Origin of the sequence: Neisseria dentiae (assembly GCF_024580525.1) — a bacterium.
Lineage (GTDB): Bacteria > Pseudomonadota > Gammaproteobacteria > Burkholderiales > Neisseriaceae > Neisseria > Neisseria dentiae_A.
The window spans coordinates 1-54672 of sequence record NZ_JANIKQ010000003.1 but is presented as its reverse complement, the minus strand read 5'-3'; the positions used below and the strand labels follow the sequence as shown (position 1 = coordinate 54672).

The 54672-nt window shown below is 55.7% G+C and carries 58 protein-coding genes, 2 tRNA genes and 1 pseudogene (1 of these 61 only partly in view); 25 read left to right on the top strand and 36 right to left on the bottom strand.

What is annotated here, in order from left to right; genetic code table 11:
• The 5 genes in view from NQ012_RS03090 to NQ012_RS03070 are tightly spaced (at most 51 nt apart) and all read right to left on the bottom strand, a layout consistent with a single transcriptional unit that may run on beyond the window.
• On the bottom strand, window positions 1–167 hold the beginning of the coding sequence (locus tag NQ012_RS03090) for a TOBE domain-containing protein (RefSeq protein WP_257066091.1). It extends 262 nt beyond the left edge of the window; the window shows 167 of its 429 coding nt (coding positions 1–167); it begins with the start codon at window positions 165–167; the stop codon falls past the left edge of the window.
• Between the two features lie 51 nt (window positions 168–218).
• Window positions 219–563 (bottom strand): 5-carboxymethyl-2-hydroxymuconate Delta-isomerase, encoded by a 345-nt coding sequence (locus tag NQ012_RS03085; protein WP_257066090.1) that lies wholly within the window; start codon window positions 561–563, stop codon window positions 219–221.
• 38 nt (window positions 564–601) lie between these two features.
• Window positions 602–1795, bottom strand: coding sequence for a chromate efflux transporter (gene chrA / locus NQ012_RS03080; protein WP_257066089.1), 1194 nt, complete (start codon window positions 1793–1795; stop codon window positions 602–604).
• A complete protein-coding gene (locus tag NQ012_RS03075; protein ID WP_257066088.1) occupies window positions 1788–2066 on the bottom strand; it encodes a chorismate mutase in 279 nt (92 codons plus the stop codon). The genes chrA and NQ012_RS03075 overlap by 8 nt, the downstream gene beginning before the upstream one ends.
• Window positions 2067–2085: 19 nt before the next feature.
• Complete coding sequence (locus NQ012_RS03070) at window positions 2086–2955, bottom strand: EamA family transporter (protein WP_257066087.1); 870 nt, start codon at window positions 2953–2955, stop codon at window positions 2086–2088.
• 232 nt (window positions 2956–3187) lie between these two features.
• Here NQ012_RS03070 and NQ012_RS03065 point away from each other — a divergent pair, with 232 nt between their 5' ends.
• Together NQ012_RS03065 and radC are read left to right on the top strand one after the other, a co-directional pair.
• Window positions 3188–5362: a malate synthase G gene (locus NQ012_RS03065; protein WP_257066086.1), complete on the top strand. Its 2175-nt coding sequence runs from the start codon at window positions 3188–3190 to the stop codon at window positions 5360–5362.
• 118 nt (window positions 5363–5480) lie between these two features.
• On the top strand, window positions 5481–6206 hold the full coding sequence (gene radC, locus NQ012_RS03060; RefSeq protein ID WP_257066085.1) for a RadC family protein: 726 nt from the start codon (window positions 5481–5483) through the stop codon (window positions 6204–6206).
• 400 nt (window positions 6207–6606) lie between these two features.
• Here the strand turns inward: radC and NQ012_RS03055 are convergent, their stop codons facing one another.
• Window positions 6607–7470 carry a phosphoribosylaminoimidazolesuccinocarboxamide synthase gene (locus NQ012_RS03055; protein WP_257066083.1) on the bottom strand — a complete coding sequence of 288 codons (864 nt, stop codon included), beginning with the start codon at window positions 7468–7470 and terminating at the stop codon, window positions 6607–6609.
• Between the two features lie 608 nt (window positions 7471–8078).
• Here NQ012_RS03055 and NQ012_RS03050 point away from each other — a divergent pair.
• Entirely contained in the window at window positions 8079–8945 is an 867-nt protein-coding gene (locus NQ012_RS03050) for an ATP-binding protein (protein ID WP_257066082.1), read from the top strand.
• A 247-nt stretch (window positions 8946–9192) separates the two neighbouring features.
• On the top strand, window positions 9193–9732 hold the full coding sequence (locus NQ012_RS03045) for a DUF924 family protein (RefSeq protein WP_257066080.1): 540 nt from the start codon (window positions 9193–9195) through the stop codon (window positions 9730–9732).
• Between the two features lie 180 nt (window positions 9733–9912).
• Here the strand turns inward: NQ012_RS03045 and NQ012_RS03040 are convergent, their stop codons facing one another.
• The 3 genes from NQ012_RS03040 to NQ012_RS03030 form a co-directional block, all read right to left on the bottom strand.
• A complete protein-coding gene (locus tag NQ012_RS03040; protein WP_257066079.1) occupies window positions 9913–10497 on the bottom strand; it encodes a hypothetical protein in 585 nt (194 codons plus the stop codon).
• Window positions 10498–10566: 69 nt separating this feature from the next.
• The gene (locus NQ012_RS03035) at window positions 10567–10986 is read right to left on the bottom strand and encodes a DUF2846 domain-containing protein (RefSeq protein WP_257066077.1); all 420 of its coding nucleotides are present in this window, start codon (window positions 10984–10986) and stop codon (window positions 10567–10569) included.
• 31 nt (window positions 10987–11017) lie between these two features.
• Entirely contained in the window at window positions 11018–11617 is a 600-nt protein-coding gene (locus NQ012_RS03030; protein ID WP_257066076.1) for a Slam-dependent surface lipoprotein, read from the bottom strand.
• 310 nt (window positions 11618–11927) lie between these two features.
• On the opposite strand from NQ012_RS03030, the gene metZ reads away from it, so the two are divergent.
• The 7 genes from metZ to NQ012_RS02995 all read left to right on the top strand — a co-directional run bounded on the left by metZ (window position 11928) and on the right by NQ012_RS02995 (window position 18515).
• Window positions 11928–13097: an O-succinylhomoserine sulfhydrylase gene (gene metZ, locus NQ012_RS03025; protein ID WP_257066075.1), complete on the top strand. Its 1170-nt coding sequence runs from the start codon at window positions 11928–11930 to the stop codon at window positions 13095–13097.
• A 55-nt stretch (window positions 13098–13152) separates the two neighbouring features.
• Window positions 13153–13359 (top strand): DUF2788 domain-containing protein, encoded by a 207-nt coding sequence (locus NQ012_RS03020; protein ID WP_085365801.1) that lies wholly within the window; start codon window positions 13153–13155, stop codon window positions 13357–13359.
• A gap of 256 nt (window positions 13360–13615) precedes the next feature.
• Window positions 13616–14482, top strand: a complete 867-nt coding sequence (gene folP, locus NQ012_RS03015) for a dihydropteroate synthase (protein ID WP_257066074.1) — start codon at window positions 13616–13618, stop codon at window positions 14480–14482.
• Between the two features lie 683 nt (window positions 14483–15165).
• Window positions 15166–15372: a dioxygenase gene (locus NQ012_RS03010; RefSeq protein WP_257066073.1), complete on the top strand. Its 207-nt coding sequence runs from the start codon at window positions 15166–15168 to the stop codon at window positions 15370–15372.
• Window positions 15372–15773 (top strand): VanZ family protein, encoded by a 402-nt coding sequence (locus NQ012_RS03005; RefSeq protein ID WP_257066072.1) that lies wholly within the window; start codon window positions 15372–15374, stop codon window positions 15771–15773. Before NQ012_RS03010 ends, NQ012_RS03005 begins: the two co-directional genes overlap by 1 nt.
• 52 nt (window positions 15774–15825) lie before the next feature.
• Window positions 15826–17079 (top strand): aminopeptidase P N-terminal domain-containing protein, encoded by a 1254-nt coding sequence (locus NQ012_RS03000; protein WP_257066071.1) that lies wholly within the window; start codon window positions 15826–15828, stop codon window positions 17077–17079.
• Window positions 17080–17369: 290 nt separating this feature from the next.
• Window positions 17370–18515 carry an iron-containing alcohol dehydrogenase gene (locus NQ012_RS02995; protein ID WP_257066070.1) on the top strand — a complete coding sequence of 382 codons (1146 nt, stop codon included), beginning with the start codon at window positions 17370–17372 and terminating at the stop codon, window positions 18513–18515.
• Window positions 18516–18805: 290 nt separating this feature from the next.
• On the opposite strand, the gene NQ012_RS02990 is transcribed toward NQ012_RS02995, so the two are convergent.
• Window positions 18806–19591, bottom strand: a complete 786-nt coding sequence (locus NQ012_RS02990; protein WP_257066069.1) for a basic amino acid ABC transporter substrate-binding protein — start codon at window positions 19589–19591, stop codon at window positions 18806–18808.
• 120 nt (window positions 19592–19711) lie between these two features.
• A complete protein-coding gene (locus tag NQ012_RS02985; RefSeq protein ID WP_257066068.1) occupies window positions 19712–19963 on the bottom strand; it encodes an NGO1151 family protein in 252 nt (83 codons plus the stop codon).
• Window positions 19964–20097: 134 nt separating this feature from the next.
• Here NQ012_RS02985 and NQ012_RS02980 point away from each other — a divergent pair, with 134 nt between their 5' ends.
• Both NQ012_RS02980 and NQ012_RS02975 read left to right on the top strand, forming a co-directional pair.
• Window positions 20098–20907, top strand: coding sequence for a hypothetical protein (locus NQ012_RS02980; protein ID WP_257066067.1), 810 nt, complete (start codon window positions 20098–20100; stop codon window positions 20905–20907).
• A 182-nt stretch (window positions 20908–21089) separates the two neighbouring features.
• Window positions 21090–21557: a DUF3465 domain-containing protein gene (locus NQ012_RS02975; protein WP_257066065.1), complete on the top strand. Its 468-nt coding sequence runs from the start codon at window positions 21090–21092 to the stop codon at window positions 21555–21557.
• Window positions 21558–21880: 323 nt separating this feature from the next.
• On the opposite strand, the gene NQ012_RS02970 is transcribed toward NQ012_RS02975, so the two are convergent.
• The 4 genes from NQ012_RS02970 to nadE all read right to left on the bottom strand — a co-directional run bounded on the left by NQ012_RS02970 (window position 21881) and on the right by nadE (window position 24068).
• A tRNA-Ser gene (locus NQ012_RS02970) sits at window positions 21881–21970 on the bottom strand.
• 23 nt (window positions 21971–21993) lie between these two features.
• Window positions 21994–22083 (bottom strand) — tRNA-Ser (locus tag NQ012_RS02965).
• Window positions 22084–22164: 81 nt separating this feature from the next.
• Complete coding sequence (gene yaaA / locus NQ012_RS02960) at window positions 22165–22944, bottom strand: peroxide stress protein YaaA (RefSeq protein WP_257066064.1); 780 nt, start codon at window positions 22942–22944, stop codon at window positions 22165–22167.
• Between the two features lie 326 nt (window positions 22945–23270).
• Complete coding sequence (nadE, locus tag NQ012_RS02950; RefSeq protein WP_257066063.1) at window positions 23271–24068, bottom strand: NAD(+) synthase; 798 nt, start codon at window positions 24066–24068, stop codon at window positions 23271–23273.
• Between the two features lie 332 nt (window positions 24069–24400).
• Here nadE and NQ012_RS02945 point away from each other — a divergent pair, with 332 nt between their 5' ends.
• The 4 genes from NQ012_RS02945 to NQ012_RS02930 all read left to right on the top strand — a co-directional run bounded on the left by NQ012_RS02945 (window position 24401) and on the right by NQ012_RS02930 (window position 27290).
• On the top strand, window positions 24401–24949 hold the full coding sequence (locus NQ012_RS02945) for a YqgE/AlgH family protein (RefSeq protein ID WP_257066061.1): 549 nt from the start codon (window positions 24401–24403) through the stop codon (window positions 24947–24949).
• Window positions 24942–25397, top strand: coding sequence for a Holliday junction resolvase RuvX (ruvX, locus tag NQ012_RS02940; protein WP_257066060.1), 456 nt, complete (start codon window positions 24942–24944; stop codon window positions 25395–25397). Before NQ012_RS02945 ends, ruvX begins: the two co-directional genes overlap by 8 nt.
• Before the next feature lie 197 nt (window positions 25398–25594).
• Window positions 25595–26011, top strand: coding sequence for a YidB family protein (locus tag NQ012_RS02935; RefSeq protein WP_257066059.1), 417 nt, complete (start codon window positions 25595–25597; stop codon window positions 26009–26011).
• 112 nt (window positions 26012–26123) lie between these two features.
• A complete protein-coding gene (locus tag NQ012_RS02930; protein WP_257066058.1) occupies window positions 26124–27290 on the top strand; it encodes a sugar transporter in 1167 nt (388 codons plus the stop codon).
• Between the two features lie 109 nt (window positions 27291–27399).
• On the opposite strand, the gene glyA is transcribed toward NQ012_RS02930, so the two are convergent.
• A complete protein-coding gene (glyA, locus tag NQ012_RS02925; RefSeq protein WP_257066057.1) occupies window positions 27400–28650 on the bottom strand; it encodes a serine hydroxymethyltransferase in 1251 nt (416 codons plus the stop codon).
• A gap of 309 nt (window positions 28651–28959) precedes the next feature.
• Here glyA and NQ012_RS02920 point away from each other — a divergent pair, with 309 nt between their 5' ends.
• Window positions 28960–29160 carry a hypothetical protein gene (locus tag NQ012_RS02920; protein WP_257066056.1) on the top strand — a complete coding sequence of 67 codons (201 nt, stop codon included), beginning with the start codon at window positions 28960–28962 and terminating at the stop codon, window positions 29158–29160.
• A gap of 76 nt (window positions 29161–29236) precedes the next feature.
• Here the strand turns inward: NQ012_RS02920 and NQ012_RS02915 are convergent, their stop codons facing one another.
• Window positions 29237–29698 carry an Lrp/AsnC family transcriptional regulator gene (locus NQ012_RS02915; RefSeq protein ID WP_257066055.1) on the bottom strand — a complete coding sequence of 154 codons (462 nt, stop codon included), beginning with the start codon at window positions 29696–29698 and terminating at the stop codon, window positions 29237–29239.
• Window positions 29699–29847: 149 nt separating this feature from the next.
• Between NQ012_RS02915 and rarD the strand changes: the two genes are divergently transcribed.
• The gene (gene rarD, locus NQ012_RS02910; RefSeq protein ID WP_257066207.1) at window positions 29848–30765 is read left to right on the top strand and encodes an EamA family transporter RarD; all 918 of its coding nucleotides are present in this window, start codon (window positions 29848–29850) and stop codon (window positions 30763–30765) included.
• Window positions 30766–30845: 80 nt separating this feature from the next.
• Here rarD and gloA read toward each other — a convergent pair whose 3' ends face one another.
• Complete coding sequence (gene gloA, locus NQ012_RS02905) at window positions 30846–31256, bottom strand: lactoylglutathione lyase (protein WP_257066054.1); 411 nt, start codon at window positions 31254–31256, stop codon at window positions 30846–30848.
• A gap of 258 nt (window positions 31257–31514) precedes the next feature.
• Between gloA and NQ012_RS02900 the strand changes: the two genes are divergently transcribed.
• The 5 genes from NQ012_RS02900 (at window position 31515) to NQ012_RS02880 (ending at window position 36741) form a co-directional block, all read left to right on the top strand.
• Window positions 31515–33053 (top strand): Re/Si-specific NAD(P)(+) transhydrogenase subunit alpha, encoded by a 1539-nt coding sequence (locus tag NQ012_RS02900; RefSeq protein WP_257066053.1) that lies wholly within the window; start codon window positions 31515–31517, stop codon window positions 33051–33053.
• Between the two features lie 41 nt (window positions 33054–33094).
• The gene (locus tag NQ012_RS02895) at window positions 33095–33427 is read left to right on the top strand and encodes an antibiotic biosynthesis monooxygenase family protein (protein ID WP_257066052.1); all 333 of its coding nucleotides are present in this window, start codon (window positions 33095–33097) and stop codon (window positions 33425–33427) included.
• A 34-nt stretch (window positions 33428–33461) separates the two neighbouring features.
• The gene (pntB, locus tag NQ012_RS02890) at window positions 33462–34847 is read left to right on the top strand and encodes a Re/Si-specific NAD(P)(+) transhydrogenase subunit beta (protein WP_257066050.1); all 1386 of its coding nucleotides are present in this window, start codon (window positions 33462–33464) and stop codon (window positions 34845–34847) included.
• A 337-nt stretch (window positions 34848–35184) separates the two neighbouring features.
• The gene (locus tag NQ012_RS02885) at window positions 35185–35550 is read left to right on the top strand and encodes a hypothetical protein (protein ID WP_257066048.1); all 366 of its coding nucleotides are present in this window, start codon (window positions 35185–35187) and stop codon (window positions 35548–35550) included.
• A 216-nt stretch (window positions 35551–35766) separates the two neighbouring features.
• Window positions 35767–36741: a class 1 fructose-bisphosphatase gene (locus NQ012_RS02880; protein ID WP_257066047.1), complete on the top strand. Its 975-nt coding sequence runs from the start codon at window positions 35767–35769 to the stop codon at window positions 36739–36741.
• 565 nt (window positions 36742–37306) lie between these two features.
• Here the strand turns inward: NQ012_RS02880 and NQ012_RS02875 are convergent.
• The 18 genes from NQ012_RS02875 to NQ012_RS02790 all read right to left on the bottom strand — a co-directional run bounded on the left by NQ012_RS02875 (window position 37307) and on the right by NQ012_RS02790 (window position 54288).
• The gene (locus tag NQ012_RS02875) at window positions 37307–38137 is read right to left on the bottom strand and encodes a symmetrical bis(5'-nucleosyl)-tetraphosphatase (RefSeq protein WP_257066046.1); all 831 of its coding nucleotides are present in this window, start codon (window positions 38135–38137) and stop codon (window positions 37307–37309) included.
• Window positions 38138–38310: 173 nt separating this feature from the next.
• Entirely contained in the window at window positions 38311–38697 is a 387-nt protein-coding gene (locus NQ012_RS02870; RefSeq protein ID WP_085365706.1) for a RidA family protein, read from the bottom strand.
• A gap of 299 nt (window positions 38698–38996) precedes the next feature.
• The gene (locus tag NQ012_RS02865) at window positions 38997–39821 is read right to left on the bottom strand and encodes an urease accessory protein UreD (protein ID WP_257066045.1); all 825 of its coding nucleotides are present in this window, start codon (window positions 39819–39821) and stop codon (window positions 38997–38999) included.
• Window positions 39822–40068: 247 nt separating this feature from the next.
• A complete protein-coding gene (gene ureG, locus NQ012_RS02860) occupies window positions 40069–40704 on the bottom strand; it encodes an urease accessory protein UreG (RefSeq protein WP_257066044.1) in 636 nt (211 codons plus the stop codon).
• 189 nt (window positions 40705–40893) lie between these two features.
• The gene (locus tag NQ012_RS02855) at window positions 40894–41448 is read right to left on the bottom strand and encodes a HupE/UreJ family protein (RefSeq protein ID WP_257066043.1); all 555 of its coding nucleotides are present in this window, start codon (window positions 41446–41448) and stop codon (window positions 40894–40896) included.
• Between the two features lie 180 nt (window positions 41449–41628).
• On the bottom strand, window positions 41629–42315 hold the full coding sequence (locus NQ012_RS02850; protein WP_257066042.1) for an urease accessory protein UreF: 687 nt from the start codon (window positions 42313–42315) through the stop codon (window positions 41629–41631).
• Window positions 42305–42805, bottom strand: coding sequence for an urease accessory protein UreE (ureE, locus tag NQ012_RS02845; RefSeq protein ID WP_257066041.1), 501 nt, complete (start codon window positions 42803–42805; stop codon window positions 42305–42307). Before ureE ends, NQ012_RS02850 begins: the two co-directional genes overlap by 11 nt.
• A gap of 93 nt (window positions 42806–42898) precedes the next feature.
• Window positions 42899–43063: a lipoprotein signal peptidase gene (locus tag NQ012_RS02840; protein ID WP_257066040.1), complete on the bottom strand. Its 165-nt coding sequence runs from the start codon at window positions 43061–43063 to the stop codon at window positions 42899–42901.
• 156 nt (window positions 43064–43219) lie between these two features.
• Window positions 43220–45274, bottom strand: coding sequence for an urease subunit alpha (ureC, locus tag NQ012_RS02835; protein WP_257066039.1), 2055 nt, complete (start codon window positions 45272–45274; stop codon window positions 43220–43222).
• A gap of 21 nt (window positions 45275–45295) precedes the next feature.
• Window positions 45296–45997: a glutamine amidotransferase gene (locus tag NQ012_RS02830; RefSeq protein ID WP_257066038.1), complete on the bottom strand. Its 702-nt coding sequence runs from the start codon at window positions 45995–45997 to the stop codon at window positions 45296–45298.
• Between the two features lie 13 nt (window positions 45998–46010).
• Window positions 46011–46313 carry an urease subunit gamma gene (ureA, locus tag NQ012_RS02825; RefSeq protein WP_257066037.1) on the bottom strand — a complete coding sequence of 101 codons (303 nt, stop codon included), beginning with the start codon at window positions 46311–46313 and terminating at the stop codon, window positions 46011–46013.
• 68 nt (window positions 46314–46381) lie between these two features.
• A complete protein-coding gene (urtE, locus tag NQ012_RS02820; RefSeq protein WP_257066035.1) occupies window positions 46382–47089 on the bottom strand; it encodes an urea ABC transporter ATP-binding subunit UrtE in 708 nt (235 codons plus the stop codon).
• Window positions 47090–47199: 110 nt separating this feature from the next.
• The gene (urtD, locus tag NQ012_RS02815) at window positions 47200–48009 is read right to left on the bottom strand and encodes an urea ABC transporter ATP-binding protein UrtD (RefSeq protein WP_257066034.1); all 810 of its coding nucleotides are present in this window, start codon (window positions 48007–48009) and stop codon (window positions 47200–47202) included.
• The gene (gene urtC, locus NQ012_RS02810; RefSeq protein WP_257066033.1) at window positions 48006–49133 is read right to left on the bottom strand and encodes an urea ABC transporter permease subunit UrtC; all 1128 of its coding nucleotides are present in this window, start codon (window positions 49131–49133) and stop codon (window positions 48006–48008) included. The genes urtD and urtC overlap by 4 nt, the downstream gene beginning before the upstream one ends.
• A complete protein-coding gene (urtB, locus tag NQ012_RS02805) occupies window positions 49130–50767 on the bottom strand; it encodes an urea ABC transporter permease subunit UrtB (protein WP_257066032.1) in 1638 nt (545 codons plus the stop codon). Before urtB ends, urtC begins: the two co-directional genes overlap by 4 nt.
• 114 nt (window positions 50768–50881) lie before the next feature.
• Window positions 50882–52210 (bottom strand): urea ABC transporter substrate-binding protein, encoded by a 1329-nt coding sequence (gene urtA / locus NQ012_RS02800; protein ID WP_257066031.1) that lies wholly within the window; start codon window positions 52208–52210, stop codon window positions 50882–50884.
• 392 nt (window positions 52211–52602) lie between these two features.
• Window positions 52603–53199: a hypothetical protein gene (locus tag NQ012_RS02795; RefSeq protein WP_257066029.1), complete on the bottom strand. Its 597-nt coding sequence runs from the start codon at window positions 53197–53199 to the stop codon at window positions 52603–52605.
• Between the two features lie 108 nt (window positions 53200–53307).
• Window positions 53308–54288, bottom strand: a complete 981-nt coding sequence (locus NQ012_RS02790; protein WP_257066028.1) for a PhoH family protein — start codon at window positions 54286–54288, stop codon at window positions 53308–53310.
• A 96-nt stretch (window positions 54289–54384) separates the two neighbouring features.
• On the opposite strand from NQ012_RS02790, the pseudogene NQ012_RS02785 reads away from it, so the two are divergent.
• A pseudogene (locus NQ012_RS02785) lies at window positions 54385–54672 on the top strand (leucine zipper domain-containing protein); the annotation flags it as partial.

Sequence of the window (54672 nt, the reverse complement as noted above, 5' to 3'; positions counted from 1 at the left end):
ATTACGGGGCTGCCTGCCGCCAGATTCAGGTTGTCGCAGCTGTCGCGGGTGATGGCGGCCACCAGTTCCTGCCCGCCGGGCAGGGCGATGGTTACTTCGCTGTTCACCGTGTCTTGTTTGATGGCTTTAACGGTGCCGGTAAATTGGTTTCTTGCGCTGGTTTTCATCGATGGATTCCTTTTTTCAGACGGCCTTTGCCGTTTGAAACGCATTTTAGGTTAGATTTTGATTTTTGCATAAGTGACGCGGATCATATCGCGCGTATCAACGGTGATCTGTATGCCCGTTTTACCGCCCAAAGCCTGCCGCACGGCATCACCCAAGGCTTGGCCGAGCGCGTGCTTCACCGCTTCGCTGCGGCCGTCGAGCAGAAACAGGGTAAGGTGGACGAAGCCTTCGGCCGCCGATCCGCCGGTGAGATAATCATCATATCGGCGGGCGCGCACTTTGATGTGGTCTTCTTCAAATTGGCCGCTGGCCAACAGCACGCCGTGGAGGGTGTGCAAAAGGGGCTGCGCGGTCAAGTTGAGGTTGTTGCTGTATTCTACAATCAGGTGCGGCATGGTGGTTCCTTTCTCGAGGCCGTCTGAAAAACATGATTTTAAAGCAAAGCAAAAGCCGCGCCGAGTGCCGCAGCCGCAAATGCCAGCAGCCAAGCAGGCACTTTGCCGGACATCAGTATAGCAAATACTGTGATTGCAAATACAGCGTCAGACCACTGGTGCACGGCATCGGTAAACACGGGGCGGTATAAAGCCGCCAGCAGAATGCCGACCACTGCGGCATTGATGCCGGCCAACATGGCACGGGCGTGCGGGCGGCGGGCGATATCCGACCAAAACGGCAGCAGGCCGAACACCATTAAAAACGAAGGCAGAAACACGGCGGCGGTGGCAACCGCGCCCCATAACCAGGCCTGTTGTGGGTTTGCCGCCGCGCCGAGAAACGCCGCCAGCGTAAACAGCGGGCCGGGCACGGCCTGCGCCGCACCGTATCCGGCCAGAAAAGTGTGGTTGTCGAGCCAGAGCGGAACGGTTTGCGCCTGCAACACGGGCAGCACCACATGGCCGCCGCCGAATACCAGTGCGCCGGTGCGGTAGAGCGCGTCGGCCAGCGCTGCCAAACCTGCGGGGCTGCCTGCCGCCAGCCACGGCAGCACCGCAAACAGGGCGGCAAACAGCGCGAGCCAAGCCAGGCCGGCCTTACGCCCCGGCACGTTGGGCAACGCATCACGGTTTGCGGCAGCCGCATCTTTATCCATCCACACCGCACCTGCCGCCGCGGCCGCCAGCATCACCATAATTTGCGGGGCGATGCCGTGAAACAACAGCGTAACCGCGCAAGCGGCAAACATCAGTATCCAGCCTGCCGCATGACGGCAAAACTGCCTGCCCATCTGCCACACTGCCTGCGCCACCACCGCCACCGCCGCAATTTTGAGGCCGTACACCGCCCCGTTTAATACGTTGCCCTTCCATTGCGCCAAACCGAGTGCGAATAAAACCATCAGGCAGGCGGAAGGCAGGGTAAACCCCAACCATGCCGCCAGTGCACCGGCGTAACCGCCGCGCAGCAGGCCGACCGACAAACCGACCTGGCTGCTGGCCGGGCCGGGCATAAATTGGCATAAGGCGATTAAATCGGCGTATTGCTGCTCGGTGAACCACTTGCGTTCGCTCACGAAGGCCCGGCGGAAATAGCCCAAATGTGCCGCCGGCCCGCCGAACGAAGTGCAGCCGAGATAAAGAAAAATCAAAAACAGGCGCAGGTTGGTGCGCAGAGAGGTTTCAGGCATCGCGGTTGATTTCGGTTTCCAAGCGGATAAAAGCCTCGATCATGGCGCGCCAAACGGCTTCGGCGACATCGGGCGACAAACCTGCCGCAACGGCCTGTTCGCGACGGGTGCGGATCACCTGCGCCACCCGTTCGGGCGCAGCCACGGCGCGGGCGTCGTTTTTCGGTTTCAGACGGCCTGCCTGCTCCACCAAAACCTGTCTGCGGGCAAGCAGGCCGATTAGTTGCCGGTCGATGCCGTCGATGGCCAGGCGTACTTCGGTTAAATCCATATTTGCTTTCCTGTGTCGGTTATCCGGGTATCAGCCGCCTGCCGAAGATATGCAGCAGCAGGCCGCAGACAACCGTTATGATACCCAACCAGTGCCAAATGTCCAAACGTTCGTCGAGCACCACATAGCCGACCAGCAGGGCAACCACGGGAACCAGCAGCGCAAACGGGGTGATTTTGCCCGCCGGATGCCGCGAGAGCAGCGCGCCCCAGCCGCTGTAGCCGATCAGGCTGGCTGCGTAGGCCAGAAACAAAATGCCGGTGATGCCTTTCCAGCTCAGGTTGGCAAGGTGTTGTTGCACTCCGCCGAAACCGTATAGTGCGAACGAAACCGCCGTAAAAGCGAGCAGCGCCGAAAAACTGCCCCAAATCACGAGCGACAAGGCGTTCACTTTTCCGATGCGTTTTACCACGATGTTGCCGCAGGCCCACGAGGCCGCCGCACCGAACACCGGCAATAAAGCGCTAAACGGCAGTGCGCCTTGGTAATGGCCGATGCCGATCAACACCAAACCCGCCGCCGCCGTAAACATCCCCCACAGGTGGTTGGCCAACACAGGTTCGCGCAACAGCACGCCCGCAATCAGCACGGTGAAAAACACTTGGGTTTGCAGCATCAGTGCGGCCAGACCGGTGGGCAGGCCCAAATCCAGCGCGGTAAACATCAGCCCGAACTGGCCGAAACTGATGGTTAGGCCGTATAAAGCGAGCAGATGCCACGGTACGGCAGGCCGTTTGAAAAACAACACCGCAGGAAAAATCACGCATAAAAAGCGCAGCATGCCCAAAACCATGGGCGGCACTTCGTTAAGGGCGATTCTCATAAACAGAAAGTTTACGCCCCAGATGGCGATAACCAGAAAAATCAGGCAGAAGTCTTTAGCGTTCATAAGCGTTGTACGGCAAACGGGCGGTTTTCCGTTTCAGACGGCCGGTGTAGGATATTGCGTATTGTAGTTTGATGAAACCGATTGTGTATAAAAAACTTTTTTCAGACGGCCTGTTGCAGATTAGCGGTTTCAAACTATGGATTATTCCCGCGATTAATGGTATTTTCGCCTTAACTTTGCCGCAGCAGCCGCAGCAGAGCACAATGAGAAAAATATTTTAGGAGAATCCAATATGGCATACAACTATACCCGCGCCGCCGGTTTGCAGGTGGATAATCATCTTTATCAGTTTGTCGAAGAGGTGCTGGCCAAGCATCCGAATGTGGAATCAGCCGCATTCTGGCAGGGCCTTACCGATTTGGTGCGGCAATTCGCCCCGCGCAACCGCACCCTTTTGGAAAAGCGCGACCGCATTCAGGCCGAAATCGACGCCTGGCACAAACAAAACCCCGGTGCCGTGAAAGACGAAGCGTCCTATCAGGCATTTTTGAAAGGCTTGGGTTATTTGGTTGATGCGCCCGCAGAATTCAAAATCGCCACCACCAATGTCGACCGCGAGCTTGCCGAGCAGGCAGGGCCGCAGCTGGTGGTGCCGATTAACAACGCCCGCTACGCACTCAACGCCGCCAACGCCCGCTGGGGCAGCCTTTACGACGCGCTTTACGGCACCGACGCCATCGAACAGAGTGGCGATTTGGCGCCCGGCAAAGGCTACAACCCCAAACGCGGCGACGCCGTGATTGCGTTTGCCCGCGAATTTCTCGACAGCAGCATTCCGTTGGCGCAAGGCAGCCATAAAGACGTTGCGGCCTACACCGTTTCGGAAGGCCGTCTGAAAGCCAAACTGAACGACGGCAGCGAAAGCGGCCTGGCCTCGCCCGAACTCTTCGCAGGCTACAACGGCAGCGCCGACGCGCCTTCCTCGCTGCTGTTTCTGCACAACGGCCTGCACATCGACATTCTCATCGACAAAAACAGCCCCATCGGCAGCCAAGACCCAGCCGGTGTGAAAGACATCGTGCTCGAAGCGGCCTTGAGCACCATCATGGACTGCGAAGACTCGGTGGCCGCGGTTGACGGCGAAGACAAAGCGCTGGTGTACGCCAACTGGCTCGGCCTGATGACCGGCACGCTCACCGAAGAAGTGGAAAAAGGCGGCAAAACCTTCACACGCAGCCTCAATGCCGACCGTGCCTACACCAAGCCCGACGGCAGCGGCAGCTTCAAACTGCCCGGCCGCTCGCTTTTGTTTATCCGCAACGTCGGCCATCTGATGACCACCCCCGCCGTGCTCGATGAAGCGGGCAACGAAATCCCCGAAGGCATACTCGACGGCGTGATGACCGCCCTGATCGCCCCCTTCGACCTGAACCGCAGCGAAAACAAAAACAGCCGCTCCGGCTCGGTGTATATCGTGAAGCCGAAAATGCACGGCCCCGAAGAAGTGGCGTTTGCCAACGAATTGTTCGCTGCCTTTGAAGATTTGACCAAACTGCCGCGCAACACCCTGAAAATGGGCATTATGGACGAAGAGCGCCGCACCTCCGCCAACCTTGCCGCCTGCATCCAGGCCGCCAAAGAGCGCGTGGTGTTCATCAACACAGGTTTCCTCGACCGCACCGGCGACGAAATGCACACCTCCATGCAGGGCGGCGCATTTATCCGCAAAGGCGATATGAAGTCGAGCAAATGGATTAACGCCTACGAGTTAAACAACGTCCAAACCGGCCTGCAATGCGGCCTGCCGGGCAAAGCGCAAATCGGCAAAGGCATGTGGGCGATGCCCGATTTGATGGCCGAAATGCTCAAACAGAAAATCGGCCACCCCAAATCCGGCGCCACCACCGCCTGGGTGCCGTCGCCCACCGCCGCCACCCTGCATGCCCTGCATTACCATCAGGTGAACGTGTTCGACGTGCAGAAAACGCTGCTCGCACAACCGCCGCAAAACCATACCGACGATTTGCTCACCATTCCGTTTGCCGCAGAACGCAACTGGTCTGCCGCCGACATCCAGCAGGAACTCGACAACAACTGCCAGGGCATACTCGGTTACGTGGTGCGCTGGGTGGAGCAGGGCGTGGGCTGCTCGAAAGTGCCCGACATCCACAACGTCGGCCTGATGGAAGACCGCGCCACCCTGCGCATTTCCAGCCAGCACATCGCCAATTGGCTGCTGCACGGCGTGGTGAGCGAAGCGCAGGTGCGTGAAACGCTGGAACGCATGGCCGGCGTGGTGGACAAGCAAAACGAAGGCGACGCAGCCTACACGCCGATGGTCGGCCGTTTCGCCACCTCGCCAGCTTTCCTCGCCGCTTGCGATTTGGTGTTTAAAGGCACCGAACAGCCCAACGGCTACACTGAGCCGCTGCTGCACCACTGGCGCCGCGTAGCCAAAGCAGGCTGAGCCGTTTAACGGTTTTGATACAGCCCGACAGGCCGTCTGAATATTTTTTCAGACGGCCTGTTCCGTTCTGAAAACCTTGATGCTATGATGTGCAAATAATAACTTAAAGAATAATCATATGAGTATCAAACAATGGCCCGAAGGGGAAAGGCCGCGCGAAAAACTGTTGGCGCGCGGCGCGGGGGCGTTAAGCGATGCCGAGCTGCTCGCCGTTTTATTGCGGGTGGGCACGCGGGGCATGAGCGCGGTGGATCTGGCACGCCATCTGCTCAACGAATTCGGCAGTTTGGGGAAGTTGCTGAGTGCCGATGCCAAAACCCTGTCGGCACACAAAGGCATGGGTTTGGCGGGCTACACGCAGTTTGTGGTGGTGCGCGAAATCGGCCGGCGCGTGTTGGGCGAAGAGCTGCAGGAAAACACCGTTTTCAACCGCCCGCAAGACGTAGCCGACCTGCTGCGCCTGCATTTGGGGCACGAACGGGTGGAAGTGAGTGTGGCGCTGCTGCTTAACCGCCGCAACCAACTGATTGCCCTGCACGAGCTGTCACGCGGCACGGTGGCGGAAAACACGGTGTATGTGCGTGAAATCGTGAAGCTCTCGCTCGAGCATTACGCCGCCGCCGTGATTATCGCCCACAACCACCCCGGCGGTTCGCCCGAGCCTTCGAATACCGACATCGCCTTTACCCGCCGCCTGGCGCAGGCATTGGATTTGGTGGACGTGGTTTTGCTCGACCATTTCATTGTTACGGCACGGCAGGCGGTGTCGCTGCATGAGCGCGGTTTGATGGGCAGGGAAACGGTGGAAAAGGAACAGGCTGAGACCTTTGCAAAAATACCTTAAGGCCGTCTGAAATGCTTAAATCCCGTCATTCCCGCGTAGGCGGGAATCCAGATGGAAATATTGAAGCATTGATTAAACAAATACTTGGATGCCAAGCGTCTGGATTCCCGCCTACGCGGGAATGACAGAGTTCAGATTTTTTAGATAGCAATTTGAATTTTGCAAAGGTCTCAGGCTGCGGTTTTATAAAAGTTATGAGGCCGTCTGAAATGTTTCAGACGGCCTCATAATTTTCCAAGCCATATCTGCATACTCGGGCTTGACCCGAGTATCTGTGATTTCTTTTGCAGCCGTTTCAGATACCGGTTAAGCCCGGATATAACTTCGGTTTTAAAGAAGCTCTCGGCAGTATTTTGCAAAAAGCCCTTGCTTTCACGACGGCTGGTGCAGCAACGGCAGCTTAGCCTTGCGTGAGCAGGTTCAGCGCTTCGCGGTATTTTTCCACCGTTTTACCGATGATGTCATCGGGCACTTTCGGTGCGGGCGCCTGTTTGTTCCAGCCGCTTTGTTCCAGCCAGTCGCGCACGAACTGTTTGTCGAACGAGGGCGGGTTGGTGCCGACGCGGTATTGGTCGGCCGGCCAGAAGCGGCTCGAGTCGGGCGTGAGCACTTCGTCCATCAGCGTCAGCGTGCCGTTTTCGTCGAGGCCGAACTCGAATTTGGTGTCGCAGATGATGATGCCGCGGGTTTCGGCGTATGCGGCGGCTTCGGTGTAGAGCTGAATAGCTTTGCGGCGCACTTCGGCGGCCAGCTCTTTGCCGATGATGGCTTCGCATTCTTCAAAGCTGATGTTTTCGTCGTGATCGCCCACGGCGGCTTTGGTGGAGGGGGTGAAAATCACTTCGGGCAGCCGCTGCGCCTCCTGAAGGCCTTCGGGCAGTTTGATGCCACACACGGTGCCGGTTTGCCGGTAGTCTTTCCAGCCGCTGCCGGCCAGATAGCCGCGCACGATGGCTTCCACTTTAACCGGCGTGAGCTTTTTGGCAACCACGGCGCGTTTTTCCAACGCACGCGCTTCGTCTTCCGGCAGCACGTCGTAAACGGTGTCGCCGGTAAAGTGGTTGGGCATGATGTGGGCGAGTTTGCTGAACCAGAAATTGGAAATCTGGGTGAGGATTTCGCCTTTGCCGGGAATCGGGTCGTCGAGAATCACATCGAAGGCGGAAAGGCGGTCGGAAGCGACCATAAGCATACGTTTTTCGTCGATTTCGTATAAGTCGCGGACTTTGCCGGAATAGATTTTTTTCAGGCTGATGGCAGACATGGCTTTTTCCAAGAATGAATGGCTTGCGGGGCAGCTATTTTAGCTTAAATCGGCAGGGCGGGGCGGATTGTTTGCAGGGTAAAACGCCGGGGTGCCGGCATTCGACACGGCGGCGGTGTTTCGGGTTGGAAAGCTGTGTTTGGCAGCGAAGCGGGCTGACGAAGCTAAAAATCCCCGCAAGATGCCTGACTTTTCCGCGTTTTCCTTACATATGCAGGCCGCTTCAAAAAACCGTTTTGCGGTTGAAGGAGCAGATAACCCGGCTGATTAGTTGTAGAAAACCTTAGTGTTGTTTACACTTTCTCCTTCTGATTCTTGAGGGTTGTCAAAAATGCAGGAAGGCGCGGCGAAGCTGCATAGTTCTTGAGGATGCACGAAGACCATGAAACAATCATTTCAACAAAAAGCAAAAGCTGTTTGGTATAAAAAAGTGTGAATAGCCCAACTTTTTCCAACAGCCGGTTAGTTCGAGCAACCCTTTAATTTAAATCGGCCGGCGGCTTTGGCAAAACCGGCCAGAATTGCCTGAAATATAATATAACCATTTGATTAGTTTTGAAAATTCTATAACATTGTTTTAAACAATCAGGCCGTCTGAAAGCATATTTATGAAACCCGCAAAATTCTTCAAACTCGCCGCTTCGGTGTTGCGCCGCCTCGATACCCTGCTGCCGCCCGAAGCCGCCGAACCTGATTGGCGCGCGCTGGCTTACCGCTGGCAAAGCATAGGCAGGAGGGGCGTGCTCGAAAGCCTGCCCGAACCGCACACTTTCCCGCTCGGCCGTTTGGCGGCGGTGGACGCACAGATGCGGCGGCTGGTGCGTAACACCGAGCAGTTTCTGGCAGGCCGCCCCGCCAACAATGTGCTGATGACGGGCGCGCGCGGCACGGGCAAATCTTCACTGGTTAAGGCGCTGCTGCACGAATACGCTTCAGACGGCCTGCGCCTGATCGAAGTGGACAAAACCGATTTGGTTACGTTGCCCGCGCTGTTGGGTGTGTTGGAAAAGCGCCCCGAAAAATTCATCGTGTTCTGCGACGATTTATCGTTTGAAAGCGGCGACGAAACCTATAAAGCCCTCAAAACCGCGCTCGACGGCGGCCTGTCGCAACGCTGCGCCAACGTGTTGGTGTATGCCACCTCCAACCGCCGCCACCTGATGCCCGAATATATGGACGAAAACCTCGCCACCACGGGCAGCCGCGGCGAAGTGCACCCGAAAGAGGCGGTGGAAGAAAAAGTGTCGCTTTCAGACCGCTTCGGTCTGTGGCTGAGCTTTTACCCGTTCGACCAAAACGACTACCTGCAAGCCTCGGAAAACTGGTTGGCCGATTTCGGCCTGCCGTTTGACGAAACCGCCCGCAAAGCCGCACTCAACTGGTCGCTCACGCGCGGCAGCCGCTCCGGCCGCACCGCGTGGCAGTTTGCCGTCGATTGGGCGGGCAGGCTGCCCGAAGAGCGGACGGCAGATTGAGACCTTTGCAAAATTCATTCAGGCCGTCTGAAACATCCGATTATCGTCATTCCCGCCTACACGGGAATGACGGAATTTAAGTATTTCATACGGTCTTAAGGATATTTTTGCAAAGGTTTCAGATTGAGAAACAGCCCGTTATTAATAAAGGCCGTCTGAAAACAAATACCGCACCGCTTTCAGACGGCCTCAAATCGTTTCAAGCCCTATATTTAATAAACCGCCCCGCCGACACAAGGAACCCCGAATGAATCCCCAAACCGTTTTAGATTTCTGGTTCGACGAAACCAACCAACCCTTTTGGTTTGCCAAAAACAACAGCTTCGACGAAACCGTACACACACGGTTTTACAGCCTTTGGCAGCAGGCGGCGCAATCCGAGCTATACGGCTGGCGCGAAACCCTGCAAGGGCGGCTGGCCGAAATCATCGTGCTCGACCAATTTTCGCGCAACCTGTTCCGCAACAGCCCGCAGGCTTTCGCGCAAGACAATATGGCCGTTGCGCTGGCGCAGGAGGCCGTTTGCCAAAACGGTTTTGCCGATATGCGGCCTGCCGAACGCCATTTTATGCTGATGCCGCTGATGCACAGCGAAAGCCGTGTTATCCACCGGCAGGCAGAAGCCCTGTTTGCCCGCCATACCCCGCCCGAAGCGCTGGATTTTGAGTTGAAACATAAAGCAATTATCGACCGCTTCGGCCGCTACCCGCACCGCAACCGCGTATTGGGGCGCAAGAGTACGGCAGAGGAAGAAGCGTTTTTACTGGAACCGGGTTCGTCGTTTTAAGGGTGTTGGAAACGGTTTTGCATCATGCCCGGGCAAAACCCGGGCTTTTTATGTTATCCGGCATTTCAAACACACGCGATAAACGTTTCAGGCCGAGGCCTTTGCAAAATTCATTCAGGCCGTCTGAAAACACAGAGAGCGTTTTCAGACGGCCTGCCTGTAAGCTTGGTTTCAACCAGATTATTTTTGGATCAAATAACCGTTTTTTTGAATATCGCCCAAACAGTTGGTAACAATGTCGGACACAACGGTGTTGAAAGCGACAGGAATGGGGCCGCGATAGGTTAAACCCGGGGGCGGAGCTTTATTGCCGATATTGGAAACAATGGCATGGGGGTAAGTTTCAGAAAGCAATACTTGGTTTTTATTCAGATAGCTGCAGGTAAATTGATAGTTGTCCTGTACGGTGCTGCCTGATAAGCCTAATGTTAATCCGGTTTTAACCCCTTGTCCGGCTGCTTGGCTGATATCTGCAATATTATTGCCGGATATTTTCAGCGTATTTTCTGCCCGGGGTTGAACCACGGCGATTTTAGTATTCTGCAAAGCAGCTTTCGCAGCTTGTGATAATTCAGCAGAGGCTGCCGGAATAGGTTTGCCGTTGCGGAAAAATTCGGTTTCAAGCCGAATCGGATAAGGAGAGTCGGGTACTTTCAAATCACTATTATGATATTTTTGGTGTTCGGATGAGGTATAAGTTTGAACACTGATACAGGCGCTGGTTAACAAAACAAAAGGCAGAATAAAGAGTGAAGTTATTTTCATGGTATTCCTTTTTTATTGAAGGCCGTCTGAAAAACTATTTTTCAGACGGCCTTTTTCAAAAATCAAAAATTAAAAGCTGCGTACCGTTCCTGCGATTTCGGCTTTACATTGTTCTAAGGGAACATGTTGGAACTTCGGTCTGCCGACAAATGCGCCGAAACCAACGGAGGCTTTAACGCATTGGATTTCATTGGCTTGCAGCGGAACGGTAACACCGCGGCGCACTTCGGTTTTTGCCCACACTTCATAGTTTCCGGGCGGCAACTCCGTGCTGATATAGCCGCCGTTGCGCAAATGGCCGATACGGGTATCGTTGGCGTTTACGTCAAAATGCACGCCGCCGCCTTTGAGTGCTTTTGTGCGGTAAACATATAGTTTGCTTTGGCCTTCTGCGGGCGCTTCCAGGCCTGAAAAGGCCGTACCGGTTGCGCCGCAGGCAGCCAACACTAAAGATGCTGCACCAACGGCGAAGATTTGTTTGAGTTTCATTTATAAATTCCCTTTGGGTTGGTTTTATTTATCAATAACGTTTTCCGCCGAATGCGGTATCTAAACTTGAGTTGTCGAATTTAACTACCCCTGCCGTTTCGGCAGCATTGGCTCCAAACAAACCACCTTCGTAACGTCCGCTGCTATTGCCTAAAACGCTTGCGTTTCCTGAATATTGGGCACCGCTTAAGCGGCCTTCATGAAGGGTGATGTCGCGGCGCAGGCCCGGCATGGTAATTTCACCGCTTACGGTTTTATTGCCAAAATCAACCGTAACACGGCTGGTGCCGTCGGTGATGATATTTCCGGTAAGGCTGTCGTTGCGCACGGCATTGCCGTAGTAGGTGGCTTTTCCTGAGTTGGGAATGTCTTTTTCCGGGGTTAAAGTACCTTGATAACGCAACTCTTGAACTTGGTTGCTGTTGTTAATCCATGCGCCGTAAAAAGATGAATCTTGATTCCAGCCCACTAATTTGCCATCTTCGGTTTGCCCGCCCACCAAGCCGTTATCACTCAGATTTAAATTGATACGGGTGCCGTCAGGTGTTTCGGCAACGCCGGAACCGCCGCCGCCGCTTCCGCAGGCTGCAAGTAAGAGAGAAGAAATACCGATAATAAAAAGTTTTTTCATATTCAACGTCCTTTGTTGGTGAAATATTCATATGCTGTTGCTGTGTAAAAATTATTTCATTTTTTTTTTTTTTTTTTTTCAACGTGTTATATTTTTATTTTTATATTTGTAAAATATATGTATGATTTTGTTATGAAAAATAATCAAATGGGTTGTTGCAAATTTTGCTTTTTTCCACCGGAAATTTATATTCTTTCAGACGGCCTTAAGGTTGAAACCCGCGCCGAATAGGCGCAAAATGTTTGCCGTTTCCCGCCCGGCGGTGCGCACGTTCCGGGGCGGTTTTATTTCAAGCAGAGAAAGCATACCGATGAGCGATAAATTACACCCCGAAACGCTGGCGATACGCGGCGCGAAAAGCCAAACCGAATATAACGAACACAACCAGGCCCTGTTTTTAACCAGCAGCTTCAAGTTCGACAGCGCGGCGCATGGTGCGGCGCTGTTTGCCAAAGAAGTGGAAGGCTACACTTATTCGCGCACCGCCAACCCCACCGTGTCGGCGTTCCAGCAGCGCGTGGCCGTTTTGGAGGCGGGCGAAAGCGGCATCGCCACCGCCACGGGCATGGCGGCGATTCAGGCGGCGTTTTTTACCTTTATGAAAGCGGGCGACCATCTGATTGCCAGCCGCAGCCTGTTCGGCACCACGGCGGGCTTTATCGGCGGCATCGTGTCGAAATTCGGCATCGAAGTAACGCTGGTGTCGCAAACCGATATAAACGAATGGCGCGCGGCGGTGAAACCGAACACCAAAATGCTGTTTCTCGAAACGCCGTCCAACCCCCTAAACGAAGTGGCCGATCTCGAGGCCTTGGCCGCCATTGCCCATGAAGCGGGCGCGCTTTTGGTGGTGGACAACAGTTTCTGCACGCCCGCCATCCAACAGCCTTTGCGCTTCGGCGCCGATTTGTCGGTGCAGTCGGCCACCAAAGGCATAGACGGCCAGGGCAGGGTGCTCGGCGGCATCATTGCGGGGCGGAACGAGCTGATTAAAGAAATCGCCCTGTATGTGAATTCGGCGGGCGTATCGCTGTCGCCGTTTAACGCATGGGTGTTGCTCAGCGGTGTGGAAACCCTGTTTGTGCGCATGGAAAAACAGGCGGCCAACGCGGCGCAGGTGGCGGCGTGGCTGCGCACCCAGCCGCAGGTGAAGGCGGTGCATTATGCAGGTTTCGACGATCACCCGCAGGCGCAATTGGCGCGCAAACAGCAAAGCAGCGGCGGCATCGTGGTGGCCTTTGAAGTGGAAGGCGGTCAGGAAGCGGCTTGGAAGGTAATCGATTCGGCCAAAGTGTTCTCGAAAACCGCCAACTTGGGCGACGTGCGTTCCACCATCACCCATCCGTGGACTACCACACACGGCAGAATGGCACCCGAAACGAAACTCGAATCCGGCATACAGCCCGGCCTGCTGCGTTTGTCGGTGGGTTTGGAAAACATGCAGGATTTGATTGCCGATTTGAAACAGGCGCTGGCATAAGTTTTCAGACGGCCTGTTTGTAAGAGCCGTCTGAAAAAAACAAAAAGGTAAAAATATGGATGAAGCAGTATTTGCCGATTGGGCGCTGAAAATCTGCCTGACCGGCTTGGTGGTGTTTCTCGGTTTCATCGTTTGGAACTTGGGCAAGGAATCGAAAGCCGGCAAATTCGGTATGTTTATTCTGTTTTTGGTTTTGGGGCTGGGCGTGTTCGGCTTTATTTTCAAAAACGTATTGATCGAATTTTTCGTATTGTCGAAATAAAACAGACGGGTTAGGGAGTGTAGTCGACCGCGTTGCGGCGGTATTTTTGGTTAAAATCCGCACCTGCGGCGTTAGGTAGCGTAGCGGACTTGCGAAGCTAAAATGCTCGCAAGATGTCCAATCTTGCTGTGCTTTTTGCCTTGCATCTGCGGATTTTTCCTCAAAAAACCGCTTCACAAGCCTTCTGACTACACTCCCTAGGCCGTCTGAAAATATTTTGTGCGGCAAGCCGCCGCTTTCACCGAGACAACAACCGATGAACACACACTGGCAGAGCGGCCGCTTCAACATTGATTTGTCGCAGCCGAAAATCATGGGCATCGTCAACCTGACGCCCGATTCGTTTTCCGACGGCGGCGCCTATTCGCAAAACGTCCGCACCGCTTTAAACCACGCGGAGCGGCTGTTGCGGGAAGGTGCCGACATTCTCGACATCGGCGGCGAATCCACCCGCCCCGGGGCGGATTATGTACCTCCCGAAACTGAATGGGCGCGGGTGGCACCGGTGCTCAAAGAGCTGGCCTCGTGGAACGTGCCCGTGAGTTTGGATACCCGCCGCACGGCGGTGATGCGGCGGGCGCTGGAGCAGGGCGGGGTGGACATTATCAACGATGTATCCGCCCTGAGCGACGACGGCGCAGTAGAATTGCTGGCGCAGCAGCCCGCCACGGGCATCTGCCTGATGCATATGCAGGGACTGCCCGCTACTATGCAAAACAACCCGCAATATCAAGATGTTGTGGTTGAAGTGGCACGCTATCTCAACGGGCGCACGGCAGTTTGCACCGCAGCAGGCATCGCCCGAGAACGCATCATTCTCGACCCGGGTTTCTGTTTCGGCAAAAACCTGCAACACAACACCGCGCTGATGCGGCATTTGCGCAGCCTGATGCAGCAAACCGGCCTGCCACTGCTGATCGGCGTGTCGCGCAAGAGCATGATAGGCGAGCTGACGGGCGAAGCCGACGCTGCGGCACGCATACACGGCAGCGTGGCGGCGGCGTTGGCGGCTGCGGCGCGCGGCGCGCAGATTCTGCGCGTGCACGATGTAAAAGCCACCGCCGATGCGGTAAAAGTCTGGCAGGCATTGGGCGTGTTTGAAGACGGCGAACAGGCCGTCTGAAAGCCCAGGTTGCATCTAACCGAACACAAACCGAACATCGCAAGCGGAAAATTCATGCTTTGTGTTGCCTTTGCAACATCAAACGAACAGAATCCGAAAAAATATTTGACTGCCTTACTGCAAATCAGCATAATACGCACATCAGGTTGCAATGTGCAGCTTGATGTTTTCTCCTCTATTTCTCCTTTGTAGACTTGGCGCATACCTTAACCGGATATGCGCATTTTTTTGTCTGTAAGATTCGCTTGCGAAACCAAATGCCGGAAGCGGTTTCGGAAGAGTTCGTATCGGGCGGCAAAACGGGCAAGGTTTTCCAAATGCGCCGGCAGTGTGTGCATGCGGATACATAGCAAAAATAAAATGCCCGGATTGCAAAATAAAATAAGCGGAATAATTGACTCGGTTGCGGCGTTTCGGCATAATTCTCCCCGTTGACTGATTTCAGTAGTCAGTTGATAGTTTCTCCTCTATTTCTCCTTTGTAGACTTGGCACACATTCTTGCGAATGTGTGCATTTTTTTTGCCTGTTGATTGTGACGGTTCGGTTTTGTTCGTTTATGTTGTATTGCGAACAAACAGTAGACGCTGTCGCAGAGGCCGTCTGAAAGTCTTTATATATCTAGCGGATACGGGCTTATACGCTATAATTCTACAATTATTCTAAATTGGTTAAGTGGGTGCTTATGCAGGCAGTTTTAGATTTAATCCGCACCGAATCCGCCGCCGTGGTGACAGAAACACTGGATTTTCTGCTTTACGAATGCAGTTTGGACGAAGCGCCTTCGCGCGATGATGTGGCGCTATGGTGCGATATTCTGCAAGCGCGCGGCGGCAAATTCGAGCGGTTGGCGCAAACCTGCCGAATCTGGTTGGAAGAGGAGGCGCTTTGATGCGGATGCCCAATAACCGTTTCGTGCTGTTTGCCGTATTATGGTTTATCGCAGCGGTGTATTCGCTGCTGTTCAGAGAGTCCGACGGCGGCGCACCGCCGTTTGCCCATTTCGACAAAGTGGCGCATTTCGCGTTGTTTTTCGCCCAGTTTTGGCTGTTGGCCAAAGCCTTTATGCAAGACCGCCTCGCCGTGCCTTACCGGTTGCTGTTTGTGTTGGCCGTGTTGGCCGCTGCGGGCAGCGAAACCGCACAGGCTTTATTTACCCGCACGCGCGAAGGCAGCATTGCCGACGGTTTGGCCGATGTGCTCGGCGCGTGCGCGGCGCTGTGGCTGGCTGACAGGGTTTCTTCAGCCAAACGTGTGGTTAAAAAACCGCTTAACGCCGATAAGGCCGTCTGAAAAAATCAGGCCGTGAAATTAACCGATGTTTTATTTCGACAGAAAGCCAAACATGACTCCGTTTGCCGAACGCCGCCGCCGTTTGCTTGGGCAAATCGGCAGCGGCAGCGTGGCGGTGTTGTTTGCCGCACCCGAGCAGCGCCGCAGCAATGATACGTTTTTTCCCTACCGCCAAAACAGTTATTTCCATTACTTGACGGGCTTTCCCGAGCCGGAATCGGTGCTGGTGCTCGACGGATCGGCGCAAACCGCCGTGTTATTCTGCCGCGATAAAGACGATTTGAGCGAAATATGGGAAGGCTTCCGTTACGGGGCGGATGTCGCGTGCGAAGCATTCGGCATGGATGCGGCGTACAGCATAGCAACCTGGCGGGAACAGATGCCGAAAATCCTGCAAAATGCGCAACGCCTGTTTGTGCTGCCGGAAGAGGGCGGCGCAGCGGAGCAGGCATTGGTTAGGCATTGGCAGAAAATAAAAAACAGTGCGGCGGTTGAAAATCTGGCGGTGTGTTTGGACGAAATGCGCCTGATTAAAGACCGGCATGAAACCGACCTGCTGAAAACGGCGGGCAAAATCAGTGCGGCCGCACATATCCGCGCGATGCAGAAAACCCGGCCCGGCATCAGCGAGCTGCATATCGAGGCCGAACTGCTGCACGAATTCATGCGCCGCGGTGCGCGTTTTCCCGCTTATGCCAGCATCGTGGCAGGCGGTAAAAATGCCTGCTGCCTGCACTACACCGCCAACAAAGACATACTGCAAAACGGTGATTTGCTGCTGGTTGACGCCGGTGCGGAATACGAGGGCTATGCCGGCGATATTACCCGCACTTTTCCTGTAAACGGCAGGTTTGGCGGTGCGCAGAAAGACCTTTACGAAGTGGTGCTGGCGGCCAACGAAGCCGCCATCGCTGCGGTGAAACCCGGAGCCGTCTGGGCCGACATCCAACAAACCGCCCTCAATATTCTCGTGCGCGGCATGGTCGACTTCAAGCTGCTGGCGGGCACGGTGGAGGGCAATATCGAATCGGGCGCATTCAAACGCTACTATATGCATGGTTTAGGGCATTGGGTGGGCTTGGACGTGCACGATGCCGGCGGCCGGCCGGTGCTGCTGCGAGAAGGCATGTGCACCACCGTAGAGCCGGGCATTTATATCGCCGCCGCCGCCGATATCCCCGCCTGTTTTCACAATATCGGTATCCGCATCGAAGATAACGTGCTGGTTACGGAAAGCGGCTGCGAAAACTACACCGCCGCCGCGCCGAAAAGTGTGGCGGCCATCGAAGAAACCATGCGCGGATAAGGCACGGTTTCAGTTTGCTTGAGGCCGTCTGAAAAGATTCAGCAGCGTGTTCATGATGCGGTTGAAATCTTTTCAGACGGCCTTTTTGACAGACAAAGCAATTAAAGTGAAGATATGTTTTTAATATTTAATATATGCAAAATAACGATAAAAAAACAAGCGCGGGTGGTTTTGCAGCTTGCAGCCGCCGGCGCCTTGTGGCACTTTTGGCAACGTCGGTGTACAGGCAGTTTAAGAAAAATACAACATCGGCGGATTCATTATCTGCAAACTACATAAGGAGCACTACCATGGCAACACAATTCTTCATGCCCGTTCAAAACATTATCGGCGCCGGTGCGCTGGCTCAGGCGATGGACGCGATTGCCGCGCTCGGCCTGAAAAAAGCCTTAATCGTAACCGACGGCGGTTTGAGCAAAATGGGCGTGGCCGACCAAATCGGCGGCTTGTTGAAAGAAAAAGGCATCGATTATGCCGTATTCGACCAAGTACAGCCCAACCCCACCGTAAGCAATGTGAATGCCGGTTTGGCCAAACTGAAAGAAAGCAGCGCCGACTGCGTGATTTCTTTGGGCGGCGGCTCTTCCCACGATGCGGCCAAAGCCATCGCCATCGTGGCGGCCAACGGCGGCAAAATCGAAGACTACGAAGGTTTGGATAAATCCAAAAAACCGCAAATCCCGCTGGTGGCCATCAACACCACCGCCGGCACGGCTTCGGAAATGACCCGTTTCACCATCATCACCGACGAAACCCGCCATGTGAAAATGGCCATCGTCGATAAACACGTTACCCCGCTGTTGTCGGTGAACGAACCCGCCCTGATGGAAGGTATGCCTGCCCCCCTCACCGCTGCCACCGGTATGGACGCGCTTACCCACGCCGTAGAAGCCTATGTTTCCACCGCCGCTTCGCCGATTACCGATGCCGTGGCCGTGAAAGCCATCGAGCTGATCGCCCGCTACCTGCCCACAGCCGTGAGCGACCCGAAAAACAAAGAGGCGCGCGAACAAATGGCCTATGCGCAGTTTATGGCGGGCATGGCGTTCAACAACGCTTCGCTCGGTTATGTGCACGCCATGGCGCACCAATTGGGCGGTTTCTACGACCTGCCGCACGGCGTCTGCAACGCTTTGCTGCTGCCCCACGTAGAACGCTTCAACCAACAGGCCGCCAAAGCGCGTTTGGATGAAATCGGCACGATTTTGGGCAAAAACAACCCCGATTTGGCCGGACTGGATGTTATCGACGCCATTACCAAACTGGCGCGTATCGTCGGCATTCCGAAATCGCTGAAAGAATTGGGCGTGAAAGAAGAAGACTTCGACGTATTGGCCGAAAACTCGCTGAAAGACGTTTGCGGTTTCACCAACCCGATTCAAGCCAACAAAGAGCAGATTATCGGCATCTTCCGTGCCGCTTTCGACCCGGCTTGATTAACCGGACCGATTGTTTAAGCTTCTAAATAATACAGGCCGTCTGAAACGTTTCAGACGGCCTTCGGATATATAGTTAAACCATTATAGTTAAACCATTTGCTTAGTAACCGTTTCGCCATACTCGGGTCAAGTCCGAATATGGCGTATGTGCTTTTCTCAGGTTGATTAACTATATTTGCAAAAGCCCCGGCATAAGTGAATTCTGCCAAGCTTCCGGTTTGCTTGTTCAGGCCAAAACAAAAGCCCCTGACAACAAGGGGCTTTTGTTTTGTTCGAAGCGAACTGCCTTATTTGGCGAAATATTTGCTTTGGATTTTTTCATATTCGCCGTTTTCGCGAACTTTGGCCAGAGCGTCATTCAGCATGTTCAGCGTAGCCGTGTCGCCTTTGCGCACCGCCATGCCGTAGTTTTCCACTTCGAAATCGGGCACGGCAACCATGCTGAAGCCTTTGTCGCCGTTGTTTTTCACATAATTACCCACAACGGCGCTGTCGGAAATCACCGCGTCGAGGCCACCGTTTTCCAGCTCTTTAATCACCAGCGGCAGGCTTTCGAAACGGGCGATTTTGGGGCTGTTGCTGCCCAAGATTTTAGAAGCGGCAAAATCACCGGTTTGGCCGGTTACCACACCCACTTTCTGTGCTTTTTTCAGGTCTTCGACCGAATTGATGTTTTTACCCTTCTGCACCAGAATCACTTGCGTGATTTCAAAGTAGGGGTTGGTGAAGTCCATGGTTTGTTTGCGCTCGTCGGTGATGGTGATGGCCGAGAGCAGGATATCGACGTCGCCGTTGGTTAACGCGGGGAAAATGCTGTCCCACGGCTGGTGTTTGTATTCCACCTTGAAGTTGCCGGCTTTAGACATGGCATTGAGCAGGTCGATATCGAAGCCTTCGATTTGATTGCTGGCGTTCATCGATTCAAACGGAGCAAATTCGGCATTGGTGGCAACGCGGTACACTTTGTCGGTACCGGCACCTGTTGAGGCGGAACCGCCGCTTTGGCCGCCGCAGGCGCCTAAGGCCAGTGCGGAGCAGGCGATGGCGGCGGCAATCCATTTTTTCATGTTCATTTTGAGTGTTCCTGGCAAATTAAAGCGGTTATTTTAGCATAAGCTAACAAAAATACACATCTTTAACACGGCTTGGGCTGGGCTGTTATTTATGTGTGAAAATCATAAAGTTGCAGATTATTAGCGCTCTTTTTCGCGGAAAAAGGCATAAGTAACGTCGTGAAACAAATCCGTGTGCGGGCTGTCTTCATAATTAAGTTCGGCCAAGGCATCTTCAAAGGCAAGCTGCACCGACTCGATCACGTCTTGCGCGATATCGGCGGGCAGGGCGCGCACCATGCCTTTAAAAGCGGTGGCCAGCACATGATTTTGCATGCGCAAAACGTCGCAGGCTTCTTCGAGGTATTCCAAGCGCTGTTCTATGCTGTTCATGATTTTTCTTTCGGGAATCTGTTAGAATGCAGCATTATAGCGCAAACTCAGATTTAAACTTTGGCGGCACGGAAACTGAACCGGTTCACGATATAAAGCGGCGGCAACAGGCCGCAGACAATAAGGATAAACACATGACTAACCGCAACATGCCGGGAGCTTCCGGCAACGATAACGGACAAGAAGAATTCGACTGGGAAAAAGGTTTGGAAAAATTGCGCGAGCAGCGCCATTCGGGGCGCAGCAAAGCGGTAAGGCCACAAGCGCAACGTCCGGCCCCCGTTCCCCAAGCAGCGCCGCAGCGTGCCAAACCCACGCCGGAAGAGGCACAGCTGAATGCCAAGGCTGCCGAACGGATGCTGCGCGAATATTTGCAGCAGTGGCAGCAGGAACACAACGATCCGTTGGCCGACACCATTACCGCCGAAACCGACACCACCGTGTTGTTGCAGGAAGACTGGCTGGCCGCGCAAACGGCTTTGCAGTCGGCACGGATGGACGACAGCAAATTGGAAAGCACGCGCACGGTATGGCTGAACCCTAAGCGGCAAAGCGTTTCGTTTACCGACCCTTCCGCACAGCGGCAGGAGCGCGAAGCGGCGCAGGAAGCAGACGGCAACGTGTTTGAAGAAGCCGTGCAGGCCGAAGAATGGCTGCCGGTTACGGTGAAGGTAATCAACCCGCAGGTTGATCCGCGCAGACCGGTGATGTGTTTGTCGGAACAAGAGCTGCTGGAACGCCTGACCCACCGGCTGCGCCCGCACCTTACCGATGCGGTGGCCGGCATGGTGCGCGTGGCGGTGCAGAAACAAACTGCCGCGCTCACCTACCAGCTCCAACAGATTCTGAACGAGCAAACGCCCGCCGTGGTGGAGGAAATACTCGACTACAATCTGAAAGCCGCCATGTCGGAAATCAAATACAGTCTGAAATACAAACGCTGATATGCCGTATCGGCCGGGCCGTCTGAAAACTACCGGGCTTAGGTGAAGCCGCCGCAGGAAAATATATTTTGCGCAGGCGGTTTTGCAAAGGCTCCGGGCTTTCAGACGGCCTTTGCCGATTTGTTATTGAGGCCGTCTGAAAAACAAACCGAACAAATGTTGAATCAATAGAAAAATTTAAGATGAAAAAAAACCTGATTTGGGCGGCGGTGGCCGCCGCCTTATGGTTCGGCTACCAATATTGGCAAAAGCAGCCGCAGGAACCGATGCAGCAGCCGATACCGCAGGCGGTGCAGACGGAGGTGCAGCGGCAGTCGGCCGTGCAAATCCTTCAGACGGCCTATGAGCAGAAGCAGAGCAATATCCAAGTGGAAGGCAGCGGCGTGGTGGTGAAAACCCTGCCGGACGATAACAAAGGCTCGCGGCACCAGCGCTTTATTCTCAAACTGGCCGGCGGGCAAACCCTGTTGGTGGCGCATAATATTGACTTGGCCCAGAAAATCAAAGGGTTGAAAAAAGGCGATACGGTGGAGTTTTACGGTGAATACGAATGGTCGCAGCAGGGCGGTGTGATTCATTGGACGCACCACGACCCGCAAGGCCGCCATGCCGACGGCTGGCTGAAGCATAACGGCGTAACGTATCAATAAGTCTGAAAGTTTGAAAACCTTTATAGTTAAATTGCTTACTTGTTGGTAACCGTTTCGTCATACTCGGGCTTGACCCGAGTATCTTTGTTGGTTTTCAGATTGGTTTTTAGAAATTTTTTAAGAAAGTGAGATATACGGGGCAAGTCCATGTATAACATGTGTATAGCGAATCCACTTGCTCCATTACGGCGTTGCTACGCCTTGTCGTACTATTTGTACTGCCTTCGGCTTGCTGCCTTGTACTGAAAATTAATTGAATTCACTATAGTTTGCTTGAAAAATAAAAACAACCCGCCGGGTTTCGGCGGGTTATTTTTTTAATTTGGCGGAGGCGGTGAGATTCGAACTCACGGAGGGCGCAAACCCTCGACGGTTTTCAAGACCGTTGCATTAAACCGCTCTGCCACACCTCCGGTTTTCTAGTGGATTTCAAGATTGGCGGAAGCGGTGAGATTCGAACTCACGGAGGGCGCAAACCCTCGACGGTTTTCAAGACCGTTGCATTAAACCGCTCTGCCACGCTTCCGTTTCTTGAAAGCGGAAATATTAGCGCAAAATAATGTGCCTGCCAAGCATTTTGCGGTGGTAGGGGATTAGTTTTTTGTTTTTATTTGGATTGTTCCTTTCTTAAAAACACCCATTCGTTTTCGCCGGATGAGGCGGCGTTGAATGCGTAGCCTTCGTAGTCGAAATTTTTCAAGGCTTCCGGCTCGGTGATGCCGTGTTCGGCGGCGTAGCGCACCATCAGGCCGCGGGCGCGTTTGGCGTAGAAGCTGATGATTTTATATTGGCCGTTTTTTTCGTCTTTAAACACGGGCGTAATCAGGCGGGCATTGAGTTTGGCGGTATCGACGGCTTTGAAGTATTCCTGCGAGGCCAGGTTGACCAGCGTGTTGTTGCCGCTTTCCGCCAGCGTTTGATTGAGCAGGTCGGTGATGCGGCCGCCCCAGAATTCATAGAGGTTTTTGCCGCGTGCGTTGGCAAACGGCGTGCCCATTTCCAAACGGTAGGGCTGCATCAGGTCGAGCGGGCGCAGCAGGCCGTAGAGGCCGGAAAGCAGGCGCACATGGTTTTGCAGGTAGGTTACGGATTGGCTGCCGAGCGAGGGTGCGTCTAAGCCTTCATACACGTCGCCGTTGAACATATACACGGCTTGTTTGGCGTTTTGGGGAGTGAAAGGCGTGTGCCAGGCGGCGTTGCGTTCGGCGTTGAGCAGGGCGATTTTGTCGGAAACGTGCATCAGTTCGGCGATTTGCTGCGGTGCGAGCAGGCGTACTTCGGCCATCAGTTTTTCGGCTTCGGCGAGCAGCGCGGGCTGGGTGTGTTCGGCAACCGGCGCGGGGTCTTTTTCGTTGAGGTTTTTGGCGGGTGAGAGAACGAATAGCATATCGGTGGGCTTCGGTGGTTTTCAGACGGCCTTAACTTTAGTGGCGGCGTTGCGGTTTGGCAAGTTCGGCGGTGTTGCGATATTTTATGGCTGCGATTGTTTGAATGGGAACAGGCCGTCTGAAAGTGTTTCAGACGGCTCGAGACCTTTGCAAAACCTCCATCTGCGGCGTATTTCTGCGTTGCGCGTTTATGCCCTTTAGGGTACTGCTCGCTCGCTTGCCTATCTGTTTGATATGTCTGCACTCGCTGCGCTGCTACGCCTTGAACTGCATCCACATCTGGGGGTTTTGCAAAGGTCTCGGCCTGTTAATATATTTCCGCCGTTTACGGTGCCAACAGCGGGGCAGGAATTTCGCATACGGGAATCGGGTTGATTTTATGCTGCATGGCCTGATGCAGGCGGGTGTAGATTTCGAGCACTTCGCGTTGGCGGCCGGTGAAATCTTCGGGGGTGTTCCAGCCGTACACTTCCATTGCCCATTCCAGCTCGGGATAGGTGGCGCCCATCTGCTGTTCGTCGGTGCGGTCGGTGTCCCACAGGCCGTCGGTGGGCGGGGCGACTTGGATGGACTCCAGCACGTTGAGCGCGGCGGCCAGTTGGTAAACCTGGGTTTTCAGCAAACCGGCTATCGGGCTGATGTCCACGCCGCCGTCGCCATATTTGGTGAAAAAGCCTACGCCGAAATCTTCTACTTTGTTGCCGGTACCGGTAACGAGCAGGCCGTTGATTTGGCCGTAGTAGTAGAGCGTTACCATGCGCAGGCGCGAGCGGGCGTTGGCCAGGGCGAGCTGTTTGGCGGGGTAGTCGGTTTCGTTAACATCAACCGTGGCGGCGAAGGTGTCGAAAGTGGGGGTGAGGTCGATGCTCATGCCCTGCACGTTGTCGGGAAAGCGTTTTTTCAAATCTTCGATATGCGCCTGCGCACGACCGGCTTGGTCGGCCTTTTGGCGGATGGGCATTTCGAGCAGCAGGGTGGGCAGGCCGGTGCGGGCGGCCAAAACGGATACCACGGCGGAATCCACACCGCCCGACACGCCGACAACGAAGCCTTTGGCGCGGGCGGTGGCGGCGTAATCTTTGAGCCAGCCGACAATATGGTCGATTACGGCTTGGGTTTGCATAGGGTATCCTTTCGGGCAGAAGCAGGTTAAAAAACGATAAATGTAATATATCGTTATTTTAATCTTTGTTAAAGTAAAGATTGTAATAAATGCATGGTATGCGGCCGGTATGGAAATAAAGCCACAGTTTGCCAGTATATTGAGACAGGTGGATATTGTATAAGTTTCAGACGGCATGGTTAATGTTTATTTTTGTTAATGTAAAATGAAAATCAAGGCCGTCTGAAAAAAGTGCGGCGCGGTTTGGTTTTTTACGGCGCCGCCTTGTAAAAAACCATGCCTATCCCCATGTTCGGCTGCATTCGAACCATTACTCAAACGAGCTTGCAATCATGAATTTAGCAGACCATTTCTTGGTGGCCATGCCTTCGATGGACGATCCGTTTTTCGAGGGCAGTGTGGTTTATTTGTGCCAGCACGGCGAAGAGGGCGCGATGGGCATTGTGATCAACAAGCCTTCGCCCGTTACCATGGATTTGATCTTTGCCGCCGCCGACAGCGCCATCCCCGAGCGTTTTCAAAACGAATGGGTGATGATGGGCGGCCCCGTTCAGATAGACCGCGGTTATGTGGTGCACACGCCGGTGGGCAACTGGCAGAACAGTTTGACTGTGAACGACCAGGTGGCGCTGACCACTTCGCGCGACATCATCGAAAACCTCGCCCAGCCGGGCGCGGTTGAAAAAGCCGTGGTCAGCATCGGTTATTCGAGCTGGGAAGCCGGCCAGCTCGAGCGCGAGCTTTCGGAAAACGCATGGCTGACCGTGCCTGCCGACACGCATATTCTGTTTGATTTGCCGTATGGCGACCGTTATGAAGCGGCGTTTGCCAAAATCGGCGTCAGCCCCGGCATGATGATGAGCGGAGCCGGCCATGCTTGACGCACCGCGCGGCACCACGCTGGCATTTGATTTCGGCGAGGCGCGTATCGGCGTGGCCGAAGGCGATGCCGAAGTGGGCACGGCGCATCCGATTGCCACGGTAACGGGTGAGGGTAATGATGCCAAGTTTGACGCCATCGCCAAACTGGTACGCGAATGGCAGCCCCGGCAGTTTGTGGTCGGGCTGCCCGTTCATGCCGACGGCAGCGAGCACGAGCTGACCCGCCTGAGCCGCAAGTTCGGCCGCCGCCTGCACGGGCGTTTCAACCTGCCTGTGTATTGGGTGGACGAGCGGATGTCGTCGCTGTATGCCGAAAGCCTGCTGGCCGAAGCGCAGGTGTTCGGCAGAAAACAGAAAGCCGTGCTCGACCAAGTGGCCGCGCAGGCGATTTTGCAGGGTTTTTTCGAGGGCGGTGCGGCGGAGTTTTTCAACGGTAGGGAAGATTAACCGCATCAAAACCGGATAAGGCCGTCTGAAAACCGTTTCAGACGGCCTTAGTTGTTTTGCCGCCTGCAACAGCAGGAAGCGGCTGCAGCGATGCAGACTACCGACACCTACACATGCCTGCGGCAAAAAACATCTGCCCGTGTGTTGAAATTTGCTAGAATACGCCACCTGATTCTGTATAACGAAAGAACACACTCATGGCTTTAATGGATTCTTTACTCAATGCGGCCGCATCGGCCATCGGCGGCGCCGGTAACGGCCAACAAAACACCGCCGTTCAAATGGTGCTGGACTTGGTGCAGCAAAGCGGCGGCGTGGGCAACCTGATCAACCAACTGCAACAGGGCGGTTTGGGCGGCGCGTTGGAAAGCTGGATTTCCACCGGCGGCAACCAAAGCGTGTCGGGCAGCGATTTGCAGTCTGCACTGGGCAGCGGCATGATCGAGCAGGTGGCAGCCAAGTTCGGCATGGACGGCCAACAGGCCGGCGATTTGCTGGCGCAATATCTGCCCAATCTGGTGGACAGCGCCACGCCCAACGGCTCTGCTCAAGATGCCGATGGTTTCGGTTTGGACGATATCGCCTCGCTGGTGCTGAAAAACCTGGTGAAATAAACAGCCGTTCATATGAATAGCATAGGCCGTCTGTTTTCAGACGGCCTGATTGTTTTTGCCGTTTCTTACCGATAAAAAATATAAAAATACCTATCAGAAAGCAATACGTTTCATGCCTCAAAACGATACTTCGCGCTGGCTCAGCGTGTTTGCGCTGGCGTTCGGCGCGTTTATTTTCAATACCACCGAGTTTATTCCGATTGCCTTGCTCAGCGATATCGGCGGCAGCTTCGCCATCTCGCCCACCGAAGCGGGCATCATGATTACGGTGTATGCGTGGGTGGTGGCTTTGTTGTCGCTGCCGCTGATGCTGCTCACCCGCAATATGGAACGGCGCACGCTGCTGCTGGCGCTGTTCGGGCTGTTTGCCGCCGGCCATGTGTTGTCGTATTTCGCTTGGAATTTTCCGGTGTTGCTGGCCAGCCGCATCGGCATTGCGCTCACCCATGCGGTTTTTTGGTCGATAACGGCGGCTTTGGCGGTACGGATTGCGCCGCAAGGCAAAGGCAATCAGGCTTTGAGTTTTCTCAGCATGGGCACGGTGTTGGCGATGGTGCTGGGGATTCCGCTCGGGCGCGTTATCGGCAACGCCTACGGCTGGCGGTTGAGCTTTTTGCTGATCGGTGCGGTGGCGGTGCTGACCGCTGCCGTGCTGGCGAAAAACCTGCCCAAACTGCCGAGCGTGAACAGCGGCTCGCTCGCCAGTTTGCCGCTGCTGGTCAGGCGCGGCGGTTTGTTGCAGCTTTATGCGTTTACCGTGCTGATGATTACCGCGCATTTCACCGCATACAGTTATATCGAGCCGTTTGTGTTGCAGGTGGGCGGATTTGCGCCCGAGCAGGTAACGGTGTTGCTGGTGTTATACGGCGTGGCGGGTTTTATCGGCTCATTCTTGTTCGGCAAATGGTTTGCCAAACACAGTAAGGTGTTTTTCTTAAGCTGCTGCGCGGTGATGGTGGCGGCGATGTTGCTGCTGTATCCGCTTTCCGGTTCGCCGGTTGTGGTGTATGCGCTGTGTTTTTTATGGGGAACGGGTATTTCCGCACTCGGTTTGGCGATGGTGTCGCGGGTTTTGCATTTCGCTTCCGATGCCACCGATGTGGCCACTTCGATTTATTCGGCGCTGTTTAATGTGGGCATCGGCGGCGGCGCGCTGTTCGGCCACTATGCGGAAGGTTGGTTCGGTATGAAATATATCGGCTTCACCGGCGCGGCGCTGGCGGTGGCGGCTTTGCTGCTGGCGTATTTTCTGGCGAACCGCCGTGATTTTGCGGGCTGAATAAATCTCAACGCATTCCGGTTTGCGTGAAAAGATAAAACGCTCAAACAAACAGGCCGTCTGAAAATATTTTCAGACGGCCTGTTAATGTTGCCAGACGTATCGGCTGTTAAGCGCCGTAAACCGGGTTTTTATCGCACAAGGCTTTGGCGGCGGCGGCCACACGGGTGAGGGTGGCTTCGTCTTCCGGGTTTTCCAGCACATCGGCCACCAGATTGGCCAGTTCGCGCGAATCGGCTTCGCTGAAACCGCGGGTGGTGATAGCGGAAGCGCCGACGCGGATGCCTGAAGTCACAAACGGTTTTTCAGGGTCGTTGGGAATCGCGTTTTTGTTGATGGTGATGTGCGCTTTGCCCAAAGCTTCTTCGGCGGCTTTGCCGGTGATGTTTTTCGCGCGCAGGTCAACCAGGAAAACGTGGCTTTCGGTTCGGCCGGAAATAATGCGCAGGCCGCGTTTCACCAGCTCTTCGGCCATGGCGGCGGCATTGATTTTCACCTGTTTGGCGTATTCTTTGAATTCAGGCTCGAGCGCTTCTTTGAATGCCACGGCTTTGGCAGCAATCACATGCATCAGCGGGCCGCCTTGCAGGCTGGGGAAAATCGCAGAGTTGAGGGCTTTTTCGTGGGTGTTGTCGCGGCACAGAATCACGCCGCCGCGCGGGCCGCGCAGGGTTTTGTGGGTGGTGGTGGTTACGAAGTCGGCAAACGGCACGGGGTTGGGGTATTCGCCGCCGGCCACCAAACCGGCGTAGTGCGCCATATCGACAAAAAGATACGCGCCCACTTTGTCGGCAATTTCGCGGAACTTCGCCCAATCGATTTCCAGCGCGTAGGCTGAAGCACCGGCCACGATCATTTTGGGCTTGTGTTCCAGCGCCAGGCGTTCCACTTCGGCGTAGTCCAGCACTTCGTTTTCGTCGAGGCCGTAAGTAACCGCGTTATAGAGTTTGCCGGAAATGTTCACGCTCGCGCCGTGGGTGAGGTGGCCGCCGTGTGCGAGGCTCATGCCCAAGATGGTGTCGCCGGGTTTCAAAACCGAAGCGTAAACGGCTTGGTTGGCCTGCGAACCTGAGTGGGGCTGCACGTTGGCGTATTCGGCGCCGAACAGTTTTTTCACGCGGTCAATGGCCAACTGCTCGACGATATCGACGTATTCGCAGCCGCCGTAGTAGCGTTTGGCGGGGTAGCCTTCGGCGTATTTGTTGGTTAACTGGCTGCCTTGGGCTTCCATAACGGCGCAGCTTACATAGTTTTCAGAGGCAATCAGTTCGATGTGGTCTTGCTGGCGCTCAACTTCTTTGGCGATGGCCGCGGCCAGTTCGGGATCGTATTTTTCAACGGTTACGCTTTTGGAAAACATTATTCGGAATCCTCGGGATAGGGTTGCGGGAAGGGGGAAATAAAATTGCGGCTATTGTAACTGAATTTGCTTTTGCGCCGTATGAAAAATCCGATTTTGTAAACAAACGCTGCTCATGGCTTTTTGAAAATATGTGTATATTTTTTAATTTTGGTAAATAATTTCTTTTGAATTAGTTTCTTAGGTTATTTAATAAGCAGTTTGACAACCTTTTAGCTTTAAATTCTACCGCCGGACAAATATTTGATATGCGTATGACGTTTTGGCTTATGCTGCTTTCACCAAAAGAAGCATGAAAGGAGACGGCTTATGAATATCAAAGTTTTTGTATTGGCTGCGGCTTTGGTCGGCGGCTTATACTATATCCAGGAAAATCCCGAAATCACCAAGCAGGTTAAGCAGACGTTCAGCCGCGAAAACCTGTTTGAAGTTAAATTCAAAGATGCTGAAAAGCAGAAACAATACGAAGAAAACAAAACTTCGCTGTTTTATCCCGGTTCGCAGTCTTGATTCGATTGGGTTTGAATGTGCAAAGGCCGTCTGAAACATTTCAGACGGCCTTTTTTTGCAAACCTGCCGCCTGCATTCACAGCGTGATTTTATTTTCCACTTTGGTAAAGTTCATCACAAACTGGCTGTTGAAATTGCGCACATGATTGCCGCCCGTGAGCACGCGGCGGGTGAAGGCGTGGTAGGCGGCCATATCGGTGCAGTGCACCAGAATCAGAAAATCGTAATCCCCCGAAATCTCATAACAGCCCGACACATCCGGCTCTTTCAAAATGGCGCGCTCAAACGCTTCTTGAATATTATGGTGCTGCCTTTCCAGCTCAACCTGCACGAACACGCTGATGCCGCGCCCCACGGCCTGCGGCGATACCAGCGCGGCCTGCCTGCGGATAATGCCGTTTTCCAGCATTTTGGCGATGCGCCGCTGGCAGGTGGTGGGTGAGGAGTGCACGGCCGCCGCCAGCTCTTTCAGAGGGGTGGCGGCGTTGTCTTGCAGGATATTCAGAATGTTTTTATCGAGTTTGTCGAGTTCGTGCATGGTTCGGCCGTTTATTTGAGAAATAATCGTTATTATGCTTGAAAAAATGATTTTTAAAACCGATTTCTTATAAATTATGAAAAAATTTTTCAGACGGCCTGCATTATAATCCTGCAACCGTTTAACATAATTGAAGGCCGTCTGAAATGATGCCGCACAACCTGAAAGGCGTGGCTGCCGCCGTTTGTTCCAATTTGCTGTTTGTTCTGCTGTTTCTGCACAGCGGCTGGATGAAGCCGATGAGCGGCACCGATGTGTTTGCCTGGCGCATGGTGGCGATGCTGGCAGGGTTGCTGGTGCTGGTTACGGTAACGCGCAGTTGGGGAGATGCGGCCGACTTCGTGCGCGGGGTGGGGTGCGATTGGAAGCATTGGTTTTTGATTCTGCTGCCCACGCCGATTGTCGCCAGCCAGCTTTGGCTGTTTATGTGGGCGCCGGTAAACGGCGAAGGCGTCGGCGTGGCGATGGGCTACTTTTTGTTTCCGCTGATGATGGTGTTGGCGGGCGGCGTGTTGTTCGGCGAAAAACTCACGCCTTTGCAAAAAGCCGCCGTGGGGGCGGCCTGCGCGGGCGTGGCGGCCGAGCTGTGGCATACGGGCGCGTTTTCGTGGGCAACGGTGTGGGTGTTCGGCACTTATCCTGCTTATTACCTGCTGCGACGGCGTTTGAAAGTGCCCGCGCTCACCGGCCTGCTGATTGATTTGCTGCTGATTACGCCGTTTGCGCTGCTGTATATTTTCACTGCTTCCGACAGCTTGGCAATGATTGCCGCGCAGCCGTCGCTGGTGGGGTTTATTGTGTTGCTGGGCGCGGGCAGCGCACTGGCGATGCAGTTTAATCTGTATGCGGGCGGTGCGCTGCCGGTGGTGTTGTTCGGTATGTTGAGTTATTTGGAGCCTGCTTTGCTGTTCGTGGTTTCGGTGCTGGTGTTGGGCGAGCAGGTTTCAATGGTTTCGCTGGCCTGCTATTCGCTGATTTGGCTGGGTTTGGGGTTGATGCTGCTCGACGGCCTGCGTGCAATCGGTGTGCAGCGGTTGGCGCGGAGCAGGGCTTTGCAGCAGTGGTAGGACTTGGAAAAGTCTCAGGCCGTCTGAAAATATTTTCAGACGGCCTGTTTGTTTTTGACTCACTATAAAACCGGCAATGTTCAGCCGTATTTCACCGAATCGTTGCCGCTGCCTTTTTGGATAAACTCGATTTTATAGCCGTCGGGGTCTTCCACAAACGCAATCACCGTGGTGCCGTGCTTCATCGGGCCGGCTTCGCGGGTAACCTTGCCGCCTTTGGCGCGCACGGCATCGCAGGCGGCGTAGGCGTCGTCCACTTCGATGGCGATATGGCCGTAGCCCGTGCCCAAATCATATTTTTCGGTGTCCCAGTTGTGGGTGAGTTCCAAAACGGTGTGGTCCGCTTCGCTGCCGTAGCCTACGAATGCCAGCGTGAAGCGGCCTTCGGGATAGTCGTGTTTGCGCAGCAGCTTCATGCCCAGAACATCTTGATAAAATGCTAATGATTTGTCGAGATTGCCGACGCGCAGCATGGTGTGGAGCATTCTCATGGTTGATCCTTTCTGAAACGGTTTGCCGCTTCGGGGTGCGGTTTAGGCTTATTTTAACACGCTATGCCGCGTGCGGTTCTGTTGCGCCGCGCAGTTTCAGACGGCCTTTCGCGGCCCGGTGTTCGGGTAACGTTAAATCGGGCGGCAATTGATGTTTTGTTGACATTTTAATGTTGTTTTTCACGCTGAAATTCGTTATAAAGCAAGCGTTAAGTTATGTTTTTCCGATTAACCGAGTTTGAATGAAGGAACGAAGAGATGAGAATTGGTATCCCAAAAGAATCTCTGGCAGGAGAAACCCGTGTGGCGTGCACGCCTGCCACCGTTACCCAGTTGCAGAAACTGGGCTTCGAGGTGGTGGTGGAAAGCGGTGCGGGCACGGCTGCCGGGTTGGTGGACGCCGCATACGAAGCGGCGGGCGCATCGCTGGCGAACGCCGAAAACGTGTGGGCCAGCCCGCTGATTTATAAAGTGAACGCGCCTAACGATGTGGAAATAGGCCGTCTGAACGCGGGCCAAACGCTGGTGAGCTTTTTGTGGCCGGCGCAAAACCCCGAGCTGGTGCAGAAACTTGCCGATAAAAAAGTGAACGTGCTGGCGATGGATATGGTGCCGCGTATTTCGCGCGCGCAGGCGTTGGACGCGCTCTCTTCTATGGCCAACATCAGCGGCTACCGTGCCGTGATTGAGGCTGCCAACGCGTTCGGCCGTTTCTTCACCGGCCAGATTACCGCCGCCGGCAAAGTGCCGCCGGCACAAGTGCTGATTATCGGCGCGGGCGTGGCCGGTTTGGCGGCCATCGGCACGGCAAACTCTTTGGGCGCCGTTGTAAAAGCGTTTGATACGCGCTTGGAAGTGGCCGAGCAGATCGAATCGATGGGCGGCCAGTTCTTAAAACTCGATTTCCCGCAGGAAGCGGGCGGCAGCGGTGACGGCTACGCCAAAGTGATGAGCGAAGAATTTATCGCCGCCGAAATGAAGCTGTTTGCCGAACAGGCTAAAGAGGTGGACATCATCATCACCACTGCGGCCATTCCCGGCAAGCCCGCGCCCAAGCTGATTACCAAAGAAATGGTGGAAAGCATGAAGGCTGGCAGCGTGATTGTGGATTTGGCCGCGGCCACAGGCGGCAACTGCGAGCTGACCCGCCCGGGCGAATTGTTCGTTACCGACAACGGCGTGAAAATCATCGGCTACACCGATATGGCCAACCGCCTGGCAGGGCAGTCTTCCCAACTCTACGCCACCAACCTGGTTAATTTAACCAAGCTGTTAAGTCCCAATAAAGACGGCGAAATCGCGCTGGATTTTGAAGACGTGATTATCCGCAACATGACCGTTACCCGCGAGGGCGAAATCACCTTCCCGCCGCCCGCCATTCAGGTTTCCGCCGCGCCGCAACAGCAGGCCGCCCAAGCCGCGCCTGCTGCCAAACCCGAGCTGAAGCCCGTGCCCGCTTGGAAAAAACTTGCGCCTGCCGTGATCGGCGCGGTGTTGGTTTTATGGGTAGGTGCGGTGGCGCCTGCCGCTTTTCTGAACCACTTTATCGTGTTCGTGCTCTCTTGCGTGATCGGTTATTACGTGGTGTGGAACGTGAGCCATTCGCTGCACACGCCGCTGATGTCGGTAACCAATGCGATTTCGGGCATCATCGTGGTCGGCGCGCTCCTGCAAATCGGCCAGGGCAACGGTTTTGTGTCGCTTCTCGCCTTTATCGCAGTGCTGATTGCCAGCGTGAATATCTTCGGCGGTTTTTACGTTACCCGCCGCATGTTGAATATGTTCCGTAAAGGATAGGCTTGAAGGCCGTCTGAAGAAACCACTGAAGGAATGCGGAAATGACTTTTGCCCAAACACCCGAACCGCCTTACTACGCCGTGATTTTCACATCGCAGCGCACCGACGGCGACAAAGGCTACACCGAAACTGCCGGGCGCATGGTTGAGTTGGCGCAACAGCAGCCGGGCTTTCTCGGCGCAGAAAGCGTGCGGGCAGACGGCTTCGGCATCACGGTTTCATACTGGGCAAGCGAAGCGGACATCACGGCATGGAAACGCCATGCCGAGCACCGCATCGCCCAAGAAACAGGCAAATCCATCTGGTATGCCGACTTCGCCGTCCGCGTGTGCAAAGTGGAGCGCGCCTACGGTACGGTTTTTCAGACGGCCTGAGCGATCTAAAATACAAAAATTCGGAGAACAAATCATGTCTTCAGGACTCGTAACCGCGGCATACATTGTTGCCGCCATTCTGTTTATTTTCTCGCTGGCGGGGCTTTCCAAGCAGGAAACCGCCAAAAACGGCTGCTATTACGGCATCGCCGGTATGGCGATTGCGCTGTTCGCCACGATTTTCAGCGAAAACACCGCCGGCTTGGGCTGGATTATCATTGCCATGGTTATCGGTGCGGCGGCGGGTATTTATAAAGCGCAAAAAGTCGAAATGACCGAGATGCCGGAGCTGATTGCGTTGCTGCACAGTTTTGTCGGCTTGGCCGCCGTGTTGGTGGGCTTCAACAGCTTTATCGAAGCGGGTAACGTTGATCCGGAAATGCACACCATCCACTTGATCGAAGTGTTTTTAGGCGTGTTTATCGGCGCGGTAACGTTTACCGGCTCGATTGTGGCCTTCGGCAAACTCAACGGCAAAATCAGCAGCGCACCGCTGCAACTGCCGCACAAACACAAGCTGAATCTGGCTTCGATCGTGGTGTCGTTTCTGTTGCTGCTGCTGTTTGTCGGCGCCGACGGCAGCTGGTTCGCCCTGATTCTGATGACCTTGATCGCGCTGGCGTTCGGCTGGCATTTGGTGGCCTCTATCGGCGGCGCCGATATGCCGGTGGTGGTGTCCATGCTCAACTCTTATTCGGGTTGGGCGGCCGCCGCAGCGGGCTTTATGCTCGGCAACGATTTGCTGATTGTTACCGGCGCGCTGGTTGGCTCGAGCGGTGCGATTCTGTCGTATATCATGTGTAAGGCCATGAACCGCTCGTTTATTTCGGTGATTGCCGGCGGCTTCGGCACCGACGGCACCTCTGCCGCCGCAGGCAGCGAAGAAGTGGGCGAATACCGCGAAGCCAAGCCCGCCGAAGTGGCCGAAATGCTGAAAAACGCCGCGAGCGTCATCATCACCCCGGGTTACGGCATGGCGGTGGCGCAGGCGCAATATCCGGTGGCCGAAATCACCGAGCTTTTGCGTAAAAACGGCACCGAGGTGCGCTTCGGCATCCACCCCGTCGCCGGCCGCCTGCCCGGCCATATGAACGTGTTGCTGGCCGAGGCCAAAGTGCCTTACGACATCGTGTTGGAAATGGACGAAATCAACGACGATTTCCCCGAAACCGACGTGGTGCTGGTAATCGGCGCCAACGATACGGTCAACCCCGCCGCTCAAACCGACCCCAACTCGCCGATTGCCGGCATGCCGGTGTTGGAGGTGTGGAAGGCCAAAGAAGTGGTGGTGTTCAAACGCTCGATGAACACCGGCTACGCAGGCGTGCAAAACCCGCTCTTTTTCAACGAAAACAGCGTGATGTGCTTCGGCGATGCCAAAGCCACGGTAGATGAGATTCTGGCCGAGTTGAAGAAATAAAGGCCGTTTGAAAAACAGCAATGCCTGTCTGAAAATGGTTCGGACAGGCATTTTTTGTGAGGGCTGTTTTCAGATGTTCTTAAGGTATTTTTGCGAAGGTATCAGGCCGTCTGAAAACTTAATGCGAATACACGGTTTCAGGTAATACCCATTCGCTTTTCGCCTGAATGGCAAATGCCGGATTATCGGGTCAAGCCCGATAATGACGGAATCAAACATTTCAGACGGCCTTAAGGTAGTTTTGCAAAGGCTTCGGCCTGATGCTTTTATAGAAAGCGGGGGCGAATTGAATTACAATCGTCGGTGTTTTTATTTCAAACCCGAATAGGTTTTTGTTATGAACATTGCCGCCCGTTGTGCCGCCGTATTGCTGTGTGCCGGTTTGTTTGCCGCTTGCAGCGAACAGCAGCAGGAAGCCGTTAAACAAACGGCAGCCGATTCTTTCCGTAACGAATTTACCGCCGCGTTTACCCAAGCCTGTTTGGAGCGTATCCCCAAAGAGGCGGGCCTTTCCGCCGAGCTGGCGCAGAAAGTCTGCTCTTGCAGTGCGGAGAAAGCGGTGGAAACGGTTTCGGTTGCCGATATGCCCAAGCTGATTCAGGGCGATGCCGAATTAACCCGCAAGGCGATGGAGGCTGCCAAAGTGTGCAAAGACGAAGTGTTCGGCACCAAGGCCGCTTCTGCGGCTTCGGGCGCGAATTAAGATGTGCGGGCGGTTTAGGGAGTGTAGTCGGAAGGCTTGCGAAGCGGTTTTTTGAGGAAAAATCCGCAGATGCAAGGCAAAAAGCGCAGCAAGATTGGGTATCTTGCGAGCATTTTTAACGCAGCCGCTGCGGATTTTGACCAAAAATACCGCCGCAACGCTTTCTGACTACACTCCCTATGCAGCCTGACAACACCAACCGAAGTGAGAAAAACGATGACTACCTTATCCCAATTTATTCCGCAGCATCTTGAAAACCACAACCTGCCCGAAGGTTTGGGCAGCGTGCTCGAAGCGATAGTGGCCGCCTGCGTACAGATTAACGGCCAAGTGCGGCAGGGTGCGCTGGCGGGTATTCTCGGCGAAGCCGGCACGGGCAACGTGCAGGGCGAAGACCAGAAAAAGCTTGATGTGATTGCCAACCAACTGTTGATCGATACGCTCAAAACCAACCCGAATGTGGCGGGTTTGGCCAGCGAAGAAGAAGACACTTTCGTGGCCTGCAACGAAAACGGCGGTTATTTGGTGCTGTTCGACCCGCTCGACGGTTCGTCTAACATTGACGTGAACATTTCGGTGGGCACGATTTTTTCGATTCTGGCCAAGCCCGAAGGCGGTTTGACAACCGAGTCGTTCCTGCAAAAAGGCCGCGATCAGGCCTGCAGCGGCTATGTGCTCTACGGCCCGCAAACCCAACTAGTGTTTACCCTGAAGCACGGGGTGTTTGTGTTTACGCTCGATGAAGCAGGCAATTTCGTTCAAACCCTGGCCAACCCGCAGGTGCCCGCGCAAACCAAAGAGTTTGCGATTAATATGTCGAACCAGCGCCATTGGTCTGCACCCATGCAGCAATATATCGCCGAACTGTTGGCGGGCGACACCGGCGTGCGCGGCAAAAACTACAATATGCGCTGGGTGGCTTCGATGGTGGCCGAAATCCACCGTATTCTGATGCGCGGCGGCGTGTTTATGTATCCGCAAGACGCGCGCGACCCGTCCAAGCCCGGCAAGCTGCGCCTGATGTATGAAGCCAACCCCTTGAGCCTGGTGTTGGAGCAGGCGGGCGGTGCGTCCGGCAATACCGTGCAGGCCATGCTCGATATTCAGCCGGAAGGTTTGCACCAGCGTGTTGCGGTGGTGATGGGCAGCCGCGAAGAAGTGGAATATGTGGGCAGGCTGCATCGGTCTTAAGCCTGCGTGAATCGTAATGCCGTGAATGGGTGTTAAAACAACAGGCCGTCTGAAATATTCAACCATCATCATTCCCGTGTGGGCGGGAATCCAGTCGTTTTTCGTAAACCATTGAAATAAAATACTTAATGGTTTAAAGGCTGGATTCCCGCCTACGCGGGAATGACGAGGCACAAACCTTTTCAGGGTTGAATTGGTTTTTTGCAAAGGTCTCGGCCTGTTTCGTTGTTTGACAGATTCTTTGAGCGGTGAAGAAGAGCAAAATGTCGGATTCGAGAGTCTGGCCTACTGCTCTGAAAACGTTAGTATCCCGCCGTTCCCGTCTGCATGGACAGCGCAGCGGGCTTGCGAATCAATGACGATATATATAATGGTAAATCCACTTAAGAAAAAGTACACAAGTCATACCCGGGCTTGACCCGAGTATCTCCTTTCCTAAAAATTTCTGAAACCCAAAAAGATACTCGGGTCAAGCCCGAGTATGACGAAACTGTTACTAAACAAGTGGTTTGACTGTAATCGGATGTTTCAGACGGCCTGAACGGGCTTTACAAAATTTTCGGGCTTATAAAGCCGTTTCCCAATGCAGCCCGCTTTTTGAGAAAACTTGGGCGATTTCGTTGGTGGCGAGGTTGACCGAGGTGAGCTGGCCGCCCCACAGGGCGCCGGTGTCGAGTGCGATTACACGGTGGTCGTTAACGTAGCCGAGTGCCGACCAATGGCCGAACACGGTGATGTGGCTCAGGTGGCGGCGGTCGGCAGCCTCAAACCAGGGAATCAGGTTTTCGGGCATTTCGTCGGGGCGGCCTTTGAATTCGTAGTCGAGTTTGTTTTTTTTGCGGGTAACGGCGCGCATTCTGGTGAACACGTTGGTGATCATGCGCAGGCGGTCGTAGCCTTCGAGTTTGTTTTTCCAGCGGCGCGGCCGGTCGCCGTACATATTGGCGAAATAGCCGCGCGCATCGCCGCTTTGCAGTTCGGTTTCCACTTCGCGGGCGAGTTCGGCGGCTTTTTCGACGCTCCATTCGGGCAGAAGGCCGGCATGCACCAAAACATGGGTGTCGTTTTGCACCAGCAGGGGTTGGGCTTGCAGCCAGCCGAGCATTTTTTTGCTGTCGGGATGTTCGAGCACGGGGGCGATGGTGTCGCCGCGTTTGATTCTACCGAAACCGTAGGATACGGCCAGCAGGTGCAGATCGTGGTTGCCGAGCACGGTTTGGATGCTGCTTTCGTGCTTCATGGCAAATTGCAGGGCTTCGAGCGATTTGGGGCCGCGGTTGACGATGTCGCCGGTGAGCCAGAGGGTGTCGGTGCCGTGGTTGAAGCCGATGGTGGCGAGCAGGGCGGTGAATTCGTCGTAACAGCCTTGGATGTCGCCGATTGCGTAGTGTGCCATTGTGTGTGAATCCGTTTTGTTTTTATGGCGCGTGAGGCCGTCTGAAACATTCAGACGGCCTTTATGCTGCGTGATAATTTTTTATTCGTTAATCAGGAGGGCGTGCCGTTAGAAAGCGTTACGGCGGTATTTTTGGTTAAAGCCCGCTTAACAAGCTTTCCGACCACATGCCCCTAGTCGTTCAATACCAGCACGGCTTCGGCCTCAACCTGTACGCCTTTGGGCAGGGCGGCAACGCCGACGGCGGCGCGGGCGGGGTAGGGCTGGCTGAAGTATTCCGCCATCACTTCGTTGAAAACGGCAAAATTGTTTAAGTCGGTGAGGTAGGCGTTGACTTTGACGATGTCGTCGAGCGTGCCGCCTGCGGCCTGCGCCACGGCTTGCAGGTTTTTGAACACTTGGTGTGCTTCGGCGCGGAAGTCGCCGTTGCCGGCCACGGTCATGGTGGCGGGGTCGAGCGGAATCTGGCCGCTCATGTAAACGGTGTCGCCCGCGCGCACGGCCTGGCTGTATGCGCCGATGGCGGCGGGGGCGTTGTCGGTGTGGATAATGGCTTTCATGCGGGTGCCTTTGCGGTGTAAAGAAAACACGGATTATCTGATAAATCGGCCTGTTTTTCCAGCCGCCTTTTCAGACGGCCCAAGACCTTATGCAAAAAAAGCACGGCCGGTTTTAGGACGTGTAGTCGACCGCGTTGCGGCGGTATTTTTGGTAAAAATCCGCATCTGCGGCGTTAGGTAGCGTAGCGGACTTGCGAAGCTAAAATGCTCGCAAGATGTCCAATCTTGCTGTGCTTTTTGCCTGGCATCTGCGGATTTTTCCTCAAAAAACCGCTTCACAAGCCTGTCGACGACACGCCCTAGCGGAAAAACACGGAAGACGGCGGGGCTTGCCGGGGTGAAAGCAGGGTAACGGCGAGGTGCAGCAGGTTTTGCAGGGTTTGGGCGTCGGCGGCCAGTGCGCGCAGGCATAGGGCGCGGGGGGCGCTGCGGCTGACACCCCACAGTAAATCGGGGCTGTGTTCTGCATGGTTTTCAGACAGGCATTGGTGCAGGTTTTCCAGTGGTGCCGATAAATCGGCATCGCCGGTGTGCACATAAAACAGGTTGAGCTGGTGGGTGTAGTGTTCCATTTGCCCGATACGCGCGGGCGGGTAGAGGCCGGGCTGCCATTGGATGTTGTCGGTGAGCAGCAGGCAGTTTTGGTGGCGGATGTTGAGGCGGGACGACAACCGCTCGAACGCGAACGCTTCGCCGTTGCGCACGCGGCCGGCGGCAAGGATTTCGCCGTAGAGCAGTTCGGTGTTGTTGTCTAATGTGATTTCGGTGGTTTGGTGCAGGGTGCTGCCGGTGTGCAGCACTAAGGGGTGCGGCAGAAAGGTGAGGCTGCTGCCTTCGGCCAAGCGGATGCGGGTATGCTGCCGCGCCGCGCCGCCTGCGTTCATCGACAGCACGCGGGTGAAGGCTTGGGTGTAGAGTGCGAGCGAGGTGTGCGCGGCCAGCGTGATGCTGGTGTCGATAACGTCGCCTGCCAGCAGGCCGGGCGAAGACGACATTTGCACGGCATGCAGCGTGTGCTTGTGCGGCGGCAGCGCGATCAGCTTCAGCGGCGGGGTGGCGTAGCATTCTTTCAGCACGGTCCGGCCGTTGCGCGATTGAGTGGATAGGGACAGTGTGGCGTGCATAATTACCTTGTAAAAGAAAGGGTTTTTCAGGCCGTCTGAAAGGTTTCAGACGGCCTGAGCCGCTTATAGCCTCTCCCGCGGGGGAGGGCGTGCGGTTGCCGTTGGGTTTCAAATGACAGGTAACACCGTGCGATTGGGTTTGTTGGCGTTGCCCATATCAGGCCTGAGATTTTTGCAAGTCGTTTAGGCCGTCTGAAAAGTGATTTCATCCGCCGCTTATTCTTTCTCACCTGAGGGCGGTTTGCCGTTAACGGACCAGCTGCGCCGGTTCGGCGGTATTTTCCAACAGCGCATATTTCCGAATCCAGCCGATTACGGCATCGAGATTTTCGTCTTTCATCAGGTTGGTGAACACGAAAGGCTGGCTGCCGCGCATTTTGCGGGCGTCGCGCTCCATCACTTCGAGGCTGGCGCCGACATGGGGGGCGAGGTCGGTTTTGTTGATGACGAGCAGGTCGGAGCGGGTGATGCCGGGGCCGCCTTTGCGCGGGATTTTTTCGCCCTGCGCCACGTCGATCACGAAAAGGGTAACGTCGGCCAAATCGGGGCTGAAAGTGGCGGAAAGGTTGTCGCCGCCCGATTCGATAAAGATGATTTCCACATCGGGGAAACGCGCCGCCATTTCGTCGACTGCTTCCAGATTCATCGAAGCGTCTTCGCGGATGGCGGTGTGCGGGCAGCCGCCGGTTTCCACGCCCATGATGCGTTCGGGCGGCAGCAGGCTGTTTTTGGTGAGGAATTCGGCGTCTTCGCGGGTGTAGATGTCGTTGGTGATTACGGCGATGCTGTAATCGGCGGCCATTTTGCGGGTGAGCCGCTCGATTAAGGCGGTTTTGCCCGCGCCCACCGGGCCGGCCACGCCGATTTTGATGTAGTTGCGCATGGGGTTTCCTTTTTTATAGTGGCTTAAATTCAGCATAATACAGCGTTGCCTCGCCTTAGCTCAAAGAGAACGATTTTGTAAGCCGCTGAAGCGGCAACAGAATCGGTTCCGTACTACCTGTACTGTCTGCGGCTTCGTCGCCTTGTCTTATGCTGAATTTAAGCCACTATATTTTTCACGATAACGAAATCAAGCCAGCAGCAGGCTCAAACCGACTGCGCCGATGGCGGTGCCGACCGCGCGGTTGATCCACAGGTTTTTCTGCAAGGCCGTACCGATAAAGAAACCGGCGGCGTGCAGGGCGGCGGTGCTCAAGACAAAGCCGAGCGCAAACCAAGCGGCGTGGCCGTGCATCTCCGCGCCGTGCGCCACGCCGTGAAACAGGGCGAACGTGCCGGCTACTGCGGCGGCTGCGGCGGCGGGAATGCGCTGCGCCCAAGCGGCGGCCAGGCCGATCACCAACACCGAAGCGGCGATGCCTTGTTCCAGCAGCGGCATCTCACCGCCGTTTGCGCCGAAGGCGAAGCCGGCGGCCATCATGGCGACAAAGGCGGCGGGAATCGCCCAGCGCGCTTTACCGCCGAACGAAGCCGCCCACAGGCCGACGGCGAGCATGGCGAGAATGTGGTCGGGGCCGGTTATCGGGTGCAGCATGCCGTTGAGCAGGCCGCTGTCGCCGTGGCCGGGGTGGGCAAAGGCGGGTGTAGCGGCGGTGAGGGCAAGCAGAAGAAGCAGTTTTTTCATGGCGGTTTCCTTGAAAGTGGGTGTCAAATCAATAGGGTAAAACGGTTTCAGGCTGCTTTTCAGACGGCCTGAACGCATATACAGCGGTAGGTCGGATACTTGTATCCGACATTTTTTTGATTCAATGGTTTGTCGGATTCAAGAATCCGACCTACGCCTCTGTGGCGCGGTTTGCCGGCATTAACTCATATACAGCCGCGTGTACAGCCGTTCATGCTGCATGGCGCGGATGTCGGCGGCGGCGCAGGCGGCGCCCAGCCATTCGGGGTCGGGATTCAGGCTGGCGGCGACGGCGCGCGCGATGGCTTCGTGCAGGTCGAAGAGAATATCCTGCCCGTCCATCTGGCTTAACGGAATCAGTTTCACGCCGTTGGTAACTGCGCCGGCGGCGGCGTTGTAGTAGAACGCGGCGAGCGCGTCGGCTTTGTTTTGCTGCAATACGGCGGCAATCAGGCCGAAGGCGACGGGATAGCAGCCGTGCGCTTCCTGTTGCGCCATGCCTGTCTGAAAACGCTGCACGATGGCGGCGGTTTCGCGGCGGGCGAAGATTTTCAGCAGCCGCACGCCGAGTTTGAGCGAGGCTTCGCGGATTTCGCGCGGGGCTTTGGCGGCGACGGCGTGGCGGTCGATTTCGGCCAGCCGTTCAAAGTCGCCGGCCTGTGCGGCGTCGTATGCCAGCGAAACGTAAGCGCCGTCGTTATAGGCCCAGTTTTGTTCGAGCTGCACGGCCACATATTCTTTCAGACGGCCTGCATTGTCGACCACGCCTTGCTGCACGAAGGTTTCGAGGCCGCCCGAATGGTTGAAGCCGCCGATGGGCAGGGCGGGGTCGGCCAGTTGCAACAGCGCGGTCAGTTTAGTGTTCATGATGGTGGCCGTGCGGGTGGTCGTGATGATGATGGTGGTGGCCGTGGCCTTGCGCGGAATTGGCGCGCAATTGTTCGTTTAAGCGGCGCGTGTCGCGCTTGGGCGCAAAACCGGCGGCGGCGAGCCATTCGAACAGCGGCTTGTCGAAAGGCAGCAACAGTTCGTTGCCGTCGAGAAACAGCGGTGTGTGTTTGTTGCCGATTTCGTAGCAGGCGCGCGCCATTTCGGGCAGGGTTTGCGGCGAGAGCACCATCACTTCGGAGGGTTCGATTTCGATGGTAACCGCCAGTTTGTCGTTGAGAAACACCAAGTCGCCGTGGTGCAGGCGCTGGCCTTCTTTGAGCAGGCGGAAAGCGATGTCGCGCCCGCCGTTGCTGGTTTTGCGCAGAATGCGGCGGTCGGCTTCGTACCATTGCAGGGAAACGCGGTCGCGTTCGATGCCCTCGGGCAGGGTTTGCGGCGGCAGGATGTTTTGGATTAACAGGTTCATGGCGTGCTTTCTTTCAGACGGCCTGTTCGGTAGGGCAGGCCGTTTGAATAAGGTGGGTTGGGGTGCAACTTGTTGCGCCGTTATCGTTAAATCTTAAAGAGACCTTTGCAAAACCCCCGGATGTGGATGCAGTTCAAGGCGTAGCAGCGCAGCGAGCGCAGACATATCAGATAGATAGGCAAGCGAGCGAGCAGCGCACAACGCAGAAATGCGCCGCAGATGGGGGTTTTGCAAAGGTCTCTTAAGTAACAGCTTCATCGTACTCGGGCTTGACCCGAGTATCTCAAAACCTGCTGAAACTCGAGATACTCGGGTCAAGCCCGAGTATGACGCTTGTAGTTTTTCTTAAGTTTTCTATGGTTTGCTGTTTTCAGACAGGCATTTGCAGCGGCAATGTCTGTCTGAAAACGTTTTTTAAAACAGAAAATAACGCTGTCCCAAGGGCACGCTTTGCGCCGGTTCGCAGGTGATGTGTTCGCCGTTAACGCGCACTTCGTAGCGTTCGGGGTCAACCGTGATGTTTGGCGTGCCGTTGTTGTGGATCAAGTCTTTTTTGCCGATGTTGCGGCAGTTTTCCACCGCCAGAGTGGCTTTGTTTAAACCGTATTGCGTGCGGATGTCGGCCTCGGCGGCGGCTTGCGACACGAACAGCACGGCGGTTTCGGCGGCGGCTTTGCCGTGCGCGCCGAACATCGGGCGGTACACCACGGGCTGCGGGGTGGGGATGCTGGCGTTAGGGTCGCCCATGCGCGCGTAGCTGATGAAGCCGTTTTTGATGATGATTTCGGGTTTCACGCCGAAGAAGGCGGGTTTCCACAACACGATGTCGGCCAGTTTGCCCGCTTCGATCGAGCCGACGTGGCGGCTGATGCCGTGGGCGATGGCGGGGTTGACGGTATATTTGGCGATGTAGCGCTTGATGCGGAAATTGTCGTTGTCGCCGCGCTCTTCGGGCAGTTGGCCGCGCTGCTGTTTCATTTTGTCGGCGGTCTGCCAGGTGCGGATGACCACTTCGGCCACGCGCCCCATCGCCTGCGAGTCGGAACTCATAATGGAAAACACGCCCATGTCGTGCAGAATGTCTTCGGCGGCGATGGTTTCGGGGCGGATGCGCGAATCGGCGAAGGCCACGTCTTCGGCCACGCGTTTGTCGAGGTGGTGGCACACCATCAGCATATCGAGGTGTTCGGCGATGGTGTTGACGGTAAACGGACGGGTGGGGTTGGTGGAGGCGGGCAGCACGTTGGGATACATGGCGGCCTTGATGATGTCGGGTGCGTGGCCGCCGCCCGCGCCTTCGGTGTGGAAGGTGTGGATCACGCGGCCGTTAATCGCCTGCATGGTGTCTTCGAGAAAACCGCTTTCGTTTAAGGTGTCGGTGTGGATGGCGACTTGCACGTCCATTTCGTCGGCTACTTTCAGGGCGGCATCGATCACGGCGGGGGTGGCGCCCCAGTCTTCGTGGATTTTCAAACCCAAGGCACCGGCGCGGATTTGTTCGCGCAAGGGTTCGGTGTCGGCGCAGTTGCCCTTGCCGAAAAAGCCGAGGTTCACCGGAAAGGCTTCGGCGGCCTGCAACATGCGGCGCATATTCCACGCGCCGGGGGTAACGGTGGTGGCGTTGGTGCCGTCGGCCGGGCCGGTGCCGCCGCCTATCATGGTGGTGACGCCGCTCTCAATCGCATGGGCAATCTGCTGCGGGCAGATATAGTGGATATGGGTGTCGATGCCGCCGGCGGTGGCGATCAGGTGCGCGCCATTGTGCACTTCGGTGGCCGCGCCGATGATCATATTGGGGGTAACGCCGTCCATGGTGTCAGGGTTGCCCGCCTGGCCGATGCCGACGATGCGGCCGTCGCGGATGCCGATGTCGGCTTTCACAATGCCCCAATGGTCGATGATGACCACATTGGTAATCACGAAATCGAGCACGTTTTCATCGCTGCGGCAGGCATCGGCCGACTGCGCCATGCCGTCGCGCACCGATTTGCCGCCGCCGAATTTGCATTCGTCGCCATAGGTGAGCAGGTCGCGCTCGATTTCGGCGAAGAGCTGCGTATCGCCCAAACGGATTTTGTCGCCCACGGTCGGGCCGTAGGTGGCCAGATATTGCGCGCGGGGAATAGTGAGCACGGCATCTTTGAGGCCGTCTGAAAGCGGCGGCAGGCTTGCGCCCCGGGTTTCGTTGCGGAAGCCTTTTAATATGCGGCCGCCGCCGAAAGACACCAATTCCACCGTTTTCTGCTCGCCCGGTTCGAAGCGCACGGCGTTGCCGCTGGGGATATTCAGGCGGAAGCCTTTGGCCGCTTCGCGCTCGAACGACAGCGCGGGGTTGGTTTCGTAAAAATGGTAATGCGAGCCGACCTGTATCGGGCGGTCGCCGAGATTGGTTACGGTCAGCGTGCGCACGGCACGCTTGCGGTTGGCGGCGATGTCGCCTTCGGCGGCGAGGTATTCTCCGGGGATCATGGGGTGTCCTTTAAGGTTGTTTCAGACGGCCTGCACGCTGGATACATAATCGGCGAAGCGTTGCAGTAGGGCGGCGGCTTCGGGGGTGTTTTGTGCGGGTTCGCCGCCGTTCTTCCTGCCGTGGTGGCGGCGCTGGTAGCCGTTCATCACATCGGCGCTGAATTCGGGGTGGAACTGCACGCCCCAGGTGTGTTTGCCCAAGCGGAAGGCGTGGTGTGCTTCGTGCGGGTTGCGGCACAGCAAAACGGCTTGCGGTGGTAATTTCAGCGCGCTTTGGCGGTGGACGGTGTGGGCGGGAAAGCGGCTGCCCAGGGGGGCGAACAGCGGGTCGTCGTCGCAGGCGGGCAAGCGTTCGATGGTTTGGGTGCCGATTTCGAGGCCGTTGGGGTTGTCGCCCGCTTCGCCGCCGAGCGCGTGCGCCAGCAGTTGGTGGCCGTAGCACAGCCCGAACAGCGGCAGGCCGTGTTCGTGGGCTTGAGCCAGCCAGCGGGCGGTGCGCTCGCTCCAATCGGCTTTGTCGCTCACCATGTCGTGCGAGCCGGTGATCACGGCGGCGGCGCAGCTTGACGGGGCGGGCAGGACGGCGGCGCGCGAAACGTCGACCACGCGGGTTTTGCGCTGCTTGCCGTTTAAGGCGCGGTAGACCATGTCGTCGAAATCTCCGTGCGCGGCGGCGATTTCGGGGAAGGTGTGGCCGGCTTGGATGATGAGGATGGGCTTCATGTTCAGACGGCCTTTAACGGATGGGCTGGTGTACGGTAACGAGTTTGGTGCCGTCGGGGAAGGTGGCTTCGATCTGCACTTCGTGCACCATCTCGGCCACGCCTTCCATCACGTCGTTAATGCCCAAGAGGGTGGCGCCGTAGTTCATCAGTTCGGCCACGCTCATGCCGTCGCGGGCGGCTTCCTGAAGGTGGCTGGAAATATAGGCCACGGCTTCGGGATAGTTGAGCTTCAGGCCGCGCGCGCGTCGTTTGGCGGCCAGCTCTCCGGCGAGAAACAGCATCAGTTTTTCTTGTTCGCGGCTGGTAAGGTGCATGGGGTTTCCTTGTATTGATTGGTTTTCAGACGGCCTCTGCCTGTCTGAAAAAATGATTAGGGTGCGGCTTATACACTCAAATATTGCTGAATCAACTCTTCGGTGAGTTCGCTGCCTTCGCCCTGCGCCACGCAATGACCGCGCTCGAGCAGTACGAAGTGGTCGGCCAGCAGTTTGATCAGATTGAGTTTCTGCTCGACGATTAATACGGTCAGCCCCCATTCCTGATTGAGGCGGCGGATCACGCGGGTGATGTCGTCGACGATATTGGGCTGGATGCCTTCGGTGGGTTCGTCGAGAATCAGCAGGCTGGGGTTGAGTATCAGTGCGCGACCGATGGCGAGCTGTTGCTGCTGGCCGCCGGAGAGGTCGCCGCCGCGCCGCTGTTTCATGTCATAAAGCACGGGGAACAGCTCGTAAATCATCTCGGGCACATCGGCGCTGCGTTCGCCCGTGCGTTTGCGGTAAACCGGCAGGCTGATTCTGAGGTTGTCTTCCACGCTTAATTGCGAAAAGATCTGCCGCCCCTGCGGCACATAGGCAATGCCCAAATAGGGGCGTTTTTCGGCGCGCTGTTTGAGCAGGTCGGTGCCGTCGTAGGAAAGTTGCTCGGCTTTGGCGGCCACTTGGCCCATGATGGATTTGAGCAGGGTGGTTTTGCCCACGCCGTTGCGGCCGATGATGCAGGTGCATTGTTTTTCGGGCGCGGTGAAGCTGATGTCGTGCAGGATGTGGCTTTGGCCATAGTATTGGTTGAGGTTTTTTACGCTTAACATGGTTTTCCTTTCGGAGGCCGTCTGAAAGGTTTTCAGACGGCCTGATGGCTTGGTTTGCGGTTTACAGTCTGCCGATGCCTGTCTGAAATATTTTTTCAGACAGGCATTGTTTAAGCTGCTTTTTGGCCGCCGCCCAGATACACATCAATCACTTGTTGGTTGTTCTGCACTTCGCTCAGGCTGCCTTCGGCAAGAATACTGCCCTGATGCAGCACGGTTACTTTGCGGGCGATTTTGCGCACGAATTCCATATCGTGCTCAATCACGGCGATGGCCTGTTCGCCCGCCAGCGAGGTGAGCAGTTCGGCGGTGCGCTCGATTTCGCCGTGGGTCATGCCGGTAACGGGTTCGTCGATTAACAGCAGCTTGGGCTTCTGCATCAGCAGCATGCCGATTTCCAGCCATTGCTTTTGGCCGTGCGACAACACGCCGGCGTCGCGGCTGCGGGTGGCGGTGAGGCCGATGGTCTGCAACACGCTGTCGAGCAGGTCGTTTTGTTCGCCGGTCAGTTTGCGGCCTTTGCCGAACAGCGCGCCGAACACGCTTTTGCTGCCGGCGGCGGCCAGCGACAGGTTGTCGTACACGCTGAGCGATTCGAACACGGTGGGCGTTTGGAATTTGCGCCCCACGCCCGCGCGGGCGATTTCGGCTTCGCTCATTTCCAGCAGGTTGTAGCGCTGGCCGAGCCACACGTCGCCGGTGTCGGGGCGGGTTTTGCCGGTGATGATGTCCATCATGGTCGATTTGCCCGCGCCGTTGGGGCCGATGATGCAGCGCAACTCGCCTTTGTCGATATAGAGGTTGAGGTTGTTGATGGCTTTGAAGCCGTCGAAACTCACCGACACATCTTCCATATAGAGAATGTATTTGTTGTCGATGTGCAGGTTGTCGAAACGGTTGCGGTTGGCTTTGGCTTTCATGCGGCGCCCTCCTGTGCGGCGGCGGGTTGGTCGGGTCCTTCGGGTTTGGCGGCGCGTTTGCGGGCGACAAGACCGGCGATGCCGTCTTTCAGGAAGATGGTAACCAACACAAACAGCGCGCCCAAGAAGAACAACCAGGCATCGGGCAGGGCGGCGGTGAGCCAGGTTTTGGCATAGTTCACCGCAAACGCGCCGATAATCGCGCCGTAAAGCGTGGCGCGGCCGCCCAAGGCCACCCACACGATGATTTCAATCGACATCAGCGGCGCAAATTCGCTCGGGTTGATGATGCCCACCTGCGGCACATACAAGGCACCGGCCACGCCGGCGAGCATGGCGGAAAACACGAACACCGCAAGTTTGATGTGTTCGACGCGGAAGCCCACAAAACGCACGCGCATTTCGGCATCGCGGGTGGCAATAATCAGCTTGCCCAAGCGTGTGTTCATCACACTGCGCAAGAAGGCGTATACCGCTAAGATGACGATGCCGGTGATGGCAAACAAGGCGACGCGGGTGGCATCGGCGGTGAGGTTGAAACCGAGCAGGGTTTTGAAACCGGTGAGACCATTGTTGCCGCCGAAGCCGGTTTCGTTCAGGTAAAACGCCAGCATCAACGCATAAGTCATGGCTTGGGTGATGATGGAAAGGTAAACGCCGGAAACGCGCGAGCGGAAACACAGGCCGCCGATAACAAACGCCAGCAGGCCGGGGGCGAACAACATCATCACGAGCGCCCAAGCGAAATATTCCGAGCCGCTCCAAAACCACGGCAATTCGCTCCAGCCGAGAAACACCATAAAATCAGGAAGGCTGCCGGGCACGCCGCCGGCGCGGGTGAGATACATGCCCATCGCGTAGCCGCCCAAGGCGAAAAACGCGCCGTGGCCGAGGCTGAGTATGCCCAAATAGCCCCAAGCCAGATCCAAGGCCAGCGCCAGCAGCGCGTAGCATAAGTATTTGCCCAGCAGGGTAACGGTGTAGGTGGAAATATGCAGCAGGCTTTCAGACGGCATCACAAGGTTGCCGATGGGCACAATAATCAGCAGCAACACCAGAAAACCCAGCGTCAGCCTGCCCAAAAGCGGTTCGCGTTGGAATGTGTTTAAGATGACGGAATTCATTCGACACCTCTGCCTTTCTGCGGAAACAGGCCGCGCGGAAATTTTTGGATAAACAGGATAATCACCACCAGCATCACGGCTTTGGCCAATACCGCGCCCAGCCACGGCTCCATCATTTTGTTCAACACGCCCAGCATCAGGCCGGAAACCAGCGTGCCCCACAGGTTGCTCACGCCGCCGACCACCACCACCATAAACGAGTCGACGATGTATTGCTGGCCGAGGTTGGGGCCGACGTTGGCCAGTTGCGACAGCGCCACGCCGGCCACACCGGCGATGCCCGAGCCTAAGCCGAAAGTGAGCATATCCACTTTGCGGTCGCTGATGCCCACCGCGCGCGCCATATTGCGGTTCATCGACACCGCGCGCACTTCCAAGCCCAAGCGGGTGCGTTTCATCACCGCCCACAGCGCCAAGAAGCAGGCGAGGCAGAAAAAGAAGATATAGATGCGGTTCCAAGTGATAGAGAGGCCGTTAACGATTTCGAGCGAGCCGCTCATCCAATCGGGCGTTTGCACCATGCGGTTGAGCGGCGAGAAAATGCTGCGTACCGCCTGTTGCAGAATCAGGCTGATACCGAATGTGGCCAGCAGCGTTTCCAGCGGGCGGCCATACAGATGGCGCACCACCAGCCGCTCAATCAAAATCCCCACCAAACCGCTCACCACAAACGCTGCCGGCACCGCCACCAATACCGAAGCACCGATATGGTTGGGCATCAGCAGCTGCACCACATAGGCGCAGTAAGCCCCGATCATCATCAACTCGCCGTGTGCCATATTGATCACGCCCATCACGCCGAAGGTAATCGCCAAACCAATGGCGGTTAACACCAACACCGAGCCTAAACTCAAGCCGAAGCTGAAAGTTTCAGCGCCTTGCAGCAGCGAGAGCTTGGTTTCCACCGAGGCGGCGGCCTGCACGGCCTGCCCTTTCAGCGCGGGCGTGGGCGCGTGGGCGGCGTATTGCTCCAGAACCGCCAGATTGTCGGGCGAAGCGTGCTGCCGCAGCAGCTCGACGGCATGCACATGGCGGATTAAATCACCGCTTTCCAAATCGGCGCGGGCTATATAGCTCTCCATCATGCTGCGCACGGTGGCCGAGGTTTCGTTTGGCAGCGCGCTTTTCACTTTGTCGAGCGCGGGTGTGCCGCTGGTTTGCAGCAGGGTTTTCATGGCCGCTTCGCGGGTATCGGCGTCGGGCGAGCGCAGCGCGTTTTCGGCGTTATAGGTTCTGATCCACAGGCGCACATTGTTGTCGATGACCACTCGTTTGGCGCCGGCCGGCCGCGCGCCCGCCGCTTCGGGGCGTTCGACGGGGGCGAAACGCTCTTCGCCGCCGTTAAGCGTTTTTTCATAAAACGAACCGCCGGCGGCATACAGGCGGCCTTCGGTTAAGGCTTGCAGAATCTGCGCTTGACGGGGGTGCTTGAAACGCACCACCTGCTGCATGGCGGCAAGTTTGCCGTCGAAATCGGCAGCGGCGAGGCGGTTTAAGACATCGTTGAGAGTTGCCGCCTGGGCAGGTGCAGCGGCGGTTGCCGCCGGGGCGGGTTCGGCCATGGCGTTCGGCAGCATCGCCGTGCACAATATGACGGCTGCCAATAGTTGTTTGATGAAAATCAAAGGCTTCATGGCGGACAGTTCCTTTTTCTTTTAAACGGAATGGGGGCGGTTAGGCCGTCTGAAAATGCGGCAAGGCGTTCAGACGGCCTGCGCGGATAAAACGGCAAAGACGGTGCGGAATGTTTAGCGCGCGCCCGACGTGCATTTTTTTGCAACCTTGTCGTAGGCGCCGCAGTTGAGCGGCGGCGTCCAGTCGGCAATCAGGTTTTTCGATTCGGGCAGCAGCCCCGACCACGCTTCGCCGTTCACTTCGGGCGTTTGCGCCACCACGTCGAATTGGTCGTCGGTGTGGATTTCGCCGATTAACACGGGTTTGGCAATCATGTGGTTGGCCAGCATTTTGGCTTTGCCGCCGGTGAGGTTGGGCACTTCCACGCCGATTAAGGCGCGCTGTACCGCTTCGCTGTCGGTAGTGCCGGCTTTTTCCACCGCTTTCACCCACATATCGAAACCGATTTTGGTGGCTTCCATCGGGTCGTTGGTAACGGCGTTTTTGTCGCCTTTGAAGTCGCGCCAAGATTTGATAAACGCCGCATTGGCAGGCGTATCCACGCTTTCGAAATAGTTCCATGCCGCCAAATGGCCGATTAAGGGCTTGGTGTCGATGCCGGTCAGCTCTTGTTCGCCCACCGAAAACGCCACCACCGGAATAAAGTCGGGTGTGATGCGCTGGTTGGCCAGCTCTTTATAGAAAGGCACGTTGGCATCGCCGTTAACGGTGGACACCACCGCCGTTTTCTTGCCGGTGCTGCCGAATTTTTTCACGTCGGAAACGATAGACTGCCAGTCGGACTGGCCGAACGGCGTGTAGTTGACCATGATGTCGGCTTCAGCCACGCCTTTCGATTTCAGATAGGCCGCAAGGATTTTGTTGGCCGTGCGCGGATACACATAATCGGTGCCCAAGAGCGCGAAACGCTTCACCCCTTTGGCCAGCAGGTAATCCACCGCCGGCAAAGCCTGCTGGTTGGGCGTTGCGCCCGTGTAGAAAATGTTTTTGCTGCTTTCCTGCCCCTCCCATTGCACGGGGTAAAACAGGATTCCGTTCAATTCTTCAAACACCGGCAGCATTGATTTGCGCGACACCGAAGTCCAGCCGCCGAACACCACCGCCACTTTGTCTTGCGCCAGCAGCTTGCGCGCTTTTTCGGCGAACATCGGCCAGTTGGAAGCCGGGTCTTCCACCACCGGCACCAGCTTTTTGCCCAACAGGCCGCCTTTGGCGTTTTGCTCGGCAACCAGCATCAGCACCGTGTCTTTCAGCACCGATTCCGAAATCGCCATCGTGCCGCTCAAAGAGTGCAGCACCCCGACCTTAATCGTGCCGCCCGCATTTTGCGCGACCGCCGTGCCCGAAGTGGCGGCGGGCTGCTCTTTTGCTTGCGGGCCGCAGCCGCCCAGCAGCAGCGCCGAGCAGAGGGAAGACAAAATAAAACAGGGGAGTGCTTTCATAAATCTCTCCGGTTGGTTTTCGGATGCGGCGGTGTTTAACCCCGCTGTGTTTATGTTGTGGAAATAATCCGGTTTTAACGCCTTGAAAAACAATCAAAAAAATTCATACGGCTGAAATTTATAATGTATTGTTTTGTTAAATTGTAAACAATCATAAAAAATATTGTCAACAATTTATTTGAAAATTGTTGACAATACTTGATTGGGAAAAGAATGGGATAAGCTGATTCGGTTCAGAAAATGGAAATAACGGTTTGAAAGAAAAGGAACTTTAAGAAAAGACGGAGCATGATGTTTTAAAAAATATCAACCGGTGCGGGCATGAAAAGATTACAGGCCGTCTGAAAAATCTTCAGACGGCCTGTTCAGGCTGCGGTTGTTTCGCGGTAAGTTTAGCCGTCGCCGCGCTCCAGCAGCATCAGCATCATGGCGGCGTTCAACACCAAAACGTCGTCTTCCGCACTTGCAGGGCCGGTTTTTTCCAGGCTGAACCTGCGTTCGAAAAACGAAGGCTGTTTGCGCAGCACAAACACTTCGCGTCCGTCGGGTGCGGTAACGCCGTAGCCGGGGTTGAAGAAATAGCCGGTGAGCATGCCGATAATCGGGATTTCGCCGACGATGCCGTCGAGCACCGCCACCCACGGGTTCTTTTCGCGCATGGTGTAGCGCGTTTGGCCTTGTGCATCCATGATGGTGAAGCTGGTCTGCCACAGCGATTTCATGCCCGAACGTTTGATTTGGCCGATAACCTGGTCTTGCGCGTTGCGCACGGTGTAGTTGGCGTTGAAGTCGATGATGTGGTCGGCTTTGATGGTGTAGAGCCGTTCGCTGCGGCTGCCGTCGCGGAAGATTTCGATGGATTCTTTGATTTTGAAAATCTTCTGGTGGGTGTAGGCCACCGTTTCGCCTTGCGCGTTCATCACCGAAAAATCGTTGGACGGGGTGAGGATTTTAAAGGTGAAATTCAGGGGGAAATGTAGGTTTTGCATGGTGTGTCGTGTCGGTTTGCCGTTATCTTTTCAGACGGCCTGATGCCGTCTGAAAAGATAAAGGGGCATGGTTGTAAAACGCGGGAGGAAACCGTTGTCGGTGCGGCATCAGTGTCCGGCTTTTGCGGCTTTTTCTTCCCGTTCGTCCGCCGCATCGTAGGCTTCCACGATTTTCTGCACCAGCGGGTGGCGCACCACGTCTTCACTGGTAAAGGTGTGGAAATACAGGCCCTCGATGCCCGCGAGTTTTTCTTTGGCGTCTTTCAGGCCCGATTTGATGTTGCGCGGCAGGTCGATCTGGCTCAAGTCGCCGGTGATAACGGCTTTGGCGCCGAAGCCGATGCGGGTTAAAAACATCTTCATCTGCTCGGGCGTGGTGTTTTGCGCTTCGTCGAGAATCACATAGGCACCGTTGAGCGTGCGCCCGCGCATATAGGCCAGCGGGGCGATTTCGATTAGGCCTTTTTCCAAGAGTTTGGTTACGCGGTCGAACCCCATCAAATCGTAAAGCGCGTCGTAGAGCGGGCGCAGGTAGGGGTCGACTTTCTGCGCCAAATCGCCGGGCAGAAAGCCGAGTTTTTCGCCGGCTTCCACCGCCGGGCGCACCAAAACGATGCGCTCGATTTGGTGTTTTTCCATCGCATCGACGGCGGCGGCCACGGCCAGATAGGTTTTGCCGGTGCCGGCGGGGCCTAAGCCGAACACCACGTCGTGATTGAGCAGGGCGCGGATATAGCCGTTTTGGCGCGGCGTGCGCCCGCCTATGCTGCCGCGCTTGGTGCGCAGATAGTATTGTTGGTCGTGGTGTTTTTCTTGGTGGCCGGCATCGGCGGTTTTGGCTTCGACGGCGGCAAGCTGGATATCGCTGTCTTCCAAATCGCGGTTTTCGGCGGTGTCCGCCAGCGAAAGCAGTGCGCGGCGGCCTGCGTGGGCCAGTTCGCCCAAAAAGGTGAAGTCGGAAAAGCGGCGGCTGATTTGGATATCGAGTGCGCGGGCAAGAGTGTTCAGGTTGGCATCAAGCGCGCCGCAAAGGCGTTGCAGCACGGCGTTGTCGATGTTTTCGAATTGCAGGTGAACGGTGTGGCTCATTTGTCGGGGCGGCTTTCGCGAAGGGGTTGGAACATGATGGGGTTATAAGTGTAGGAAAAGCTAGCGTTGTTTACAGTATTTGAAAGACAATACTGCATGAACATCCATAAAAATACCCGGCTAACCCCGCATAACCGCCAGGCCATTTGGCGCGCTTATACACAAGACAAAATCAGTGTAACTTCGTTGGCACAACAATACCGTGTCAGCAGAGTAACGATTTACCGCATACTCAAAGCAGCCCGGTTGCGGCTACTCACCCCGCAAAAAAGCACCAACAACCGCTTTAAACAAGCCAAATACGGCATGAAACGCCTGGCTAAAGTTGAGCGGGAAATCGAAGAGAAACTCAAAAAACAGGCAAAGCGTTACAACAAATCCTAT

What these genes read in the sequence shown, in the direction of transcription:
- NQ012_RS03085 (WP_257066090.1), bottom strand. Translation starts at nt 563, where the DNA reads ATGCCGCACCTGATTGTAGAATACAGCAACAACCTCAACTTGACCGCG.
- chrA (WP_257066089.1), bottom strand. Translation starts at nt 1,795, where the DNA reads ATGCCTGAAACCTCTCTGCGCACCAACCTGCGCCTGTTTTTGATTTTT.
- NQ012_RS03075 (WP_257066088.1), bottom strand. Translation starts at nt 2,066, where the DNA reads ATGGATTTAACCGAAGTACGCCTGGCCATCGACGGCATCGACCGGCAA.
- NQ012_RS03070 (WP_257066087.1), bottom strand. Translation starts at nt 2,955, where the DNA reads ATGAACGCTAAAGACTTCTGCCTGATTTTTCTGGTTATCGCCATCTGG.
- NQ012_RS03065 (WP_257066086.1), top strand. Translation starts at nt 3,188, where the DNA reads ATGGCATACAACTATACCCGCGCCGCCGGTTTGCAGGTGGATAATCAT.
- radC (WP_257066085.1), top strand. Translation starts at nt 5,481, where the DNA reads ATGAGTATCAAACAATGGCCCGAAGGGGAAAGGCCGCGCGAAAAACTG.
- NQ012_RS03055 (WP_257066083.1), bottom strand. Translation starts at nt 7,470, where the DNA reads ATGTCTGCCATCAGCCTGAAAAAAATCTATTCCGGCAAAGTCCGCGAC.
- NQ012_RS03050 (WP_257066082.1), top strand. Translation starts at nt 8,079, where the DNA reads ATGAAACCCGCAAAATTCTTCAAACTCGCCGCTTCGGTGTTGCGCCGC.
- NQ012_RS03045 (WP_257066080.1), top strand. Translation starts at nt 9,193, where the DNA reads ATGAATCCCCAAACCGTTTTAGATTTCTGGTTCGACGAAACCAACCAA.
- NQ012_RS03040 (WP_257066079.1), bottom strand. Translation starts at nt 10,497, where the DNA reads ATGAAAATAACTTCACTCTTTATTCTGCCTTTTGTTTTGTTAACCAGC.
- NQ012_RS03035 (WP_257066077.1), bottom strand. Translation starts at nt 10,986, where the DNA reads ATGAAACTCAAACAAATCTTCGCCGTTGGTGCAGCATCTTTAGTGTTG.
- NQ012_RS03030 (WP_257066076.1), bottom strand. Translation starts at nt 11,617, where the DNA reads ATGAAAAAACTTTTTATTATCGGTATTTCTTCTCTCTTACTTGCAGCC.
- metZ (WP_257066075.1), top strand. Translation starts at nt 11,928, where the DNA reads ATGAGCGATAAATTACACCCCGAAACGCTGGCGATACGCGGCGCGAAA.
- NQ012_RS03020 (WP_085365801.1), top strand. Translation starts at nt 13,153, where the DNA reads ATGGATGAAGCAGTATTTGCCGATTGGGCGCTGAAAATCTGCCTGACC.
- folP (WP_257066074.1), top strand. Translation starts at nt 13,616, where the DNA reads ATGAACACACACTGGCAGAGCGGCCGCTTCAACATTGATTTGTCGCAG.
- NQ012_RS03010 (WP_257066073.1), top strand. Translation starts at nt 15,166, where the DNA reads ATGCAGGCAGTTTTAGATTTAATCCGCACCGAATCCGCCGCCGTGGTG.
- NQ012_RS03005 (WP_257066072.1), top strand. Translation starts at nt 15,372, where the DNA reads ATGCGGATGCCCAATAACCGTTTCGTGCTGTTTGCCGTATTATGGTTT.
- NQ012_RS03000 (WP_257066071.1), top strand. Translation starts at nt 15,826, where the DNA reads ATGACTCCGTTTGCCGAACGCCGCCGCCGTTTGCTTGGGCAAATCGGC.
- NQ012_RS02995 (WP_257066070.1), top strand. Translation starts at nt 17,370, where the DNA reads ATGGCAACACAATTCTTCATGCCCGTTCAAAACATTATCGGCGCCGGT.
- NQ012_RS02990 (WP_257066069.1), bottom strand. Translation starts at nt 19,591, where the DNA reads ATGAACATGAAAAAATGGATTGCCGCCGCCATCGCCTGCTCCGCACTG.
- NQ012_RS02985 (WP_257066068.1), bottom strand. Translation starts at nt 19,963, where the DNA reads ATGAACAGCATAGAACAGCGCTTGGAATACCTCGAAGAAGCCTGCGAC.
- NQ012_RS02980 (WP_257066067.1), top strand. Translation starts at nt 20,098, where the DNA reads ATGACTAACCGCAACATGCCGGGAGCTTCCGGCAACGATAACGGACAA.
- NQ012_RS02975 (WP_257066065.1), top strand. Translation starts at nt 21,090, where the DNA reads ATGAAAAAAAACCTGATTTGGGCGGCGGTGGCCGCCGCCTTATGGTTC.
- yaaA (WP_257066064.1), bottom strand. Translation starts at nt 22,944, where the DNA reads ATGCTATTCGTTCTCTCACCCGCCAAAAACCTCAACGAAAAAGACCCC.
- nadE (WP_257066063.1), bottom strand. Translation starts at nt 24,068, where the DNA reads ATGCAAACCCAAGCCGTAATCGACCATATTGTCGGCTGGCTCAAAGAT.
- NQ012_RS02945 (WP_257066061.1), top strand. Translation starts at nt 24,401, where the DNA reads ATGAATTTAGCAGACCATTTCTTGGTGGCCATGCCTTCGATGGACGAT.
- ruvX (WP_257066060.1), top strand. Translation starts at nt 24,942, where the DNA reads ATGCTTGACGCACCGCGCGGCACCACGCTGGCATTTGATTTCGGCGAG.
- NQ012_RS02935 (WP_257066059.1), top strand. Translation starts at nt 25,595, where the DNA reads ATGGCTTTAATGGATTCTTTACTCAATGCGGCCGCATCGGCCATCGGC.
- NQ012_RS02930 (WP_257066058.1), top strand. Translation starts at nt 26,124, where the DNA reads ATGCCTCAAAACGATACTTCGCGCTGGCTCAGCGTGTTTGCGCTGGCG.
- glyA (WP_257066057.1), bottom strand. Translation starts at nt 28,650, where the DNA reads ATGTTTTCCAAAAGCGTAACCGTTGAAAAATACGATCCCGAACTGGCC.
- NQ012_RS02920 (WP_257066056.1), top strand. Translation starts at nt 28,960, where the DNA reads ATGAATATCAAAGTTTTTGTATTGGCTGCGGCTTTGGTCGGCGGCTTA.
- NQ012_RS02915 (WP_257066055.1), bottom strand. Translation starts at nt 29,698, where the DNA reads ATGCACGAACTCGACAAACTCGATAAAAACATTCTGAATATCCTGCAA.
- rarD (WP_257066207.1), top strand. Translation starts at nt 29,848, where the DNA reads ATGCCGCACAACCTGAAAGGCGTGGCTGCCGCCGTTTGTTCCAATTTG.
- gloA (WP_257066054.1), bottom strand. Translation starts at nt 31,256, where the DNA reads ATGAGAATGCTCCACACCATGCTGCGCGTCGGCAATCTCGACAAATCA.
- NQ012_RS02900 (WP_257066053.1), top strand. Translation starts at nt 31,515, where the DNA reads ATGAGAATTGGTATCCCAAAAGAATCTCTGGCAGGAGAAACCCGTGTG.
- NQ012_RS02895 (WP_257066052.1), top strand. Translation starts at nt 33,095, where the DNA reads ATGACTTTTGCCCAAACACCCGAACCGCCTTACTACGCCGTGATTTTC.
- pntB (WP_257066050.1), top strand. Translation starts at nt 33,462, where the DNA reads ATGTCTTCAGGACTCGTAACCGCGGCATACATTGTTGCCGCCATTCTG.
- NQ012_RS02885 (WP_257066048.1), top strand. Translation starts at nt 35,185, where the DNA reads ATGAACATTGCCGCCCGTTGTGCCGCCGTATTGCTGTGTGCCGGTTTG.
- NQ012_RS02880 (WP_257066047.1), top strand. Translation starts at nt 35,767, where the DNA reads ATGACTACCTTATCCCAATTTATTCCGCAGCATCTTGAAAACCACAAC.
- NQ012_RS02875 (WP_257066046.1), bottom strand. Translation starts at nt 38,137, where the DNA reads ATGGCACACTACGCAATCGGCGACATCCAAGGCTGTTACGACGAATTC.
- NQ012_RS02870 (WP_085365706.1), bottom strand. Translation starts at nt 38,697, where the DNA reads ATGAAAGCCATTATCCACACCGACAACGCCCCCGCCGCCATCGGCGCA.
- NQ012_RS02865 (WP_257066045.1), bottom strand. Translation starts at nt 39,821, where the DNA reads ATGCACGCCACACTGTCCCTATCCACTCAATCGCGCAACGGCCGGACC.
- ureG (WP_257066044.1), bottom strand. Translation starts at nt 40,704, where the DNA reads ATGCGCAACTACATCAAAATCGGCGTGGCCGGCCCGGTGGGCGCGGGC.
- NQ012_RS02855 (WP_257066043.1), bottom strand. Translation starts at nt 41,448, where the DNA reads ATGAAAAAACTGCTTCTTCTGCTTGCCCTCACCGCCGCTACACCCGCC.
- NQ012_RS02850 (WP_257066042.1), bottom strand. Translation starts at nt 42,315, where the DNA reads ATGAACACTAAACTGACCGCGCTGTTGCAACTGGCCGACCCCGCCCTG.
- ureE (WP_257066041.1), bottom strand. Translation starts at nt 42,805, where the DNA reads ATGAACCTGTTAATCCAAAACATCCTGCCGCCGCAAACCCTGCCCGAG.
- NQ012_RS02840 (WP_257066040.1), bottom strand. Translation starts at nt 43,063, where the DNA reads ATGAAGCTGTTACTTAAGAGACCTTTGCAAAACCCCCATCTGCGGCGC.
- ureC (WP_257066039.1), bottom strand. Translation starts at nt 45,274, where the DNA reads ATGATCCCCGGAGAATACCTCGCCGCCGAAGGCGACATCGCCGCCAAC.
- NQ012_RS02830 (WP_257066038.1), bottom strand. Translation starts at nt 45,997, where the DNA reads ATGAAGCCCATCCTCATCATCCAAGCCGGCCACACCTTCCCCGAAATC.
- ureA (WP_257066037.1), bottom strand. Translation starts at nt 46,313, where the DNA reads ATGCACCTTACCAGCCGCGAACAAGAAAAACTGATGCTGTTTCTCGCC.
- urtE (WP_257066035.1), bottom strand. Translation starts at nt 47,089, where the DNA reads ATGTTAAGCGTAAAAAACCTCAACCAATACTATGGCCAAAGCCACATC.
- urtD (WP_257066034.1), bottom strand. Translation starts at nt 48,009, where the DNA reads ATGAAAGCCAAAGCCAACCGCAACCGTTTCGACAACCTGCACATCGAC.
- urtC (WP_257066033.1), bottom strand. Translation starts at nt 49,133, where the DNA reads ATGAATTCCGTCATCTTAAACACATTCCAACGCGAACCGCTTTTGGGC.
- urtB (WP_257066032.1), bottom strand. Translation starts at nt 50,767, where the DNA reads ATGAAGCCTTTGATTTTCATCAAACAACTATTGGCAGCCGTCATATTG.
- urtA (WP_257066031.1), bottom strand. Translation starts at nt 52,210, where the DNA reads ATGAAAGCACTCCCCTGTTTTATTTTGTCTTCCCTCTGCTCGGCGCTG.
- NQ012_RS02795 (WP_257066029.1), bottom strand. Translation starts at nt 53,199, where the DNA reads ATGCAAAACCTACATTTCCCCCTGAATTTCACCTTTAAAATCCTCACC.
- NQ012_RS02790 (WP_257066028.1), bottom strand. Translation starts at nt 54,288, where the DNA reads ATGAGCCACACCGTTCACCTGCAATTCGAAAACATCGACAACGCCGTG.